The organism is Paenibacillus sp. FW126-R14, assembly GCF_058789495.1.
Map to the genome: position 1 here is coordinate 1 of NZ_JBYTBS010000004.1, position 57,671 is coordinate 57,671.

Below are 57,671 nucleotides of genomic sequence, written 5' to 3' on the forward strand. Positions count from 1 at the left end.
CTATTGGCGGCATGGCTTTTGCCTTTCCAAGCAGGAGTTCCACCTGCTAAATTACACGACTTTACCATTGGTCGCTCACGCCCTACAGTTCCCGCAACATGGCTTATCACTGGATCTGAAAGAAGCTTTCCCTCAAAATCGCCGGTCAAAGTTTACCGCAATCTAATGAAAAAGACAATCTGCGCCAAAAGCAAAGAAGCTAAGCACATACAAGTGACTTAGCTTCTTTCACATTCGTCGGTTCACCGAACTGCTGCTCGCTTAAGGCGCATATGATTCAGCGCTCTCCAGGACATACGCAATCTCCTCATCCGTTAAATCAGCGAACAGCGGGAGCGTAACGAGTTCACGCCAAAGCGTATCCGCATTCGGTGTTTCTGTTTTATAGGGCACAAAAAGCGGATGCATCGTTAGCGGCATATAATGAACGCCGGTGGCCACGCCTTTTTTCTTCATGTGCAAAATAAATTGCTCTCTCTCCTTCACGCGAACGACAAATGCCCAGTACGAAGAATCGTGCAAGTTGTACGGCAGTGCCGGGCGAACATGGCTGCTGCCGGCAAGACCTGCCACATACTGACCGATAATCGCTTCTCTTCTCCGGTTCATCGCATCCAGCTTCGTTAATTGCACGAGACCGATCGACGCCATGAGATCGTTCATATTGTACTTATAGCCGACATCGGATATTTCGTAGTACCAGCTGTTGGCATCCGCGTGATACGAGGCATTTTCCTCATAACGCTCCCAGGTGTCTTTGTTGATCCCAACCCAGCGGGAATGACGCAGCGGACGCAGCAGCTCCGGATCGTTGGACGAAATCATCCCGCCGTCACCGGTTGTCATACATTTTTTTTCTTCAAAACTAAAGCATCCGATATCGCCCCAAGTGCCAAGCGCTTTGCCTTTATATTTTCCCCCTGCCGAGTGCGCCGTATCCTCAATGACCTTGAGTCCGCGCGCTTGAGCCCACGGCATCAGCTGGTCCATAGGGACGGGATGACCCATGAAGTGAACGGGAATGACGGCGACGCAGTCTTGATCGTATTTCCGCTCCAAATCTTCCATGCTGATGCCAAAAGTCGTCTCATCCGCATCGACAAACACCGGCACTAGCCCGTTATACAGAACCGCCATGGCGGTGGCGGCGAAGGTGACAACGGGGACCAGCACTTTTTTTCCCCGCGGGAATTTAAAAGCGGACAATGCCAGATGAAGCGCAGCCGTGCAGGAATTGACGCCTACCGATTCCGCACAGCCAATATAGTCGCTCCATTTTTTCTCGAACTCGCCTACTCGGGGACCGAGCCCAAGCCAAGCTTTCTCAAATACTTGTCTAATGCTCTCCAGTTCTTCATCGCCAACGGATGGCTTGAACAGCCTTATGTCCACGTTTATCCCTCCCCATTGTCCAAATCGATCATATGCCCGAATCTGCGAATAAAAGCTTCCCGCGTAATCACCATCGTCACCATTTCCCGTTCCGGTTCGCCGTCCGGCTGATCCTGAGCGGGAACCCAGCGGATCACTTCGCCTTCGATTTCCTTGCGCAGCGGTGTCCTCTGAACTTCCACAGCCCCTAAGGTTTCATAAATATGAATCGCGCGGGCATTATCCGATAGCACATTGAGATAGCCTTTCTCTACGCCCAATTCCCGTAAACTCCATCCGCCCAAAGTAAGCAGCGCATGCAGCACAATGTTGCCATACCGGCCTTTACGTCCCCTAAGCAAGTTATCATATTCGCATGTTTTGGCCGTTTCATCATAGTGCATGAGTCCGATTTGCCCGATAGGCGTATGGTCTTCATCTTCAATAATGAATAAAATCCGGTCATCCACATCTATGATTTGATGCTGTGTCCATGCCCGCGTTCCTTCCTCATTCGGAGGAAACTGCGTGGCAAACCACTGGCCGGCGGCAACCCGCCATTCCATCAATGATTGGATAACATCCTCGTGATCAATGGATTCGAGGGTTAGGGGCCTTAGTCGGCCTTGAACTTTGCCATCGACGATGATGGGCAAACAATACGATACAATCTGCTCGCCCCGCGCTTGTTTATAATCCCGAAGAATCGATCTCACAGCGCAATCACCCTTTCTTTTTCTTTGTCGCATTCGTTTGCTGGATCATTTTCTTGATCGTATCTTGAAGAAGGGCAGGATTGAATGGTTGAACGGGCTTTGGACTCGGCTTTTGGTTCGCTTTCTTGACCGAATCTTGCAGCAGTTTCTGGTTGATTTGCTGAAGCGTTTGTTGGTTCGTTTTTGGATTGTATTTCATGCCCCTCTTATCCTGCTGCTTCTCAAAGTCCTTGATCATTTTCTCTGTCGCATAGCCCTGTTGTACGGCAAAATGTTTAAATGTTTCGATGTCCATTTTGGCAACCTCTTTGGCCATCTCATGCTGTGACAACTGCTGCGAGTGATACCGCAAATAGCTGAGCGGCTGGACCATGTAAACGCCTTTTCCTCTGCTTAACAAACTCAGCCAGCTTGCCATGTCAACGGCAAAATAAGCCTGCCTGCCCAGCAGCACGCCAAAGGGCTCCAGTAGATCTTTTCTGCGAAACAGCACCGTCGTCGGCTCTCCTAAATAGTTGATTTTGTCTTCAAGCATTCTCTTTGTCAGCACGCGGCCGTCGACAATCGTATCTCTGGGGTACAATTGTTTGAAAGTTCCAAAAGGCGGAACATAGATTTGACGTCCTGCCGAGTTAATGACCCTTCTTTGCGATGTGACCATCGAGACGCCGGGATACTGGATTAAGTAGGCCATCATTTTTTGTATTTTTTGCGGGTGAAACAAGTCATCGTCCATTAAATAATTAATAAATTCACCCTTCGCCAAATTTAAGCTTTGCTGTTGATTCGCAATTGGGCCCAAGTTTTCAGGATTTCTGACATACCTGATCTTGGAGCCGCCAGGCAAAGCCTGATACTTCCGGACCACAAGCTCCGTAGCGTTGTTGTCGCTGTTATCGCTAACGACAATTTCAATATTGTCATACGTTTGGGCAAGAGCGCTCTTCAGCGCTTGTTCAAAATAATCCGGCCGGTTGTACGTCGGAATAAGAATACTCACGAGTGGATTCATTTCAATCTCTCCTTAGTTAATTTATCAAGCGGGGGCAGCTTTTGATCTTTTGCCGAAATAATCGGTTCTTGCACAGGCCATGGAATGTTAAGTTGAGGGTCGTTCCACAAAATCCCGCCTTCATGATCCGGTGAATATATATGGTCTACCTTGTAGACAACCTCGCAATTGTCCGATAACGTACAGAAACCATGAGCAAAGCCCGGTGAAATGTAAAGCATTGCAAAGTTATCCTCCGTTAACAGTTTGCTGTCGTAGCTTCCGAAGGTGGGGGAATCGGTTCTTACATCGACAAAAACATCCAGGATCGCTCCCTTGCTGACCCAAATCAATTTCGTCTCGGCATGAGGCTTGAATTGGAAATGCAGCCCCCGAATCGTCCCCTTATGCCTTGAGAAGGAGCGGTTTTCTTGCAGCCAATTGCGGTGAAGACCATGCGCCATCATGGTATTTTGATCATACATGCGTGTAAAATAGCCCCGGTGATCGTTGTTGGGAGTTAATGTAATGTCATAAATGCCTTGGAGACGGCCAGGCTTAATGATCATGAAGCTCACTTCCCTCCACAAATTCTTGAATTTGTTTGGCACACAATTCCCGGCAATCTTCCTGGAGCGCGTATCCTTTTACCCATTCAACGGATTTGGAAATCGCCGTATCCAGATTCCAGCGCGGTGACCAGCCCAGGAGATTGCGGGACTTCGTACAGTCCAAGCGCAGAACATGAGCCTCATGAGGATGTTCAGCCTGATCGACCAGATAGGAGGCCTCTTCTCCCCATTTGCTGCACAGATGGCTGACAACCTCTTCCACCGTGACCGTATCGCTGTCTTCAGGGCCGAAATTCCAAGCTTGCGCAAATTGGCGGTCTTCATATAAATGCTGCGCAAGCAGCAAGTAGCCATGAAGCGGTTCAAGCACATGCTGCCAAGGGCGTACGGCCTGCGGATACCGGAGCTTAACGGCGTTCTCTTGAAGAAATGCCCTGAAGCAATCGGGAATAAGCCGGTCCTCTGCCCAATCCCCGCCGCCGATCACATTGCCGGCTCTCACCGATGCGAGCGCGATCTTTGCGTTCGAGTGGCCTGCTTCGTTCTCATAAATTTGGCGGTAACTGGCAACGATCAATTCCGTTAATGCTTTGCTGTTGGAGTAAGGATCGCCGCCGCCTAATCGGTCTGTTTCACGGTACCCTCTTGCCTCATCCATTTGTGAGTAGCATTTATCGGTTGAAACATGGATGACGGCTTTGACCGGTGCCCCGCTTTTCACGGCTTGACGTACGGCCTCCAGCAGATTCACCGTCCCCATCGTGTTGATCTCATAAGTTTCGATGGGATTCATGTAAGAAGCGCGAACTAGCGGTTGAGCCGCCAAGTGAAAGATGATATCCGGAGCCGTTTCTTGAATGGCTGCGGTTAACGCCGGCATATCACGAATATCTGCCGTCCGGGACGACACAATCTCCTCCATCCGGCAAAGTTCAAATAAACTTGGTGTCGTCGGCGGTTCTAAGGAATATCCCGTCACATTGGCCCCCATGCCTTGCAGCCATAAGCTTAACCAAGTTCCTTTAAAGCCCGTATGCCCTGTGACCAATACGTTCTTGCCCTTCCAGAAGTCGGCGTTGATCCGAATCCGGTGTTCTGGCATTGATTGCCCCCCCTTCCATCTCAAATCTGATAGAGAAACAACGTGCTTTGTCATGTTTTTCATATCAAAATATCGTATGTTCGCCAGGGACAACCCGAAAGTGGCAGAAATCTATTCTTTTAAAATAAAAATAATAAGCTATCATCCAATCACATCGGCAACAACTTACATACGATAGTTACTAGAGAGGAGGGATTGCAGATGAGTCAACTTTTAGAAAAACTTGAAGAAATGCTGAAACAAATTCCAGGTGGAGTGACAGAAGGTCCGATTGGCAATGTTTTGCAGAAGCTTGGCGAAATCCAAGGGGCTATGGATGCAAACATGGATGATCCAACAAGCTCCCAGCTGCTCAACAAAATCAATGCCGAAATCAGCAAGTTAAATTTAGACGAACGCACTTGGACAGATCTACAAAACGTTTTTAATCAAGTGAAAAGCTATGCCGGTCCAAACTTTCTTTCTGAAAACGGAGTTTCCGGGCTATTCGATGGATTGCGTCAATTTGCTTCGCAAATTAACGTATCGAATCCAACTCCTGAAAGTCTTGCCGCAAACATGACAGCACTTCGCGGATTAGTCGGTCAAGCCGAATCTTTCGTGCTTGGTCAAATGAAAGCCGTAAACTTCAACCAAGACACACTCGCAAGCGTACTGAAACAATTCAAAGTCATTAAGTAAGCAAAAAAGAAGGTGTCCCCGAAGCCATGAAAATGGCAAGGGGCACCTTCTTTTTGATTAGGCTGAGAATAGGGAAAGATTCCGGGGATCGGAACGGAAAAATCTCGGAACCAGGTCGTTGCGCTAACGTTGAACTTTTGTGGAGAACTACAGGACGCTATTTAAGCCATGTGGACTATTGGAAAGATTCTAGAAGAACTACAGGGTCTTATTTATCCATCCTGTCCCTCACTTCGCTTGAAATTGGGAATATAGCGGATCACTGTTCTCTTTGATGAGCTAAAAGGTTGTTTTATAAGTAAATAGCGGACTATTGTTCCTCTCAATGTACAAAGTTAACTCCTATCGCGACCGCGTGTGCAGCTTCGCATGCTCCGCTAGCTTCCTAGTTCGTTGCTTCGCGCTCGCATGCATGGCACACTACATAAAACTTTTTGTATCCGTCAGTTGGCAGCGATGCAACCACATGATTGCAAGATTTACAAATAATTAGGCCCAGTTCATTCTTCGGAGCAGCTACTCCTGCTTCCAGTGTTACACTGTTAGAGTTAGACATGCCATTCCCTCCATTGTTTACGTGCGTTCCGCACGGGATATATAGGATGCCGCGTTAATGGGTCAACTGATGCAGCCCAGTCATTGTCATCTCCCTTCAGTACCACTCTCTCTTCATTTAGTATGTCATAATATTATCATACATGCATATAATGCACAATATATAAATAATATTCTTTCAATATAGAGGATTATATCCATTATACGGATTACACATAACTATATATGACGTTATATATAACTTAATTTGACCACCTCGGAAACCGCATTTCCCCCTTAGCCGCGCACGGGGTATTACGCTTTAAACAATGAAAAACCGCTAGAACGGCAAGCCGCCCTGGCGGTTTTTAACAATAACATTCGGTTCTTTAGTCTAATATCATTCGGGCAAGAATCGCAAGATCGGCAATATCAATCACGCCATCTCGATTGAGATCTGCAAACTTAATGGAATCCCAATCCGCATCAGCCGAGGATGCTCCGTAGTGCTTCGCAACAATTGCCAAGTCTCCGATACTTACTCTGTTATCATGATTCAGGTCTCCAGGAGTTCCTGTAATCACCAAAGAGCGGAATGTTTGGAGCGCAGCGCTCAATTCAGCCGCAGCTTGCTGGATTTGCTGCTGCGTTGCCGCCACATTGCCTGCTGTTGCATGAGCGTTGTCAATGACTGCGAGCAGCGCTGCTTTAGCTCCTGCCGGATACTGCCCGGCATACGCACCTTCCACTGCTGTTTCATACGCATGTTGTGCTTCTGCAAGGAGAGCGTTCAGCGCCGCTTTGTCTACATATGTGATGGCTATATCATGAGAAGCGGTCTTCACCGATGTCTCTTCTCCCATCGCGTTGGCAATCACCAACTTCGCTATCGTGATAGTAGCCGTAGCTGCTTCGTTAAGCGACTTGGCTTTCCATTTCAGCTTCAACAAATCGCCGTCCGTCGGCGCTGCTTGATCGGCTCCAACACGGGCAGCAATAATGCGCACTTGGCCCTGCGTTTCTTTTTGCTCTAACAGCTTAAACCCGTCCGCTGCGGACTGAGCTCCTACAAATTCAACCTTCGCCGGATCATAGGCGATCGTCAAATCCTGTGCCAAGAAATTATCATGCGCGTTCGCCAAGCTGTAAGTCAGCTCAAACGAACCTCCCGCATTAACGGCAGCCTCTCCGTTTAATAACGCAGATACGGATTGTTCAGCTGCAGATAGATCGTCCACATACAGATCATCTACCACCAAAACGACATCGATGGCCGATAGTTGTGGCTGAGCTGTCTGCTTCACAGATTCGATGGCAATGTAATAGTCGCTGTAGTTTCCTGTGTCAAATTCCAATACGGCATTTGCCGTTCCCTTAGATTTAATAATCGGCAGAGCAAATCCTGGAATGTTGGATTTCCCGGTCCCGGTTGCTTCGGATAAAGATACGTTATAAGCAGGCCCGTTTGATCTCGACTTCGCAGACAATCGGTACAATCCACCTTTATTTGCCTCATATTTAAGGCCGATTTTGTAATGCTTATTCGGCAATAACTTCAGCGTGGACGGTACGGTTGCCAAGATCTCTGAAACAAGAGGCGTCCCTGTGCTATTGATAAAATCTTGTTCGTTAGACTTCAATGAGAAATTCCCATCAATCACGTAATGCATCGGTTGTGAAATGTTCGGATCAGCAGCTTTCAGCGCATCGCTTGCTTTCTCAGCCAAATGCGTTTGACCGCCGCTGGCGGCCGCCTGAAACATAAACGGACCGTAACCTTCGGATACATTTTCAAAGTCCTCATAGAAGTAATGTGTACCAGCCTCAGTTTTGCCTGGGTTCTCCCAAAGCTTCACATCGTCGAACCAAACATTGGAAGGAGCGCTAGCCACTGCGTCAGCTTTCAAGAAAATCGTCGCTTTTCCGGAAGCGTCTGCCGTAAAATCAACTTTCATTCTTTGATAATACGTATTCTTGAATTTGCTAGGCTCTTCTAGATTCTTTATCTTCGAGGAGTTGATATAATTCGTTATTTCCGGGCCGCCATAATCTTTGACGCCAATGGTCACTTTTCTGTCTGAAGTGCTCGGCGATTTATACTCGTTGCCGTTCATGCTTGCAGCATTGTTGATATCTGCCCAAACGGATGCCGTGTACGTTTTACCCGGGTGAAGCCCATATACGGTCTGTGTGATAGTGGCATCATCTTTGCCTGTTACTTTCAGGAAGCTGTTCCTCATAGCATCGTGCTCTAACGTGACGTTAGGGGCTCCAGCGCCGGTTGTGGATGTTTTATGCCAAAAATCGAACGAGCCGCTGTCGAAGCCAGGGTCCTTCAGCGGACCCCCGAAGCCCCAGTTGCTTGCTTTCTGCGTCGACGCATTCTGTTCCTCCGATTTGGTTTTATAAACGATGTAAGGAACACCGATTGTCGTGCCGCTAATCGTAACTGAACCATTCGAAACAGGCAGCGTACGATCCCATACACGACCGGTATCCGTAAGTTTATACATCTCAATTGAAGTTAATCCGCTCCAGCTATTCGGGAGCTCCCAAGTTGTTGAACCGCCTTTCGGATTCCAGTAATAGATTTTCGATTCCGTTTGCGGATCCCATGGCAGGAACAGCTGGCTTTGTTGTTTGCCTACATCCAGCTGTCCAACGCCAGTGTCACCCCAATCTTTATGATTCAGCACATCATATTTGGCAATGATTTTGCCGTCTTTCTTAAGTGAAGCCGTGCCAATCATAAAGTTCGGATCTGCCGGATCGGCATGGTATTCGTCCAAGGAAGCCACTACCCCGCCCGAGAAGACGACCGTTTTATCCATACCTGCATCATCGTGCGTGTAATTGAGTATCGGGAAATGCTGCATATACTTTGTAACAAGGTTGTTATTGTAAAATAAATCGATCCCATTCTGAATGTCCGTTCTTCCCTGCCAAGTTCCCACGCCAGCCTGCAGCATCCCTTTCAAAAGAATGCTCGTATACGGGCTCGGCGCTTGGAAAGTGTCTTGATATTGGTTTTTAATAAACCTAATAATTTGACTGCCCGGCGTTTTGCTCGGATAATACGGATCTGTCCCCCAATGGGTCCAAATGACGTTTTCCTCCAAAGGTCCGGAGAACTCCGTGGCAAACCAAAAACCTAATTTATTTTGTATAATATTGGAGAACTGATTGGCATGCCAGCCTGCGCCGCTGTAAACATCATCGTAGATCATAGCCAAGTTCGGAACTTCTTGTTTCAACTGCGTATACCTTCGTTCTAAGTCTCCCCCAGCCAAATCTTTGGCGTGATCCGTCGGATACGTTGGATCAACCCAGTCATAATTCGAGCTCATGCTCCCCCAATTTTCAGGTTTTGCATAAAAGGCATCCGGGTCCTGACCGTCGATGTTCGTGTGAACGCCAACTTTTACATTGTATTTGAGTCCTTCGTCCACCAGCGTGTTAAAATCTTTCAGGCCGCCTTCTCTAATGCCAAAATGCCCGGCCACATCCGGATGGCTGTCATCATGCCCCTCCGCTTGATACCCTTTTTCCAGAATAAGCTGGCCGAATCCATCGTAAAGATTGTAGAGCTTTTTTGCATTGTCCAAGGTTCGCAAATACGGATTTTGCGCGATACTGTTGAAATTCATTGCGATATAAGAGACATAATTATTGATTTCATTCGCGCCTGGATGAAGATTTTGCGACCAAAGGCTCCTGAAATCGATTGCCGCGTCCTTCCAATCCGCCGTGTGGTCGCCATTTTTATCCGGCGCAATGATAATTTTCGAGGAGAAATCGAATTTCGGCGGGAATTTGCTGTCATCGATGATATCGCCTCTTGACGTCCAAGCCCCGTTCCACATTGACAGCTGTTTGTTCGTACCGCTGCTTTCCGCCTCAATGTTCATCACCACTTTAGATGGCGTCTCAACAACATCATTCATGATTGCCGCCGCTAACCGGCCATCGCTCACAAAGCCATATGTCCTCAGCCTGCTGCCTGCCGCTTGGTCTTTCAGCTTCGCTCCATAAGCGGCATCATTCGTATAAAACTCATCGCTCATTTTGTTCCATTCTCCGGTAACCCATGAGGCAGCCCCTTGTGCATCCGGATTGCTGCTGGATACGGTAACAAGCTTATGGTTTGGAAACTCGACAGTGCGCACTTTGTAACCGGCAGGTTCATCTATGATGTGTGTGTTCATGTTCACAACGCTGCCTGCCACTGTATAGCTTACTGTCATATTCACATTGCCCGCCGGTTCTTCCGTATTGTCGTCAACGACGGGAACATCCAGCTGATAAACGATCGTATCCTCGGCTGTTTTGGTTGTGCTGCGAACGGTTGCAAAACCGTCGTTGCCGTTGATTTTGACGTTGTACAGAAAATCGTTTTGACCTTGGAGCGTTGCGCCTTGAGCTTCATTCCCCAACCAAGTATAGCTGCGTACCGCCGGGAAGCGATTGTCCATGCTCACGCTTAATTTGTCAGAAGAGATCGTTACCGGCTGCAACGGAGTCGGTTGAGGCGGCGCCTGCGGCACATAAGCTTCTTGGGAAATTTGAGAAATGGTGATATTTTTTGAGGTAAACCAGCTTCTCAAGCCTATTTTGCCTTCCGCGACCGGGAAATCCGCACTTCCCGTACAGACCAAAGTATCGTTCAACCAAACTTTAATGTTTTTTCCGATATATTTTATTTTCAATGTATAATCTTTGTTTGCTTCAATATTCGGACCGCTGGTTGTCAGGTCGCCATAGTGTGAGGCGTCCGTCTGCCATCCCCAATTTCCATTCACATTATAATAAATCATGGCGTAGGGCTGGTCCGGTGACAGATATCTGAAAATAAAGCCGATACGTCCTGTATCGATATTTGTTCTAAATTTAACCGTATAGGTACCGTCTTGCATCGGCAGCGAATCGTTATCGTAAATTTCACCAAACAAATTGGTGAAGCTCAGCTTATTATTTGCTATTGCGGGGGCAGGCGAATAAGCCGTACCGTCGATTTTGTTCCATGTTCCGGTCCGGCCATCGCTGTAATCCCGAATGTAAGTGGTTGGTTTCGGAGGAATATATACATCATCTTCGTTATACGTTACCTGAATATCATCCAAATAAGCTGTTAATGTGCCCAAAGAACTTGCTGCATAACCTTCATTGCCATGGGTAACGGACATTCCCACCTGTGTGCCGGAATAAATGGTATTACCGTCTACAGAAAGCGTGTAGAGATCGCCTGTATAAGTTATCGTGACCAGATGAGCTTTCTCTAAACTTAAAGGCTGCGAAGTCGTTATTAAATGAAATGAAACATCGTGTCCGTCTTTTTTCCCGATCAACTTCCAATTGCCGGCCCGGTCCGTCTTAACGGAACTCCAGTTGCTTTCATCCACATAACGGAACAACAAACCTGCTTCTTGGTAATCACCATTCAGCTGGAACTTAGCGCTGTAGGTTCCGTTCAATGCCAAGGGAGATTTACTGTCAACGACTTGACTTGAGCCGTTCGTCGTAATCACTTGTGCAAATTTGCCATCGAAACCGGGAATCGGCGTTTTTAATGTATATTGGGGAAGATTGGCATTTGCCGCACTTACATGCAAACCTGGTTCTGCATCGCCATTGAAATTTCTTGTGTACACAACGGCGTTGTTCTTATCGCTATCCGTCACTTTCACATCGTCAATGTTTAATGTTTTCGTAGAATAATAAGACCGGAAACCGACTTTACCTGCTGCAAGAGGCAGAGCTCCGCCTGACGTTGAGCTGTAAGCTAACGCGTCGTCAAGATACACTTCATACGTATCCCCTTGGAATGTCATTTTCAAAGCATATGTTTTACCGGGATCCAGCTTGATCGATTTGTTCAGGTAGGTGCCCCACTTCTCGCTTCCCCCGTTAAATCCGTCCCATAACCAACCGTTCGGATCGCGTGAAACCATGGCATAATGCATGGGATCTTGATATCTGGCGATAAGGCCGAATTGTTCCGAGATGCCCCCATCTATGTTCAGCTTCGCTTCAAACGTCCCATTAGCGACATTAGGCATATCGTCAAAATAAAAAATCTCGTTTGCCCCGTTCGGATTTTTGGCCGCAAGAAATTGGCCGTTCATATCGGAGTATGCCGTCCTTGCGCTGATCGCAGTGTCAGAGGTAACGAGTCCTCTGTCCGTAAGATTGATTTCGGAACCACTCTCAAAATTATTCGTGTAAACGACATTCGCAGCTGCCGATGCGGGCAGGATTGGAATGAAGCCTGAAACGATAAGTGTACCTGCAAGAAAGGAGCTTATTGCATTTCTGAACTGTTTCACCGCGTAGCCTCCTATTCAAATTAAAAAGACCCGAAAGTGAACGCCTTGTTCAAGCTTCCTTCTCTCGGGTCTTCGCGCAAAATATAATCCTTATTCCTTAAATTATTCGATGATCAGCCTAGCCACTTTCACTAGATCGTCGATATCGATTTTGTTATCGCCGGTAACGTCGGCTTTCTTCACAAGCTCCCAATCCGGGCTGCTGGAATCTTTGCCATAGTTCGCTGCGATCATCGCGAGGTCGCCGATGGACACTCGGTTGTCCCCGTTGACATCGCCCGGCAAACCTGGAGGAGGCGTGACGATGGAGATGCTTCCCGATCCGAGCGTTGCGCTCGTTTCGTGTCCCATCGCATCCCCGAGCAGCGCCTGCGTCACCGCGATGCGGCCTGCCGCCGGCTGCAAGAGGTCTTTCGCTTTAAAGGTCAGCTCAAGCACATCGCCGCTGCCGCTGATCGCATGCCCTGCCCCTTGGCTCGCAACGATGAACCGCACGCTGCCAGGCGTTGCATCCGATTTGGAGACAATGCTGATGCCGGTTTGAGCGGACGCAGCTGAAACATATTCCATCAGCGAAGCATCGTAGGCAATCGTCAGATCCTGTGCATACACAGCTTGTGTGACGTCTGTTAAACCTACCCGAACCTTGAAGGTTTGACCTGTTTGCACGGTAGCCGGCGATACGAGCAGCGTTGTCGCTGGTACGGTTACCACCTTCGTAACCGTAACTTGCGCTGTTGCATGGAAATTGCCGTCTGCAGTCGTCGCCGTAATGGCAGCGGTGCCCGCTTTGAGGCCCGTGACGACGGCTTTCCCGTCAACAACCTCAACCTTGGCAATCGCTGCGTCGCTGCTGGCCCAAGTGACGTTCTTGTTCGTCGCGTTCTCCGGCTGCACCGTAGCCTTCAATTCCACGGTTTGCCCTTCCCCGACGGAAACGGCTGTTTTGTCGAGCACCACGCCGGTCACCGCGCTGACCGTTTCATCCGTCACGCGGATGTTATCGACTACAAGCTGGCCTCCGAGCTCGGCACTGCTGTTGTCCGCGCCTTTCACAATAGCCAGGTAAGCATTCTTGGCATTGTCTGTCGTGAACGTCAAGTCAACGGTGCTTGCTCCCGCCGGCAGCGTTTTGGTCGCAAGATCGCGAATGGTCCCGTTATCGTTCACACGTACGGCAACCGTATACTGATTGGCCACATCGGCTTTGGCCTGCATCGTCAAATGATACGTTTTATTGGTTTCCAAACGCAGCGTTTGCGGCAGTGTGCGCAGCCATTCGCCCGCTCCGCCTTCATTCGTTTTCAGCGAGAAGCGGCCATCCAGCACGTACGATTTCTCTTGTTGGCCGTTCGTTTCTACCATATGCGTCTGCACGCTGCCAGCCTTCGCATAAACGAAAGGCCCCCATGCTTCATCGACATTCTCGAAATCTTCATTGAGAACAGTGCCTGTGGCATCGGTTTTCCCAGGATTTTTCCATATCCGCACATCATCGAACGAAACGGTTGCATCCCCGGGTACAACGTTAAGCGCAAGCGTTGCCGTAGGGCCCACCGCGTCAAAATTGACTTTCACACGCTGGAAGTTCGTATTGTAGTATTTGTGCTGAGGAGCAAAATATTTCAGCTTCGTATCTTCCAAGTAATTGGATACTTCCGTATCGCCCTGCTTCACGCTTATCGAAGATTTGCGGTCCGGTCCGTTTACATTCACCCAGACGGATGCACTGTAAGTTTTGCCTGGCTCAAGTCCCGTGATCACCTGCTCCACCCTTGCGTCTTGCGGTCCTTTCACTTCCAAGTAATCGTCAGCGTTGCTGTTTTTCTTGAAGGAAATATGATCCGTCGTACCGGCGGAAGACGATTTGCTCCAAGTTCCCCACTGATGACTGTCAAAACCCGGATCTTTGACGGGGCTGCCTGCGCCCCATACCGTTTCCGGCTCCTGCGGCGCTGCCGTCTTGTACAGCACATAACCGACATTCGGATCGGCCGTAAGCGTCACTTGTCCGTTAACTGCGTTCACATCGCCAACCAACTCACGGCCGACGTCCGTTAGCTTATACAGCTTCGCTGTTTGCACCTGTCCCCATGAGGCCGGAAGCTTCCATGTCGTACTGCCGCCTGCCGGATTCCAGTGATAAATTTTGTCTTCTTTCACCGGATCCCAAGGGATGAAGACCGTACTGTTCGTAATATTGCTGGAATCTGTCATAATCGCGATATCATTGCCGTCTTTGCTTAGATGAATTTTACCGTCGGCCGCAGAGCGTGCAACTGATACATGGCCTTCAAAATCAACGCGATCGTTCGTCATTTTCGTAATCGGGAAATGCTGCATATATTTCGTCGGCAAGTTCTGGTTAAAGAACGTTTTCGTCACTTCCTGGTAGCTGTAGAACTGCGAGTTCGGCTGCCAGTAACCGACACCGGACTGTTTGTTGCCTTTCAAAAGCGGATCGCTCATAAAGCCGTCGACATTCGTGTTGCGAATAAAACGGACGATTTTGCTGTCATCCCCCTGGTTCGGGTATCCCGGATCTGTTCCCCAGTGAACCCATGACGCCTGCTCCTGCAGCGGACCTGCAAATTCCGTTCCGAGCATCCAGCCATTGCCGTTAATATAATCAGCCAGCTTCTTCGCATTCCAGCCTGCTCCTGTATAGACGTCAACATATACGAAATCCAAATTGTCTCCCGTATCTGCTTTCAGCATATCGAGGCGCCGTTTCAATTCACCGGACTCAATGTCTTTGCGCTGGTCGACATAGTAAGCCTGATCGAGCCAGCCCCACCCTTTGCTGAGCGGTTGGATCAAATTCGCCATCTTCGTTTGGAACGCATCCAAATGGTATTCCGTGGCGTTGATGTGTACGCCGCCCTTAATATTGTACTTCTTGCCTTCGGTCAGGAAGTAGTTGAAGTCCTCTTTCCCGCCCTGGCGAATGCCGATGTGGCCGCCATAGTCAGGATGCGAGTCATCGTGGCCTTCCGCTTGATAGCCTTTCTGCAGAACAATTTGGCCGAAGCCGTCGGTCAAATGGGAAATTTTCTTGCCGTTGTCCAGCGAGCGCAGAAACGGCATCCCGGTCGTTGCGATATTCATGCTGATCCATGAAATGTTGTCTTTAATCATGTCGCTTCCGTATGGCATATCCGAATGGCTGCGGTAGACGATAGCGCCGTCCTGCCAGTCGACAACACCGTCATTGTTGGCATCCGGCGTAATAATGACTTTAGACCAAGGCAGCGCCTCCGGAGCCGGTGCGACCATGCTTTCACGGTATGTCCAAGCGCCGTTCGCAAGCGATGCAATCTTCTCGCCCGGAGCAGCATCCGTAACGCTCGCACGTACTTTGTCATTGCCATTGATGACATTATTGACAATCGTCGCCGCCAGCTTATCGGAATTGACGAACCCGAATGTGCGGCCGCTTGGATTCAAGTTTTGCGCCCCGTTTTTCAAATCGTTGTATTCCTCAAATACTTTATTCCATTCGCCGGTGAACCACGCTGCCGTCTCCTGCGCTTTCGGCTGTGTCGAAGAAACGGAGACCAGACTATGGTTCGGGAATTCAATGGTTTTCACTTTTGTTGTCCCGTTTTCTTGAATCTCGGTGAACTTCATGTCGAGCGTATTGTCCACCACTTCCAATTTCACCTTCATTTGAACCGCGAGCTCTTCCACATTCATCGTGTAGATGACGCTGTTGCCAGCTTTTACCGCCGTCGTTTTCGGCCAATACTCTTCCCCGTTGATTTTCACGGCGTATAAATAATTTTTCTGACCGTTCATGACAGCCCCGGTTGCTTTCCATACGTAGTTGTCTACGCGTGGGAACGTACTGTCCACTTCCGCTTTCAAAGTGCCCGATTCAAGCACATAGTTCACGGCATTCGGGTCGGGCTGAGGAGCCGCCGGCTTCGTGTACGGCGTTAATTTGGTATCGTCGAGGTACAGTGTTTTGCTGTCGTACCACGTTCTCATCCCGATTTTCCCCGGTGCCGATGGCATCCCTCCGACAGTGGCAGCCGCAACCTTCTCCCCGTCGATCCATAAAATAATATCCGAATCGACATACCTGATTTTGATATCATAGGTTTGATTCGTAGACATCGACTTGGAAGCGATCGTGCCGTATGATTCCACACCGTTTTTATAGTAATAATAGAGCCAATTCCCGTTGTCATAGACGACGCCGGCAAAATTATTCACATCGACATACCGGAACAAGAAGCCATAACGGCCTTGTCCGCTCTCGACCCGCAGCTTTGTTTCCAGTTCGGCGTTCTGCAAGGATGGCGAATTGTCGTCAACCATCAAAGTTACCCCGGAAGTCACGACTTTGAGCATGTTGTTCACGACGCTGAAGGTGGCGGTGCCGGACGTTTTCTTCCAACCGCCGATCTGACCGTTGTTATAGTCTTGGAAATAAGCCTCCCCATCGGCAGCTAGCACTGTAGTGCTTGGAACTGCGGCATACATTTGCAGAGCTGTAAGCAATGCTAGAGAAACGGTAACGCCTTTTTTCAACTTACGATTCCTTGATTTCATTCAACCTTTCACCCTCTCTGATAAAGTTCCCCTGTTTCCTGTTCGTGAATCTTCGACATGATACGACATGTATCATTGCAAATGCGATGTATGACTTGATTGTTTTTTGTCTTGCTTTCATCATAACTTTATTGGAAACGCATACAAATGATCTTTTTTGCTTTAGTTTTGATGTTTTTTGCACCGGGCTATCTCCTCATCACGAGGAAATAGCCCAAGCTGTTATTCCAATATTTTAGCTGCTACTGCCGCAAGATCTAGGATGTCTACGATTTGGTCGTTATTGATATCGGCTGCTTTATATTGATCCCAGTCCGGATCGCCGGCTTTTTTTCCATAGGCCGCAGCGACCATAGCAAGATCCCCGATCGTCACTTTTCTATCTCCATTCAGATCTCCGATGATGGAATCAACAGTCACTTGAACACTCATAGAGCCGCTAGGCAAAGAAGTTTCAATACCTGCTCCGTTCGCTACATTCACAGGAGCTAACGTGATTGTTGCGACCTGAGTGTACAGGATCGATTGGGCTTTCCAATGCAGCAGCAGCAAATCGCCGCTGGCATTCGCCGCATTTGCGCTCGTACTTGCCGCGATAAGTCGAACCTGCCCCGGCTTTTCAGCTGTCTGTACAAGAACGAAGCCGGCTTTGAGAGATTCTGCCGAAAGGAATGTCACAAGATCAGGGTTATACGTTATGGTAATATCTTGTGCATACACGCCCTCCACATGATTCAGCCCGTAGGCTGTAGCAAATGGAGCGCCTGCTGCTGTTGAGCCTGGTCCGCTTAATGTTGGTGTCATGGATTGAACCGGATTCGCCGTAAACGTCAGCGTCTTCGTCAATCCCGCTGCATTGGCGGCATTTGCCGCAACGCGCACCAGTACGGTTTGGTCGCCGCTGAAAACAGGGACATGAGCCCCATTATACTTGGTATAACTCACTCCATTGTCTACGGAAAACTCCATCGTTTCATCTGCGCCCTCAATGACATTGTTCGTATCATCGGCCGTTACATTTGGAGCTGGTATGGCTGGCAGGTACTCGAATGCGTCGATCGCGCCGATTTTATCTACGGCTTGCGCATTTTTTGTTCCTTTTACAACGACTTTAATCGTATGCTGTCCGGCCGGCAGTCCTGTCTTGCTAAACAAAACAACCTGTTTAATCGTGCTCGGCGCGTAACAATCAATATCCGCCTGCTCCAGCACGCCGTCCAAATACACATCGATATTGCCCATATTTCTCTGTTTCATGCTGATCAACTGGATGGACGTTCCGGTAAACGTGAATTGCGCCGAATCGCCGGCTGTGCTGCTATATTTCTCCGTACCGTTGTAATCTCCGCCATCGTTGTAATTGCTCCACGAACCCGTATACACAACGGCCGGATCGCGATCGTCGACTTTAATCGGTGTGCCCGGATTCACCGTAGATGGTCTTGTGTTCGTGTACGTGACATCATCGATGAATAGCACCTTGCTGTCGAACCACGTTCTCAGACCTATTTTGCCGGGGATATTGGGCATGTCTGCGACTGTCGCAGAGCCGATCAGCTTGCCATCGATCCATAATTTCATCTCGGTATCAACGAAGCTCACTTTAACGTCATACGTTTGACCGTTCGTAACCGAGAAGGATGCGATATCGCCGTAATGCTCAGTCCCATCCTTCACGTAGTACCACAACCATTTGCCCACGTCATAGATGACACCGGCATAGTTGTTCACGTCGTTGTACCGGAAAAGTATCCCGACTCTACCCGTTCCCGTTTGAATGTTCAGCTTCATGGCTAAATCGGCATCTTTGTACACGGGAGAAAGATCGTCCACCATGATCGCTACCGGTGCGGCCACAACTTTCAAGGCCTTGTTTTCTACACTGAACGAAGCGCTTCCGGTCGTTGACGTCTTTTTCCACCCGCCAACGCTGCCGTCATCAAAATTTTGCAAATAAGCATCTCCTATAAATGTAAAAGCCGTCGTTTCCCCGCTCGTCGATGAGAGCGTTCCGTTGACATCTTTGGACCAAACAACAAAACGATACAGCTGGCTTGCGCTTAATCCGGTTACTTTAAGGCTCGTGCCTCCCCCCGGCACATCGATGCTTTTGATTTTGTTCGCCCCTTGATAAACTTCAACGAAATAACCCGCAACGCTCGCTCCGCTGCCCGGAGCATCCCACTTCAAATCAACGCTCGTATCCGTATGGGCAGGCGATTGCACATTGGACGGAGGCAGTGGCGGAGGTGTAACCGTCGACGTGATCACATACTTTTGCCCCGCTTCTGTATGGAAGGCAATGGAATCTCCACTGGCCGTGTAGCTTACCGGCGTATTGTCCGCCGCCTTCCGCACTTGAAATTGCCCGGCATGCGTGAAGGTTTTATCTTTCACTTTGGCGTCATTTCCTTGCAGGGAAGTGATCGTTGCATCCTTCAATATGGTGCCATCCCAGCTCATGTCCACTTCAAAATTTCCCCTTGCCTTCAGCCCCTTCACATCTCCTTTGGACCAAGCCGAAGGAAGAGCCGGCAGCAAATCTATACTTCCCGTATGACTTTGCAAAAGCATTTCTGCGATCCCTGATGTTCCGCCGAAGTTGCCGTCAATCTGGAAAGGCGGATGCTCGTCAAACAGATTCGCGTTCGTACTGACATCCAGCTGTCCTTCCAAAATTCGTTTGGCATGATCGCCGTCCAGCATCCGCGCCCACAAATTCAGCTTGTTCGCCCGGCTCCACCCCGTCGCCTCATCTCCTCGCTGCGTCAAAGTCACTCTCGCTGCATTGAACAGATCAGGAGTTGTCAATTTATTGATGAGATTGCCGGGATACAAGCCTACAAGATGAGAAATATGACGATGCTGATCGTTGGGATCATCAATATCCTCTTTCCACTCCTGCACTTGGCCGTACTTTCCGATTTTCGGCATAGAGAGCCTGCTTCGTTTGTCCATCAGCTCATTTCTGAAATCCCTATCTATGCCAAGCACGTTGCTCGCTTCGATGCAGTTCGTAAATAACTGCCAAACCAGCTCTTGATCGTAGGAATCTCCAATGCTTAACGAACCATGTTCAGGCGAGACACCCGGCGTTGATACCAATGTGCCGTCCTTATCTGTAACGAGCGTTTTTGTCCAAAATTCAGCCGCTTCTTTCATAATGGGATACAGCTTATTCTGTAAATACGTTTTATCGCCGGTATACAAATATTTCTCCCACAACTGTTGGGAAAGGAACGCCCCTGCCGCCGGCTGCCATCCCCAGTTGCTAATATTCCACCCTGGCGCCGTATAGCCAAAAATGCTTGTAAACGTATGAATGGTCCATCCCGAACCGGTAACGCCATGATGCTTCTGGGCCGTAACCCGGCCTGGTGCGCGCAAGGAATCAATAAAGTCAATATAAGGGATGGCCGTTTCGCTCAAATTGGTAACTTCTGAAGGCCAATAGTTCATTTCAAGATTAATATTGGTGTGATAATCCGCTCCCCAAGGCGGTGTTTTGGAATTGTTCCAAACGCCCTGCAGATTAGCCGGAAGTGATCCCTCTCGTGAGGAAGCGATCAGCAAATACCTGCCGTATTGGAAAAAGAGCGATTCCAGAGCACTGCTGCGCGTGCTTCTGTAGCTGGTCAGCAGCTGGTCCGTCGGTATCGTAGCCGTCTGATCGTTCAGATTCAGGGATACCCGCTTGAACAGCGACTGATAATCTGTCAAATGCCGCGCCCGCAGCGATTCATACGTTTTGGCAGTCGCTGCTGCCAAGGTATTGTTCACGGTTACATGCGGATCCGTACCGACATAATCGGGATAATGATTGGCATAATCCGTCGCTGCCGACATAAGAACGGTCACTGTAGTTGCACCTGCAATGCTTAGCTTGCCGCTGCCTGCTCTAACCGTTCCGTCTTCAGTGCTAACACGGAATTGGGATTCGTACGCCATCCCATTATCCGCCAGCTTTCCGCTTAAGGTTAGCGTCTGGCCGCTAGCCACAATGGAAGGGGTCGACTGCGGACTAGTCACCCTCAAGTCAAAATTCAGCTGGCTTGGCTTAGAGGAGGAGAGCCGCATAACCATCACGTTATCCGGGTAGCTCATGAAATATTCGCGCGTATACGTAATGCCATTTTGCGTGTAGGAGACTCGCGAGATGCCGTCTTCCAAATCAAGCTCACGTCTGTAATCGGACACCGTCACTGAGGCGGGCAGCGCGAAATCCAAATACATATCGCCGAAATTTTGATAATAGCCGAATTGCGGGTAATCATTCAATGTTCCTGTCAAAAATTGCTCGGCAATGGACGAGGCTCCAGCCACATCCCCGGCGGCCAGCTTCTGGCGGACCGTTTCCAGATGATCTGCGGCGCCATCCCGGTTGCCGTCCCTGCCGCCTCCGGCTTTGGAACGCGGGCCCCCGGTCCATAGCGTCTTCTCGTTAAACTGGACATGCTCCTGATCGACACCGCCGAAAACCATGCCGCCCATGTAACCGTTTCCAATTGGAAGCGCTTGTGTTTCCCAATCCGCTGCCGGCTGCCGGTACCATAAAGCCAGATTATGAGCCGGTGCCGGAGCGGAGCCTGTGTAGGTAACCGCAGTCGCTGCATGCGCCGTGCCTAACGGGAGCAAGGTTGAAAAACCCGTGAAACCTGAAGAAATGCAAGCGGCCAGCATGACACTTACGATTGCCTTCCTTTTGAAAGGCGTCTTCAAAAACTTGTGCAACACTATCACCCTTTCGTTTTTTATACGTCCTTACTGCTGACACTACAAACTGCTGACACTACAAATCGTAACAGCTATTTTCCCTTCCAGATATTGAAAATTGTACTCAAATAGTTGATTTATTTACTATTTTTCTGTTTCGATGGGTGTGGGGCGCTTTTGCTCGATACTTTTTGTATCATCCTCGGCGTGGTTGAATAAACGACTTCATCTTCTTTATAGGAGGAACTGATTTCCAGCGCTTCTCCTTTCGCCCCCGCCATCTAAGGGGAACTACAAGCCGCTATTTCAGCGAAAAGCGAAAATTCGGTCACTTATGAGGAACTACAGGGTCTTATCCCCTCGTAATGGGGCCCCTTTCCAACAGAAATGGCGAAATAGCGGACCTCTGTTCCCACTCAAACGCACAATCGGCTGATGGCGCCGAAATAGTGCCCTGGTGCTCCCAGATTTGCTCAAATAGGACCGTTTCCTTCCACACACACAACGGGCCCCGACTCCCTCATCACGCAAGAAAAAAAGTGTATCTTCAACGAAAATACACTTGCCTCCTCACTTCAGCAGATTTTCCCTATACAGCTTGGGGCTGCATCCGGTCGTCTTTTTGAACATCCGGCTGAAGTGCTCGACATTCAAATAGCCTACGGTCTCCGCGATGTCGGTGATTTTAAAGCCTTTCTTTTTCATTAAACGTTTGGACTCTTCAATGCGCAAATTCGTCAAGTACTGAATGAAATTACTTCCAACTTCCTTCGTAAACTGCTTGCTTAAATAGCTCTCGCTGACGCCAACCATCTCGCTGATTAGCGCTAAATTCACGTCCTCCATGTAATGAAGGTCAAGGAATTGTTTGGCCGTCGCCACAACGCTGCTGTAGCTGGTATCGGCTTTGGCCATTCCGTGAAGCTGCCCATGCAATTGGCTGCAGATGCGATTCAGCCAGTCCTTCGTTTCATCCAGCGTTTCCAGGCTTTTCAGGTATTCAAAAGGATGCTGCAGCTCCGGCTCCAAATCGTCCCACCGGATGCCTTTGCGATACAGCAAGCCTCCCAGCTCCCAGAGCAAATCTTCCAAAGCCGCTTGGACATCCTGAGGTCTCCATCCCCAGGTTTGCCCGAGCAGCAGCTGCATTTGCTCAAACTCCCGGTTCCACAGCTCGGCGTTATCTTGTTCCAGCAGTTGGGCGATGCCGGCGCCGGTTGCTTTCAGTGTCATCTGCAGTTTGCGGACAGGGTCCTGCCCGGCATTTCCCCGGCCTTGATCCATGCAGCTTTCGGGATAAAACACTTTATTCCATCCGGCATAAAAACTCATCGCCGCCAAATGCGCAGCCTGCTGGTGCAGACGGTACCAATGTTTCGTTCCGCTGGCCAGCTCGCTGACGCCGATGGCGATCGACACGTTCACGTACTGGATGAGCCGGGTTTGCATCATGGCAAATGCGGATTGCACCTTTTCACGTATCACACTTTCGCTGCGATATTGGGCCAGCGTGCAAAACAGCACATATTCGCTTTGACTTTTGCGATAAATAAAGTGCCGGATCGACATGGCGTCCAAGACGGTTTGCACCGATTGACTGATAAACCGATGTGTTTTGGAATCGTTCAAGGTGCGTCCCGGCCTGCTGCCCGGCGCCCCTTTGGAAATCGTCATCACGGCAACCAGCTGATTCGAGTCGCCAAGCCATTCGTGGATACCTGTCGCTTGAACGGCAGCAGCATCCTCCTGCCGGCTCGGATCCAGCAGGATGAGCTGACGGAGGATTTCGCTCTTCGCGTCGATATCGTCCTCCACTTCGCTGGATGGAAGAGGATTGGAAGGAGCATCTTGCTTATGCAGCTCGCCGATCGCTTTCAGAATGACTGGTACTAGATGCTCCTCATCCATATCGGCCTTCACGATGAAATCGATAGCGCCGAGCAAAAAAGCTTCTCGAACATAGCTGTAATCGCTATAGGCGCTTAGCATGATCGTGACGGGTCGCCGCTTTTCCATAATAGCCGGAAAAGCCCGCAGCAGCTCAATCCCGCTGAGCCTCGGCATCTCGATATCAAGCAGCATCAGATCGATATCGTCCCTCTGCTCCAGAATTTCCAGCGCTTCAGCTCCGTCAGCTGCCTCGACTTCAACGGCAATCCCCATACTGTGCCAGTCGATCATATGTTGAAGGGCAAGACGAACAAGCGGTTCATCGTCAACGATCATCATTTTAAGCAACCTATTCATCCTCCAATGGCCAAATTCACTACCGCTTCGCTACCCTTTAATAGCTCCATCCATTAGACCTTTGAAAATATAACGCTGAAATACGATATAAAAAATAGCGCTCGGCAGCAGCACGATGATAATCCCAGCGCATAGCTGCGATAAATCGGAACTGCGCGTACTAACGAACGCCGTCAGGGAAGTCGCAAGCGTCGCAAGCTTCGTGCTTGGCATATATAATTGCTGCACGAAGATATCGTTCATAATTGTAACACTTTTTAGTATCGCTAGTGTAGCCGTTGCGGGCAGCAGCAAAGGGAAAATGATAGAGCGGAAAATACGGACGTAAGAAGCGCCGTCCAGCATAGCGCTCTCGTCGAGCTGCACCGAAATCTTTTCAAGAAATTGCATGTAAATGTAGATTTGCATAATATCTGTTCCTATATAAATGAGCAGCGGCGCGCCCAGCGTATTATAGACACCGAGAGCATGAATGAGCTGAAAGCGGGCAATTTCCGTCGTGTACGCCGGTATGATCATCGCTGCCATAAACATCATGAGAATCACTTTTTTCATCCGGAACTGAAAACGATTAAGCACATACGCCGTCATCGTACCGAGCAGCATATTGCCAAGCATGCTCAACACAACGAGCAGCACCGAGTTGCCCAGCCCGCGCACCATATTGCCCTCTTTCAAGGCGCTGACATAGTTGTCGATATGGAGAAAGCTTCGTGGCAGGGAGAAAGGCGACGTTTCGGCCAGCTCCAAATTCGTCTTAAACGAACCGAACACGACCAGCAGGATGGGCACGAATACGATCGCCGCCATGAGTAGAAATAGCGCATAATAAACGATATGGCCAATCAATCGCTGCGTGCTCATCGAACGGGTCCGGCTCGGCGCCGCCGGCTTGTAAGTTTGCTTCAAAAGTTGCGTACGTTCCATGTCAAGCTTCACTCCTGTCTTTCACAATCCATGCCTGCAGTGCTGAAAAGATAATGATCAATAACAAGAGCATAACCGCCATCGATGAGGCCAAACCGTAATTGTTATACGTAAATGCCGTTTGAAGCGAGTATAAACCGAATGTTGAGCTTGCGCTGCCCGGCCCGCCGTTTGTCATAACTAACGGAATATCATATTGTAGAAGAGCTCCGGAAACATTCATGAACAAAATAATTTCCACCACGCGACGGATGCCCGGCAGTGTAACAAACCGCTGCTGCTGCCAAAAGTTCGCCCCGTCAATTTCAGCTGCTTCATACAAATCCTTAGGAATCGATTGCAGCCCCGCTAGAAACAAAACCACATGCACACCGCTGTAACGCCAAAGCGAGACAACGACTAAGGAATAATTGACGACGTTCGCGTCGCTCAGCCAGCTCTGAATCCATGACTCTAATCCGACAGCCTTCAACAGCTCATTCAGCGGACCGTTGATCGGATTATAAATGTAGCTAAACATATAAGCGACAGCAATACCGTTAATAATGTAAGGCATCAGCACGGAAAATCGAAAGAACGCACTGCCCCGCAGCACTCTGTTTAGCAGCACCGCCGTCATCATTTCAAGAGGAATTGCCACCGTATGGAGCAAAAAATAAATGCCGTTATTCCTAATGGCATGCCAAGCTTCAGGGAAATCAAACAGCATCCGAACGTAATTGTCGATGCCGATATATTTGAAGCTCGGGCTGTAGCCATCCCAGCTCGTAAAGCTGTAGCGGAACAGCTGCAGCGTCGGATAGATTAGAAACAACAGCAAGAGAGAAACCGGAACGAATAAAAACGAGACAATAACGATTTTTTGCTGCATGCGATAATTCATATGATCACTCCTGTATATAAGAGAAGACACTATGCCAGTCGCCTAGGTAGTGCCCTCTCTTCCAAACTTATTTGTTCGATTCGACCGCTTTTTTCCACTTGTTGTTCAATTCTTTTTCCAACGCTTCGATCGGTTTGCCGGAGTAAATTTCTTGCGCCGCTTTTTTGAAATCAAATTGAGCTGCGCCGCTTACTTTTGCAAAACCCTCATCCGTCGCACTGTAAATGAACGGTTTAAACGGATACTTCTCCGTCCACTTGTTGAAGAAAGGAATTTCCGAGTTCACGCCGTTGATCGTGGAGAACTGCTGCGCGTTATTGATATAGCCTTGATAGACGTCCTTGCTGAACATCCACTCGAAGAACGCTTTCGCTTCCTCTACGTTTTTACTGTTTTTGTTGATGCCGATATTCATGTCAGACATCATCATAGCCGTTAGCGGCTCGCTCTCGGAGCTTCTGAAAGGTAGCGGGAATACGCCCAAATCTTCGTCCGTTTTCACACGGTTGGCATAATCGCCGTAGTACCATTGACCGGCGGCAATCATAGCCGCCTTCTTCGATTCGAACAATTGCGTGGATTGATCGAAGGAAATCGAGAGCGCATCCGGCCCGGCTAACTTTTTGGTCGACATTTCTTTAATGATTTTCCCTACTTTATCGAACGTGCTGCCGTCTCCAAATGGCTCAGGCGTTTTCGCCAAGGTCGCCAAGTAGTTCTCATCGCCGGAAAGAATATGCGGACCGAACTCCATGAACGGATAGAACGTCCAGTCTTCCTTGCCGCCAATGGCGATCGGCGTATATTTGCCGTTTGTTTTAATTTTCTCCATCGTAGACATAAATTCCGGCATTGTCTTCGGCACTTCCAGGTTCAGTTCTTTGAACACGCTCGGATGGAAGTAAACGAATTCGGAGAAAGACACGAGCGGAGCGCCCAATATTTTCCCATCAATTTTGGCCGGGAATTTGTTATTTTTGGCCCCGTTCAAATCATCCAGCGGTAGCAGCGATTGTTTGTAAATTTGCATATGCGCAGGTTTCAAATAAAACAGATCGGGCAAGTCATTGGCAGCCAGACGCACCTTCAAATACTGGCCGCCGTTGTCGGGCACTTTTTCCACTTCAACCGTTACATTCGGCTTCAATTTCGTATATTCTTTCACCTTGTCCTGCCAAAACGTCATGTCTCCTTTGGCATCCCACATCGCCAGCTTCAGCTTAACCGGATCGGCCGGTTTCGGTGTCGGCGCCGCTGCCGCTTGGGTTTCTACCGGCTTGGTTGACGCCGCAGGCTGCGTAGCGGTATCTTTGCCGCATCCTGTTAAAGCACTCAGCATCACGATCCCGCTCACTAATGCGGTGCTCACGAATCTTCTTTTTCCCATCTTCGTTACCCCTCCAATGAATAATTCTTTAATCATTTGTTCTACTCTTATCATACCCGCGATGTAAACGCATCCAAATGATCTTTTCGGCTATAGAGTTGATCTTTTTTGAACACTCAGAACGATTCTTCTTCTCGATCTTTAAAAATAAGCGGGATTTTCATCGTGACCTTCGTCCCTTCCGGCTCATTGGCGGCTAAGAGCAAGCCGTAGTCTTCCCCGTGATGCAGTTGAATGCGATGATGTACATTGGCAAACCCCATGCCAGAAAACGTATGCGGGCTGCTTTTCGTCCGGAATTGCGAAAGCTGCTCCTCCGTCATTCCCTCGCCGTTATCGGCAATCACGATATACAGGCTGCCTTCCTGGATTCGGGCTTCAATGAGAATTTTCCCCTGAGAATCCTTGCCGGCCATTCCGTGTACAATACTGTTTTCCAGAATCGGCTGCAGCAGCAACTTTAACAAATACTTCGACTCCGTTTGTGGATCAATCCGCCATTCCACTTCGAATTTATGACCATAACGGATTTCCATAATGTATAAATAATGTTTCAAATTTTCGATTTCATCGGAAAAGCGCGTGAGAATGCCCCCTCGGTTAAAAGAGGAAGAAACAAGCCGCATCAAAGCGTTCGTCATATTGCGGATATTATCCACTTTGCTGATGAGCGCCATCAGCTTAATCGCATTCAGCGTATTAATCAGAAAATGCGGATTGATTTGCGATTGCAGAGCGGCAAACTCCGCCTTCCGTTTCATCTGCTCCTCTTCCTCGCGCTGCCGGATCAACAGCTTGATCTGATCCAGCATATGGTTGAACGTTCTACCCAGCGTAGCCATTTCGGCGATTCCCGATGTGCCGATCTTGGCGTTCAAATCTCCCTCCATAACGAGGGACATTTTGCGTACCAACACATGAATCGGTCTGGTTAACCCTTTTACCAAATAGAAGGAAATGATCAAGAAAACCGCGATTACAGCAAATGTAACGAGCAGGACGATCTTATAAATGCGATTATAATTGGCCGTCAGCTCGCTGTACGGAATTTCATGAACGACATTCCACCCTGTCTGGCCAACAGCCGCATACGTGACCAGCATCTCATGATCGTCTGTCTTATCGACGAAATACCCTTCCCGGGCCGTACTGATTTGAGCTAGCCTTGCTGGATTCACACTCGCTGCCTCCCAGTTGCTGCTGGCGGCAACAACCTGGCCTTCGGCTGTGACGATGACAAAAGCGGATTTGTCATAGGGTTGCTGGCGGAAAATCTTATCGAACGCTTCCTGATTCAGCGTGAAACAGACCATTTCCACATCGCTTAACGTGTGGTACGAGCTCGGAGCAATCGCTGCCGACACGTCGAGCGGTTCGGTCTGACCGAACAGCATCGTTCGCTGCAGACCGAGAAACTGGACGTTATCCGTTTGCCGGAGTGTCTTCCGATACCAATCCATTTGGCGGACTTCCTTCTCATCCGTAGATAAATTTTGTTGGAAAGAGTACACGCCGCCATCTTTATAAAAGAAATGAATGGCCAGAAGCTGGCTAGACATGGAATACGTATACCGGCTAAGCGCAAGTCCAAGCGCATTGAGGTAAGCATAGCGGTTGCTCTCATCCTCTTGATGCAAAGCCGTTGCGATCGACAAAATATCCCGGTCCACGCCAATGGCAGCGGTGACATACTCGATTTTGCTGATTTCCTGCTGTGCGGAATAGGTGACCGCATGCAGTGTCTGCAGCGAGCGCTCTGTCGTTTGCTGCAGCAAATCACGTTTGTATACTTGCAAAATCATCGTGGAAATAGTCACGATTGGGAACACAACCATCACGATTAACAAGACATGGAGCGTCGCCGAAAACGTCCACGGTTTAGCTAACAACTTCATCCTGGGCACCCCGTCATGTCAACATATTGTAAATGACTTTCATTTCTCCCCACTACATTCGGGCATTTTGGTGAGATGTCCTTTTATTTGTTTTGTGTTCGACAAAATTTCTGGAATTTCGACTTCGCAAACGCTTACATAAATTCGTACACGAACATGCTTCCTCATTTCACATGTTACCAACAACAAGCTGCGCATAAGTAAATTATAGCGATTCATGAGAGGCTGCTCATGATTTTTTTTGTCCTTTACATGATTATTTTTGAACTGTGGCCTGTGACAGAACGGTATCTCCTCTGAGCATTATAAGAAGAACCGTCAGACAAATTCTGACGGTCCCTCTCCCCGTGATAACTGTAAAAAGTGCAGGTAATTTGAAGGGTTAAGTGTTCTCCTACACCTTGTTCTCACTTGACGTATTCCGCAACTTGTACTCCGTCGTCGTAACGCCATATTTCGTCTTAAACATCTTATAGAAATAATTTTGATTCTCCCAACCAATTCTATCCAAAATCTCAGCCACATTGGTATTGGGCTTTGTAATAAGTTCTGCTGCAATACTTAATCGATAATCCATCAACCATTCCGCAATGGCTTTACCTTGAACATTCCGAAATATTTTACCCAAGTGATACTTAGACAAGTTCAATAATAAAGCAATGCTATCCTGACATAACGATTTATCCATATAATTGGATTCTATGATTCCGATGACTTTACTTACGATCTGTTGATTCCGGTTGACCTTGGACTCCATCATACTTTCGGCGATTTGGCGAATGAGTACATGGAACTCGGCATTAATTTCTCCGATCGTTTCCATCCTGCTAATCATATGAACAAACGTACTATATTGGATGTTAAACGTCGTTGATCCGTTCAGTTCAATTTCTTTGATCCGCTTATAAATATTAAATGCCAAATAATATAAGTAACTAATGACAATATCGTAGGAATAATGATTCAAATAGGCGACGATCTGTTCATAAGCTTGAATCGCTTCCTCATACTTTCCATAAACAAGGAGTTCGTCAAATGTTTTCTCCAGTTGGATTGGCGGATGGAAGTCGTCCGTTTTCATGTGTTTTAAATTATCCGATGAGATAATCGATCCTTGTCCGAAAATGAACCTGTATTTGCTAAACTGAACGGCTTCTTGATAAGAAATCGATATATCCTGAAGCTGTTTGACCGAATACCCGATTACGCCTGTCATCGAAAGTTTGAGATTGCTTTGGACCCAGTTTTGAAGCTCCGCAATGATAAGACTAATATCGCGAAGCTGTTTCTCGTAGGATTCGTCGGAAGCTTCCAGAACCAAGAGTACTTCATCTCCCAAATCAACCGCACAATTATTCGTAGATCGCGACGCTATTTCTTCCGCTGCATTCCCGATTGCATAACGAAAGAGCTGTTGATCTGCCGCGCTGTAAGTTCTCAAAAATTGCTCATAACGGTCAATCAATAAAATAATGGCAAAATGACGTTTATCAGCCAGCAACCCTATATGATAATGATCGAGACGTGTTTGCAGGTCCGCAGCGTCATCATCCAAGGAATGGCTGACCAGCGTTCGCATGAATGCCAATTTCCGAGAGAAGAAGGCTGTCTTTTTATCGTCCATGAATAATTCATTCTGTTGAATCGCCATGGAAATCACATCGTTCAAATAGCCAATATCATCCATATTTTCGATCGAAGACGGTGAGCGCGGCAGCTCCGAGACTTTCCCCATCAAACCGCGAATAGGCGAATACAATCTTTTGGATAAATAAAATACGATGAGTACGCCTGGAATCAACACGCCTAGACAAAAAGCTATCGTAATCCACCCAAGCCGCTCCATATCTTGAAAAATAATCGAATAAGGAATAATATGAATAAATTTCCAATTCAGAACTTCGGATGTTACATAAGTGATCAGATGCTTCTTTCCTTGAATCGTTGTTGAAAAAAAAGCATTCTTGCCGCTTTCTTGGAAGGGCTGGAGAACAGCCGCTGCTTCCGCCGCCGATAATTGGTCCATGTTGCCAAGAATCTGTTGTTCGTTCTCATCCAATATCCATGTACTTCCTTCATTTTTTCCACTAGAGGATAGAGAATGAATTAAATCTTTCAAGTAATCCACTTTCACATTGACTATAATAGCGCCCTTTACGCGATCTGCCGTATCCTCGTACTCATAGAAAATATAAGTTAATACGCTTATCTTCTGATTGCTGTCAATATCTTTCCCATCGGCCGAAATAAAGACAGGAATTTTTCTCAATATAGGGTATAACTTTCCTCTTGTTACTTGCTTCTTCTGATCAATAATAGAAACTAAGCCTTGATCAAAAAAAGAATCCTTGCTATTGCTGGATTGAAGCCAAGTTGAATACAATTGGTTGCTCGTTCCATTATAAACATAGACGGAATGAACGAATTGATTCGCATTTTTCAACTTGGATACGTCTTCCAAAGCCTCCTGGATTTCTTCATAATCATTATTTGCGCTGTACATAACCGACTGTACCCGATAATTGGTCAATAAGGAAATAGCGAACGTTTTCGAAGCTTCGTTCAAATAAGTTGCACTGTAGCTGATTTGCGACAGCGCATTCGAATTAGCGGCAGAAACGAAGTTCACGCCAATTTTTTGAAAATTAACATATAAGATATAGGAAAGCGCCAGTAAGATGCAGATAAAGACAAGCGTAAATGAAGTAAACATACGAATGAACATCGTCCGAGGCAGTTTTATCTGGCTCACGAGCGCTAACCTCCTTATAACCCTTGTACATACATGATATAGCAAACCAGTTAAGTTGAAAAGAAAAATCCACTTTATGGAAAACCAACCGCTCAATAGCTTCTAGCAGCTACGAGCGGTCGTTTGATTCTTATTTCTTGTTTGCTTTGCGCCATTCATCCAGCTGTTTTTGAGCTTCTACGGTAACTTTATCCAACCCGGCTTTCTTCAGTTTTTCGTTGATTTCGGCCATGGTTTTCTCCGGATCGGCAGATCCAAAGTTTAGCAGCGAATTCGTTACGCTGTTATATTGATTAACAATCGCATCGATCTGGGCCATCTCGGTTTTAATGGGATCGCGATTCAAAACAAAGCCGATTAATGGGGAAGCAATCGCTTCTTTGTTCACTTTCATCGTTTGCTCCCACACATCTTTCCCCTGCCCTGGACGAAGGAACATATTAAACTGACTGCCGATTTCCCAGTCCGTTCCCGGATTATATCCGCCGTTTGGCAAGGATTCGATGGTTCTGTCGTCCACTTTCTTGTAATGCTTGTCTTGAATGCCTACACACAATAACTGATATAATTCTTTATCGGCAAATAATAAATCCAGGTACATCATCGCACGTTCAGGATTTTTGGAATTTTGGTTGATCGCTGTCAACGATGAAATTAAACTCGTATTGGAAACGTAGGAAGGGCTTAACTGAACATCGGTTACATCATATCCTGCCCATCCTTTTGTATCGCCTTCATTGCCAGGCTTCACCGCTCCCGCTGGGAACATCCCGTATTTCCCCGTTTTTTGTTCCGCTTTATAATCTTTAATCGTAGCTGCGTCTTTACGAATGTATCCTTTGTTGTACCACTCGCGATTCATTTTGGCCAGTTCCATCGCTTCCGGAAGTTCATACAAATTCTTAATCTTAAAATCATTATTTTTCACATTAATGACAAGCGGATTCATTCCATCGCCCGTAACGGCGTCATAAACGAGTCCGGTTTCCATTCTGGAAAGAAACTCCGTTGAAACTGATGCGCCGCTCGTCGTAGGTACAATGCCAGGTTCATTTTGCTTCACATTTTCCAGAAATGGTTCTAAATCACGCAACGATTTGATCTTTGTTTTATCCAGTTTATACTTATCAGCTAAATCCTTTTTAATTGAAAATCCTTTCATTGTCGCCATAATCTGATAACCTGTTATGCCATATAGCTTGCCATTCACACGCGCACCTTCAAAAAATTGAGCTGGAACTGTTTCCTTGATATGCGAACCATATTTATTAAGAAGATCGTCTAACGGCAGGAAAGCTCCCTTGGCCACATTGTTGTAAAAATTATTTGTCCATGAAGCCGTGTACGTCAAATCCCAGTCCTCGCCTGCCGAAATAATCACTTTCATCTTGTCGTCGTAATTGCCCCAGTCAATGGTGTTCAATGTGATTGTCGTATTAATTTTTTCTTTCGTAATCTTGTTCATGGCCTCGACGACAGATTTTTCATCCGGCTGCGGCGTGCCGACTCGGTAGATGGTTAGATTCACAGGAGCAAGCTTAGCTGGAGTAGATGCCTCTGCCCCGCTTTTCGAACTCTCAGCTGGCGATACCGTTGCCGAAGTCCCTTCCGTTTTTCCGCTGCTGCAACCGCTAATTAAGGATGCTGCGCATACAATCGAAAATACGCTTCCTAACACTTTCTTCATGCTCTTCGTTTTCATGTGTTTATCCTCCCCTTAATCATACAATTTGGTATATATTTGAAACCTTACGGTGTCAAACCAACGTTAAGCATCTAGCCTTTAATAGATCCGACTGTAATCCCTTTGACAAAAAATCGTTGAAAGAAAGGGAAAATGAATAACATGGGGCCTGCCGCAACGACCGCCAGCGCAAAACGAGCGGATTGGCTTGGCAAAACGATATTAGACGTATTTGCTACGGACAGCGCGCTATTTAAGAAATCAATGTTAGACATGATCCGATAAAGCAAAAGCTGCAAACTAACATACTTGCCTGTATCAATAAACAACAAGCTTAACCAGTAATCGTTCCAATAGATGAGCACTGAAAATAAGGCTATTGTTGCTAATCCGGATTTGCTTACGGGAATAATAATGGAGAAAAATACGCGATATTCGCTTGCGCCATCCATTTTCGCCGATTCAATTAAAGCAAATGGGATTGTCGACATAAATCCTTTCATTAACAAGACTAGAAAAGGGGTTACGACATAGGGCAGTATTAATGCGAAAGGCGTATCCTTCAAATGCAAAATCCGTGAAATGAGAATGTACCATGGCACCAAACCGCCGCTGAACAAGAGCGTAAAAAAGATAAAAAAGGAAATTTTATTCGCCAAAAAGAAATCCTTCCTGCATATCACATAAGCTACCATCGCTGTGATCATAATGCTCAGCAATGTACCCGTTACTGTTACAAAAATCGTAACAAAGTAGGAGTGAAGAATTTGTCCGGGATTTTTAAATACGAATCGATACGCTTCCAGAGTGATAGCGCTAGGAAATAAGGAATAGCCTTTCGTTAATATCGTATTTTCGTTCGTAAATGACGCAGTGAGAACAAGTACAATGGGAACGATGCAGGCAATCGACGATAACAACAATACAATATGGATCACGGAAAGACTGATGCGCGATTTGATTCTCATTAAGAGGAACCTCCTTAGAACAGGGCGTTTTCTTTGCTAACCCTTCGAATGACGAAGTTTGTAAGTAAGATAATGATGAGGCCAACCAAAGATTGATAGAAACCGGCAGCCGATGCCATGCCAATATCTCCATTAATCCTCAAAGCTCTAAACACGAACGTATCAATGATATCTGTCGTTGGATAAAGCAGCGTAGAGTTCATCGTGACGTTATAAAACAGGTCGAAATTCCCAAAGAAAATGCGGCTTACTTGCAGCAGCACAAGCAGAATCATTAAAGGCTTCAGCAGAGGTAGGGTAATTGACCATACTTGCTGCCAAATGGTTGCGCCATCTATTTCCGCCGCTTCAAAATATTCAGAATCAATCGATATAATGGCCGTGTAATAGATAATGGCGTAATATCCCGCATTTTTCCATAAATTAACCGACATTAAAATATAAGGCCAATAGTGAGGCTCGTTATACCAAAGAACAGGCTCCTTGCCGAACCAGGATAATATCGTGTTTAGAAACCCATGGTTCATGTCCAGAAAAGCAAGACAAACATAGCTCACAATAACGAACGAGATAAAATAGGGGAAAAATAACGCCGTTTGATGGAACTTGATAAACTTTTTCGATACTTGATTCAAGAGCAGAGCAAGCGTAACGGAGACGATTAATGTGGAAATAATAAAAGCCACGTTGTAGAGCAGCGTGTTTCGGGTCATGACCCAAGCATCGCTGGAAGTAAAGATAAATTTAAAATTATCAAAACCACTCCATGGACTGTGGAGAATACCGTCCCTGTAATTGTAATTTTTAAAGGCCACTATCAATCCGTACAAAGGGATATAATTGAAAACAAGAACAAACATGCAAGCAGGCAAAGCTAAAACTAGCAACTGGTGAGACTGCCTGAGCTTCTTCCAAAAAGCAGAAATTTTATGCGCTGTGGGACCTCCTCTGATCATTGAAGTTGCAGGTACTCTCTCCATGTCAAACACTCCTCGTTCCGTATTTACCCTCCTAGGCCCGTTGCACTAGCAGGTTGTTTGTTGGCGTGACCTTATCATAGCTTCTGTACCTGTCTTTTTTAAACATCAAGTATATTGTTTTTCTATAATTTGGTATGTAAAAAAGAGCGATTTCTACAGAAACGTTTCAAATGATCATATTTGGGGTTCAAAAAAAACGGCGTTCACCCCGCATTGCGAGAGTAGACGCCGTAACAATCAAGAAACACGTTATGAATTAATTCATCTTTTCCAATTTCCACAATTGATTTCCTGATCCGCTGAATGGCCATTGAATAGTCGGATTGCCATCATTATTAGAAGCACCTGCATTGTCCAGCGATAGCCCGCTTTTTACGCTAACAATTTTGAAGTTGCCATTGCCAACGTTATAAATCATCCATCGTTGGTTATTTGAGGAGCTGCTTCCGAAATCCGTCCATTGTATAATTGGAGTTCCATTTGCATTGCTTCCACCCGATACATCCATAACCAAACCGCTAAACTTGTTTACAATTTTATAGTTACCTGAACCAACATCGACAAATGCCCATTTCTGGTCTGGCGCATCTACGGATGTTCGCTGCGCTACGGCTGCCCCCTTGGTTAAAGCGCTTCCAACTCCTAACGCCTTGCCGCTTTGCTTATTAACGATTCGGTATTCGGCATTAGAAGTAGAGGGTTTGTACTGAAACGCATCAATGCGGACATACGAATTGCTCGCGCTCGGGTCCTTCGTTCCTTTCACAACAACCTTGATCGTATGAAAGCCTTCGGATAGACCAGATTTCGTATAGAGAAGCTGCTTTTTCTTCGTGCTTGCGGAATACAAATTAATGTTCGCTTGATCGAGTATGCCGTCCATGTAAACATCGGCGAATCCCATATTGGACTGTTTAGCACCTATCCAGTTTACTTCCACTCCCTTGAATGTAAATTCCGCATATTGATTGGCGACATTGCTATATGTCTCCGTACTCAAATAATTGTCTGGGTTCGTGTCACTGGACCAACTGCCGCTGTATAGAATGGAAGCCGCGCGATCATCAGCAGTGGGTATTAGTTCTACGTTCCACAAGTGGGAAGTGCCATCCATTACCGAATTTAACAGCTGATCCTTATAACGTACGACGGGCTTGCTTCCGGAAGAAGAAGCAATCTGCACCGATACCAATTCCCTATTCGCCCATTCCATGCTAATCTCATACCCGCCTCTTGCTTTGATGCCTGCAATTTTCCCGTTCGTCCATCCACTCGGTAAGGCGGGAAGCAGTTCCACTTCGCCGGTATGGCTTTGAACAAACAGCTCTGGAAAATAACCATTCATTGGCTGCCATCTATACGTAGGTAAAAATTGATCAGTTAAATCAGCCCTTTTTACTTCCAGTGCTTTATCTGGTTCCCCCAGCCGAGTCCACATATATGCTTTATCCGGATGAACTCCTCCACTTCCGCGTAATTCCAATGATTTTCTCACTGCCGCGAACAAGTCGGGGGTTCCTCTTTTCGTAATCACGTCAAGAGGTCCTACACCAATCAGATGTGAAGCATGTCGATGAGACGGATCTACGCCTGGGTATTTGTTATTAAATTCTTTCAACTCCCCTTGAGATCCGATGGCAAAGGGGAGAAGCTGAGGGATTGCCGCGTTGATCCGGTTAATCAAATTCTGGTCTGCGGCGCTGTTAGCTTGCAAGATGCTTGCAGCTTCCAATACGTCGTGAAAGAGTTGGCGAATCAAGGTCATATCCATCGTCGTTCCTTGGCTTACCGCCAGTCTGGTTCCATCCGGCAGTTTATATCTGGTTTCCGGCGAAGTCGATGGCGACGTAACAAGATAGCCATCCTTATTCGTGACAAGCAGGTCAAGCGCAAATTCAGCTGATCCCTTCATTAACGGATAGGCGGTATTCCGCAAGAAATTCGTATCCAGTGTGAAGCGATAATGATCATAGAGATTGAAAGTTAGCCACATGCCTCCCATTGGCCAAATCGCCCACTCATTATCACTGTCTGCAAGAGCTGTCGAAGCCCATATATCCGAGTAATGCGGAGCCATCCAACCATCAAAGCCGAAATCCTGCTGCGCGGTTTGCGCACCATGAATGGCCAAATTATTCATCCATTTCCAGAGCGGATCGCCTGATTCACTCAAGTTAGCGCTTTCAATAATGGCGTAATGCTTTTCCACGTTTTCATTCAAAAAATGAGAGGAATCATTTGGGGCACTCCAGTCGTAGTTCCACATTCCCTGTTGATTACGGGGACGATCTTTCGTATTCTCGCGGGAACTAGCAATCATTTCATAACGGGTATACTGAAATTGTTTCAGAAATGGGAACGCATCCCCCGTGTTTCCATTTACTTCTGCCCAAAGTCTTCGAAAAAGCTTGCGATAGTCGTTCAGATGACTGTTTAGGAGTTCATCGTACGATTTAACGATTGCATTGTTCATAATGCCGGTAACAATTGGCGTGGGGTTATTCCCACCTTGGCTTGGATGCGGGAGCGTGAACGGATCCTTGTAGCTCGTCGCATTAGCATACATGATTAGGATTTCACTTGCACCGGAGATTTCCAGATTTCCGTTCAATGGCGTTACCGTTCCCCCCGTCGTTTTGACTCTTAAACGGGAATCGAAGGTCATGCCTCTGTTTGCATCCCAAGTCGTTCCACTTCCATAATTATAGGGAGCCTGCCCCGTCATCGTAATTTCATTACCGCTAGACTGAACGGACGCATGCCCCGTCATTTCAGCTGGAAAAGCCATTTTGGCCGTCAAGCTCATCGGTTTGTTCTCATTGTTGGATATCCGTATCACAATGATATTGTTCGGATAACTGGCGAATACTTCCCGGGTATAAGTAGTCGTACTGACCGTATATTGGGTGGTAACCATAGCTCGATCCAAATCAAGCTCACGGGAATAGCCCGTAAATCCCTCTGTTCCTGGTACGTCGAGGATCATTTTGCCTATTGGCAAATATCTGGCTCCGTAAGACGGTCTTCCCCACATCCCTTTTGCCGCTTCCTCTGCTTGTTTCAATTTGGTTTCTCTCACCCCATCGCTTGTCGCCTGATCTGCTTCCGCCAGCAATTGGCGAGTGTTCGCCAGAGCTGTACGCCGATTGGGGTTACTGAAATTAACAGGTTCTCCCGACCAGAAGGTTGTGTCGTTGAGTTGCAGTGTGTCTGTTGCGACGCCCCCGGCAATTCTTGCTCCGATACGACCGTTGCCTACGATCGTGCCGGTATAATCGTTTCCGCTTGCCTCCGTTGTCCATGTATACTTTAACTGCTCCCAGTTTCCGGCTTTTTGCTCCGGAAGGGAAGTGGACTCTGAACTGGCAAGAACCTTCTCTTGAAAAGCATTACCGCTAACAAGTAAGGATACTCCCAATACAGCAGTCAGAATCATCTTCATACTTATGTTCATCAATAATCCACCATCCTCGTCTAGAATTGTAAGCGCTTAAATTATAACGGTTGCATCTTCTTCTTTGATACAACTTACTTAATAAAGTGAATCGTTATCACCTCCTTTTCATGCGCTTCCAGAATGAGGAGCGCTATTTCTAAGTTGAGAATATGCAAAAAAACTCCTATCTGTATACAGCAAAATTGGAGGAAATAAGTTTTTCTGTAGGTAAAATCGAGCAATTTGTGCAAAACAAACAAAAATAAATTAAAAAAGCCCGTTTCATCTAGTCCCAGGAACTAAATGAAACAAGCTTTTTAACCTACATCGCCACAGGCTGCCCAAGCTTAGCAGACTCATAAGCGGCAAGGGCTACCTCTGCGGCTTTGAGACCGTCTTCGCCCGTGACGGGGACTTGTTCGCCTTGAAGCAGCGCCTTGACGAAGTCGCGGATCATGAACGCGTCCATATCGTCGCCCCAGAAGGTATACTGTCCTTTGCCCGCAGCATTGCTGAACAGATCGTTCTTCTGCGCGAAGCCGTCCACGGTGATGACGCCCTGCGTACCGACAATTTCCATCGTGACGTCGCCCCAAGTCGGGAACGATTTGGGACGCGACCAGCTCGTGTCCAGGACGGCAAAGACGCCGTTTTCGAACTTAACGTGCAGCATGCCGGCATCCTCCACTTCAAGCTCTTCCCGAAACAACGTGGCGGCATAGGCGTATACTTCCTTCACTTTGGACTTAAGGAACCAATGCATTAAGTCCATCACATGCACGGTATGGTCCAGCAGAGCGCCGCCTCCCGATAAGCTCTTATCGATGAACCAGCCGCCAGGATTGCCTCCATGATTCGTCCCTTTAATCGCGACTATGTCGCCAATGTCCCCCCGCTCGATAGCTTCCTTCGCCCGTACCACAGCCGCCAAGTAGCGGCATGGAAACGCCGTCATAAGCTGCACGCCGTTATGCTTGCAGGCCGCAATCATTTGCTCCATCTCTTCCTTTGTCGTACCGAGCGGCTTCTCGCAAAGCACATGCTTCTTGGCATTGGCCGCATCGATCACAAGCTTGGCGTGGTGAACATTCTCCGAGCAAATGACCACGGCGTCCACATCTTGTGCGAGCAGGTCGCGGTAATCCGCATAATACGGTACTTCGTGGCGTTGGGCGAGACCTTCAACCCGGCTTGTCACTTCATCGGCAATCCCAACGATTTTGACCTCAGGCAGCTCTAGTAAGCTATTAAAATAACTGAATGCATGACCGTGCGCGAAGCTAATCATGCCAATTTTCAATAAATCCATGATAAGTTCCTCCCTGATTGTTTGGCTCTTTTTACAGCAGCACGACTTTGCCGGATTGAATCGATTCCAGCGCAGCTTTGGCGATTCTTAATGCTTCGCATGCATCTTGAGCGGTTACGATCGGATCGTTGCCGTCGCGGATACAAGTCAGAAAATGTTCAAGCTCGATGTAATAAGGATCAAAGAAGTTCGGACTTTGCGGGATTTCAACCGCTTTCGCACCGCTCTCTTTAGATGAAGCCTTGCGTATTTGCAATGACTGAGCGCTCACGCTGTCCGTGCGGACAAGTCCCTCGGAGCCGGCAAACTCTGCCGCATACCGGAATGAGCCCGGATACCCCCAGAACGCCTCTAAATTGGCGACCGCACCGCTTTCAAATACAAGCGTTACGAGTGCATAATCCATCGTTCCCTCACATTTGTTCATCCCATAGACCGACTTGACCTCGCCAAGCGTCCAGCGCATGAAATCGATGTCGTGGATCATCAAATCCACGATTACGCCTCCGCTTTTGTCCGCCTCCATAAACCAGGGCCTGGCCTCTCCCGGATGACCGCCTACACGCCGGGCATTCGCAACCCCAACTTTGCCGATGTGTCCGCTATCGATCTGCTGTTTCATCTGCGCATATTCCGGGAAAAAGCGTACGACATGTCCGATGAACAGCCTGACCTCATGCTCCTCGCAGCAGGAAATCATCTCGCGCGCATCTTCCAGATGAAGCGCTACCGGCTTCTCGCAAATTACATGCTTCCCTGCTCTTGCGGCTTGGAGCACAACCTCTTTATGTGCAAAAGTTGGCACTGCGACGCTGACCACGTCAACCGAAACGGCCGCAAGCATCTCCTCAAACGACCCGAATGCTGCCGTTCCCCATTTTTTAGCCGCATCTTCCGCATACTCCATGACTTGATCGCATACGCCAACCAGCTCTACGCCGGGCATCTTCGCATAACTCTGCGCATGCCACTGTCCCATTCCGCCACAGCCGACAACTGCCACTTTCATCTCTCACTCGCCCTTTCAATTGTTGTATACTAATTAATGCAATCATAACGATTCGGCAGCGATTCAAAAATGACGCGTTTTGTCTTGTTTATATCCAAATTTGCCGTGATGGACAAGGTGATCATACTCATGGAAACTTTTCAAGAACCGATTCATTATCAAAATGAGCATCTATGTATGAAAGTGTGGCAGTTCACCAATACCAATCCGAAAAGGCCGCTGGGGCAGCAATGGCATTATCACAAAGAGGTTGAGTTAATTGTTGTGCAGCAGGGGAAGCTTGACATTCGCACCCCGGACAACCTGTACCGCCTCTCACCGGGCGATATTGTCCTGATCGGCTCCTCCCAGCTCCATCTCAGCTTCAAGCCAGAGGACGAAGCGCTCGTTTATATCGTGCTCCACGTCGATCTTCAGCCTTATTTCGACCCTGCGATGATGATGTATTACCGGCATTTTTCGGAAATGGTACGGCCTCTCGAAGATCTGAACTACATGTTCCTCGAAAATGAGCACGCCAAACGAGAGATCGGCCGAATCATCGTCGATATTCATACTGAAATGATGGATAAAACCAAAGGCTATGAAATCGCCATGAGCATGCATATCAAGCATTTGCTGCTAACGCTGCTGCGGCATGACCGGAGGGAACTGCTTCAGCCGTTTGGCTTTGTGGATGCAGCCGTCATGAAACCTATTCTGGACTACGTCGAGGCTCATTTAGGGGAAAAAATCGAAATGGAAGAAGTTAGCCGGACCGCCGGCATGAGCTACACGTATTTCTCCAAATTTTTCAAAAAATGCGTCGGCCTCTCGTTCACCGATTATGTGAACCGGCAAAGAATTCGGAAAGCCGAACAGATGCTCATCACCAAAACGGACATTGTCACCGAGATCGCAGCTGCCGTCGGCATCGAGAATATGGCACATTTCTATGAGCTCTTTAAGCGTTACAATGGCTGCACGCCGAAGGAATATGTCAGGAAACTGCTGTGGGAGAGCTGATGTGAACGAATAAAGGGGCAGGCGAAAGCCACCCGACCTCCAGGCTTACTTTGGGTAAGCCTCGAAGCAGGAAGCTGTTGAATCTACGGTTGTTCTTGTGCAATTTTGCTTCAGCAGCCAAATTAGTGGGAAAATTTCCCTCTAATTTGGCTGCTGAAGCCTGTCAGCTCCATTTAGCAGGAAAAACTCCTTCTATTTACACCAAATTCACGAGGATTCTCTGATTCAGGTCAAATTAACGGGAGGTTTTCCTTCTAAATACCTTGCAAGGTCATCATTCGAACCATTTAGCGGGAGATTTTCCCGTTAGATGCCTCTTTGATGTTCATGAGCAGCAGCGTTATTTTTCAATCGGGCCGGTGTCCACGACTTCAAAATCGCTGCCTTTGAGCTGACCGAGCTTATGCAAATCATCGTCATCCCATTTCGGGTCAGGCGCTCCGCTCACATAGAGATTGCTGCCGTTGTCCGCGACGATCATGCCATATTTCTTCATCGCACGAAGAATCGCCTGATTCGTAGGTGAATAGCCGGATACGTCGAAATCGGCCCGCAGCCTTAGCCGCAGTCCCATTGGCGGCAGATTCGGATCGGTGCTGCTCGAAGCATAATGGGTGGCTGGGGCGATAAAGCCGCGCTGCGTTTTTGAGACCGTGAAACGCAGTGCATGGTTGATTTCCCCGGCGGAGGCTTCATCATAACGGACAAGCCCCGGGAAGATCGGCAGTCCGGCTGCGTCGGCGGAAGTCCAGTACTTGGGCCGGAGCGCGTTGGATGTCAAATCCCACTTCGCTCCGTTCGAAGCTTTCCAACCGGTTGGCGTGTAGTGTGCGTTGTACAATTCATACAGCAATTGGTTGTCTTTATCGACGACAATGACATGCCGGTCGCCGTCGCTGTCAGGGCCGCCTTCAATCGGCGCATTGGCCGGTATCGGATAAGGACCCGGATCGCTCTCGTCGCCATAGTCCGTAAAGGCAACGTTCACTTTCGGCTGATCGCCGCTCACAATCGTGTACGGAATCCCGATATCGGCTCCTTGCCACGTGGTGCCGAAATCAGCATGCACACTGGTGTTCAATCCAATGGAGGCCATATACTGCTTAGAATTCTTATGTACCGGATATTTGGAAATGTCCGTATTCCAAGGATTATCCTTGGGAAATACTTGCAATGCCGCTGATCCTGGCGAAGGCTTCTGCACCGGCTTGTCCCCAACATAAATCGAGCTTGTCGCATCATCCCAAGAGACCGGTTTCCCCAACGATTCAGACAAAAATCGCAGCGGTACGTACGTCGTATCCTTGTAAATGAAGCCTTGCAAATCTTGCGGCGGCTGTTTGTTCACTCCGTCGAAATAATACTGTAATTTTCGAAAATAAACGTCTATGCCGACCGGGGTCGCCGCGTAGGTAAGCCCTGAGAAAAATAAGGCTCCACAGACGAATCCGACCGTTCCCGCTTTCCATTTACCCAACAATATCAACCTCCATTATCAGTTATTGGCCATTCTACAGCCTAACACAAAATAATTCGAAAGCTATCCGTCTATTCAGGCCGTTTCAACGCGAAAGAGAGTCCCATCATCTCGGAAGTAATAAGAAATTTCATCCGTTATCGTGCTTAATCTGACGGATTTGTCGGTGAACTTCTCGATGATTCCGCGGTCTACTTCACAGTAAACGCCGTCAGCATCCATTTGCAGCACGGAAACCGTCGTTTGGGATAGCGCTGCGGCAAATAGATCCGCGTCAGACTCTAACATTCTATGCATGAGCTTCGCCCCCACCTTCGGCTAGGTCAGTAACGACCGGCTGCTTATAATAAAACTAATAATGTATGAAAGGCAGAAGCCCTCTAGAACTTAGCAATAAGTCCCAGGCGCCTCTGCCTTTTTTCTGCTTATTTAAAATGTCCCTTCGGCTTTTTGCCGCTCCATCGTTCGTCAACCTTCTCGCTTGCCGACTGGTATCTGGCATCTACACTCAAGCGGTAGAGATTGGTCGTATTCTCCAGCGAGCAGTGCATCAAAAACATGCCGAAGATTAACACATCCCCAGCCTGGAATTCCGTTGTTGCCCACTGACCGCCGAACTTCTCTGTAATAACGAGCGGATCATCGGTATAGTGGCCGATTCCATCGCGATCCGAATCTTTGGAGCCATACGATTGCTTCAACGATTCGAAACGGTGCGAACCTAGGCAAATAGCCAGTCCACCCATCTCATACGATACGTCTCCCAGAGGCGACCATACGGTGTAAACGTTCTGAGTTCCTCGCCCCATATATACGATATCGTAATGAGCTCCCGTAAAATCGCCTTTGCCTACGGCGCGGAGCCATTTGTAATGATACGTAAGCGACTGCTCGCCAAGGAATTCATCGAAAAATCCCATGATATGTTCGCCATTCAATACATTTAAGAGCGCGGGCAAATCTTCATTCGTTCCTCCCATAAAAATGGTTTTGCTGCCGTCGGCCATGACGCCTTCTTCCAGCTGCGTATCCCGGTCCAGCTTGCCCATCCGGACCATTTTTTCTAAAATACTGGTTCGAGCCTGGAGCACTTTATCACGGTCATGGAATCCGCGGATCAGCAAATATCCGTCTTCCGCCATCCGCTCCCGCAGCGCCTGCTTATCCTGCATAATATCGTTGGAACTTCTTAGCTCCGTCAACTGTTTGCCATCCATCTCCAATTCGCGGTTTCCTACTTTCACTATCATGATTACATACACTCCTTTATGTGTGGCATCTGAGTTAAGTGTAAGCGGAAAACACGCTTTCATCCATGGATTGAAGTTGCTATTGCATGTATAATTGTACGTGTAACAATCACATTTTGCAGTCTAATCTTCAAATTTAATGTACCACAGAACAATTCTCAAGGAGATAAGCAGCATGTCCTATATGAATATCCCGTATGGTCTGGATAGAGAACCTATTCCGCTTCCGCAATTTATTTCCATTTGGAAAGTGCAGGCGAACGACACCTACAACATTAGGAAAGGGAAAGGCTTTGATGCTCCCGGTCTGTTTATCACCTACGAAGGGAAAGGTATTCTTTCTCAAGGGGAGCAGGATCACGAATTGCGCGCAGGCACCTGCTTTTTCGTCCAAGAGTCGATTCCTTCTACGTACAGATGCCAAGACAACGATTGGAAGTTTTATTTTCTTGACTTCAGCTCCTTGGATGTGATGCCCTTCCTGCAACTGCCTGTCGGCAGCGTAATATCAACGGGCAAAGTGGCGGATGCCATTCAATTGTGTGAACGAATGATCGATACGTTGATTGCCGAGCCTTTTGGCTACGCCTACTCAGCGAATATGATCCTGCAGGAATTGCTGCTCCTTTTCGCTAAAGAGCATTCGGCAGCCCCTGCTTCCCGCCATACCGAGCTCAACAACATATTGATCTATATTCATCGGAATATGAACAAGGCCATTCGAATCGAAGAACTCATCGCACAAAGCGGCTTGTCGCGAACAACTTTCTTCTCCCGCTTCCGCTCGATAACGGGCCAATCTCCCAGCGATTACATCTTGAATTTAAAGCTCGAATCGGCCAAAGTGTCTCTGGAAACGACGAACGTTTCCCTTAAGGAGATTGCCGCTCACTTGCAATTTTATGATGAATTTCACTTTTCCAAATTGTTCAAACGGAAATATGGTTTGTCTCCCAGCGCATTCCGCCGTCTGAAAGATTAATATGTGTCTTGCCACAATTTCCTTAAGTTATTCATGCCGATCCGTGAACCCAATTCGCAATCTTCCATCCCTTCGAACTCCACGGTTACATAGCCGTCATAGCCCGAGCTTTTGATCAGCTTGACGATCTCTCTGATCTCGATGTCGCCATGGCCGACGATTGCGCCTCTTAAATAGTTGCCGTTCGCAGTCCGGAACCAATTGCCTTCACCCGGATCTTGAAAATACGGTCTGAAATAAAAATCTTTAAAGTGGATCAAAGAAGCGTAAGGCAAGTTTTTGCGAACGCCGACAAGAGGAGCTTCGTCCACACACATAAAATTGCCCACATCGAGCGTCGTTTTAAAGTTATGCCGGTTCACCTCGAGCAGCACACGCTGCACACGGTCGCTTGCTTGAACGGAAAAACCGTGATTTTCAATCGTTGTCGTAATGCCGTATTCCGCCGCGTAGTCGGCAATTATTTGGCTGCCGCGAACGATGAGCGGTAAGCTGTCCTCAAAGTACTTAATTGTCATTTTCTCCGGAGGCAGCGTAAAGGCCGTAACATCATGGCGCATATGCCGCATGCCTAATCGGTGCACAAGATCAACGTGCTGCTTGACGCGAGCCATCTCCGCTTCGAACTCCGCCTCCGTCTCTTGTACGAAATTGGCGGGAATCGAGTAGTTCGACAGCTCAATGCCGATCGAAGAGGCCTTCTCCCTGAGCGCATCCGCCAATTCCAAGTTATCGACCAGCGTATAGCCGTACGGGACAAGCTCCAGATGCTCGCCGCCGTTATCTTTCACCCACTGAACAGCATCCAGAATGGTCATTTTTCCTGATTTCAACGCTTGCAGCAAACTGTACGAACTAAGTCCGATTTTCATCTTCATACCTCCAGATAGTTATTTACATTCATTTATATTGCTTCGGACTAACGCCCACATACTTTTTAAATATTCTTGAAAAATAGGTCCGTTCCATATAGCCCAATTTAAGCGCTATCATTTCAATATTGTGCTGTTTTTCTTTTAACAGGCCGCAGGCGATTTTCATTTTGAAGCGATGATAATAATCGACGAAATTCACCCCCGTTTCCTGCTTGAAATATCTCGAGAAATAGCTCGGATTCAAAAACAAATAATCGGCGATATCGACCATCGAAATATTTTCAGATAAATGATCGGTAATATAACGGTCGATTTGCTGCAGTTTGGGCTTTTTGTCTATACGCGTATTGATTTTGACGGCAAGGAGCTCCATTAATTTGTTATTCAGCAGTTCAAGGCTCTCTTTCAACCGCTTGCATCTCAACAGGCAGCTATGAAACGCTTCTTCGCTGTTCAGCTTGGCTTCCAATTCGATGAGGCGAATGCGATTCGAGCATGCTGCGAGAAACATCTCTGGCTCCACCCGCTCCTCCCGGGCAAAAGCTTCCAGCGCGAGAAGTGACCGCGTGATATTGCCTGAATGGGAATCTCTCACGGCCTCCGCGATCCGGTCCCATTGTTCTACCAAGGAATGACTGACATTCCACAGCGGTGCTTCTGCTGATTTCATAAGTCCAAAGTCGTCATCCTCATAGAAAGAACATTTCTGCCACTGCTTCATAGCCTTGTAATTTGCTCTTATGCCCTCCACACCTTTAAAACAAGCGCCGTAATGAAGAAACACATCCATTTTCAAATACTGCCTGATCAGCTCCCGCAGCGACAATAAGTAGTCCTTAAACAAGGTTGCCCTGTTCACGCTAAGGTTAGGCTGATAATTGCAAATACAGATCATTTGGCCTTCTTGATCCGCGAATAACGTCACCTGCTGCCGGGATTCCAAAGACAATTCATTCGCGATGTTCCCCGCAGCATATAACAGCAGATTCAAATCCTCATACTTGTACTGTTTATGAACGTAAGCCCTATGAAAAGAACCTATCGCCATAATAAAATGCGAATGCTCCCAGTTGATGCCTAACCGCTTGCCGTAGCTGAGCATTTCCGTTGCCGAGGAAGTTTTGAGAAGCTGTTGAAAATAGATCTGCTTGAGCAAATCTTTATTTTTAATCAAGTCTTGCTTGTACACAATGTCCTCTACTTGATTCTTGGCCTCGGTTAACAACTGAATAGCTTTACGCAGGCTCACGCTGAGCTGTTCCGGTGTTAATTCATCCTTAATCAAATAATCGACAGCATCCAATTGCACCGCCTTTCTGGCGTAATGAAATTCTTCATGACACGTTAAAAATACGACCTGTAACTCAGGCTTGAGCGCTTTCATCTGAGCGACCAGCTCCAACCCGTCCATCTGCGGCATGCCAATATCCGTAATTACCAAATCCAGAGGGGTGTCATGGAAAATCTGCATGGCGCTTTCCCCGGAATGCGCAGTCGCAGCCAGCCGCAGCCCTAACGATTCCCACATAATGAGCTTTGTTAAGTATTTGATCATCGGGACATCGTCATCCACCAACATGACATTCAACATGCAGATCCCCCCGCATCTATTTTTTGGGTAAAGCCAAGTACAATCGTCAATCCTCCGAGCTCGCTCTGTGCGCAAGTCATCGACGAGCTGCTGCCGTACGTCATTTTGAGGCGCTGAAGCACATTCCACAATCCTACCCGCTTGTAGGATTGCCATGCTTCGGCATCCGGTGAACTTTGCAGCTCCGCATTGAGCTGATTTTGCTGCTCGACACTCATGCCCAGCCCGTTATCGGAAATATGAATTTCCACCCAATCTTCAGTCTGTTCCGCTTCAATAACGATCTTCGGCCGGTCTACGGCTTTCTTAAAGCCGTGCACAAAAGCATTTTCCACGACAGGCTGGAGCAGCAGCTTCGGAAACTCCAAATTCGACAGCACCGGCGGAAGCGCAACGTCCAGCTGAACCTCAATATCACTGCGCATCTGCATAATGTCCACATAATGAAATAAAAGCTTGCATTCGTTCCCAAGACTGGTTGGTTCATTGAATTTCATATAAGCCCTTAGCAAGCTCATCAAAGAGTTGATTTTCTGACTATGGATCATCTCGTTATCCAGTAATAGATTGCATTTTATCGAGTTCAGCGTATTCATCAGGAAGTGGGGACGAATTTGCGAATAGAGCGCTTGAAGCTCCAATTCGCGCTTCTGTTCTTGCTCCTGCTCGTTTTCCCAAATCAGCTGGTTGATTTGTTCCAGCATGATATTCAGTGTTCTGCCGAGCTCTGAAATCTCATCTTTTCCGCGCTCTTCAAAGCGAATCCGGCGATTGCCGTTGCCGAATTGCTCAACTCCGGCTTGCAGCTTGCGGATAGGGCGGTGAAGCCGCTTCGCAACGTACATCGAAATGAAGAAGAAGATGAGAAAGAAAGGGATGATAAGCAGCATCGTAATAAAAAACGTCTTCGTAATTTCACCGGTAACTTGGGATTCCGGCGTTTCGCTGATGAGCTTCCAGCCCGAATATTGAATGGGGCTTTCATTTCTGATGTTATTTCTCATGGCAGCACTTCCATTGGAGACCTCACGGTTCCCCGCAATAAACTGGCCATACGCATCAAACAGCGCCAGCTTCGAAGTTCCTAGCTGAGCGAACGCTTTCATAAAATAACGGTCAGGAATTGAAATAAACAATGTAGCTAAAGGCTGAGCATCGTTCGGAGATTTGATCACCCTTGCGAGCAGATAGGAGCTATTGGTTAATGCCGTTGTCGAATGGGTTGGAACAGTCCCAAGCCATTGCAGGATATTAGCCTTTGACATATCTACGCGCGTTTTGACGTTTTCGTATTGCTGCCTAATGACTTCGGGGTCAGACCCTTGAATCTCACTGGACTGAACGATAAATCCCGCTTGATTCGACACATACATCAGAATATCCGGATTCATCGTTTTCACATCAATCAGTCCGAAAAAGTCTTTGATTTGCAAATACGTTTCATAATCATTGAAGCTCTCGATGCGCTTCATATTCGTAAAGGTGCGCAGCTGTTTTCTAACGCTTTCATCTTGAACAAAAAAGTTGGAAGCATACGTCATATCGTCAACCGTTTTGGAAATATCCTTCGCGATGACCGTGAGCACCGTTTGATTGCTGAGGAAAATTTTCTCCTTCACATTTTTATGCGCGATCGAATAATTGAGAAAAGAGGCCACGACAGTCGGCAGCAAAATAAAGCAGAGAAATGAGATTTGGATGCGTCGATAGAAAGAAAATCGAAAAAGCGAGTGTATTCTCATAGGTACTCCTGTCATTTCGCATTTTGTTTGGCTATTTTTCCCGCTTCCACCATCATCCACTTCTGCGCTTCCTCAGCCGTCGTGTTATCGAGCATAAATTTGCTAAAGCCTTTTTCCAGCACTCCCTTTAATTGATTGCCGTAAGAAACGGAGACGTCAGGATCGAAATTCGTTTTTACCCTCTTATCAAAAATCGTTTCTTGCAATGTCGTGACATCGAGCACATCCGGTGCTTTGCCGAACAATCGCTCAACTATCGCTTTTGAATCAGCTTTCTTATATCCGGACAGTTCGAGCCTGGCCTCTTGCTCTGTCGTCATATAACGAATGAAATCGTAAGCTTCCTGCTTATGTTTGGAGCCCGCTGCAATAGAAACGTACGATCCGCCGATATTCGTAATGCCTAGTTCTCCATTTTTGGATGAGCGGGGCAGCGGGGCAATGACGGATCTAAATGTGTGCGGGTACTTCTCCCTGTTCATCACATTGTCCAACATGTATGGCGCCGTAGCCAGCATAGCCGCTTTCCCGTTCAGAAATTCCGTTATGTAGCTAAGTTTGGCCCCGACAATATCGGCTAGAGGTTTAACGGACTTATCCTCTTTCTCCATGGCACGCCGCAGATTAAAGAAATAGGCAAAAGAAGGATCATTAAAACCAGGCTTCAGATCATTGGTCAAGTAGGGGCTCTTAAGGTCCGAATAAGCAATTAGGTTCGCGTACTCGCCCCATGTGTGGAAGTAAGCGCCATATCGTTTATCGATGCCTTCGCCTTTCGAAAGCTTTTTCGCGTACTCCCGGAAATCGTCCCACGTCCAATCGAAAGTTGGCAGCGGGAGATTGGCTTCCTTCAGCGCATCCTCATTCATCAGTACAAAGTAAGGGCTTGAAGTCAGCATCGCCGCATAATATTTTCCGTTCAACTTAGGATTAATGTAATAATCCTCTTGCGGATTAACATGCCCGTTTGCATAAAACTCATCAAGCGGAGCGAGGACGCCTGCCGCTGCTCTTGCCAACGTTTCATCGATATTGCCGTACGCCAGCACATCGACCTCTTCGCCGGAAGACATTAATACGTCCATTTTCTTCATGCTCTCCACCGAATTTCCGGGCACTAAGGATACATTCTGTACCGTAATGTTCGGATGCTTGGCATGAAAAGCAACGATCATCTTTTGCCGCGCGGTTTGATTGGATTCATTGTCCCAAGTGTAAAATTTAAGGACGACAGGCTTTGCACCTGTTTGGGCGGCAGTTCGGGCCGCACCTGCTGCTGCCGCAGATTCTGCAGCTCCTGTATCCGTACCTGTACTGCAAGCGCTTAAAAGTGACATTGTCAACAAAGCGCCGCTAACGAAAACTGCGCGTTTCTCTTTCATGTGACATCCCCCACTACGCTCAATGATCGATCCTTCATCCTTTGATTCCGCCAAGCGAAATGCCTTTGATCACTTGCTTTTGCAAAATGATAAAAACAATGACTAAAGGGAGAATGGCAGCAACTGAGGCCATCATCAACACCGCATAATTATCGGCATATTCATTTTTAAAAAGCTGCAAGCCCAGCGGTATCGGATATAACCGTTTCGAAATTAGGAAAATCAGCGGATTCTGATAATCATTCCAGACCCAAATAAACTTCATAATCGCCACCGTCGCCAAAACCGGTTTGGATAACGGCATCATGATTTGTACATATATTCTAACATATCCGGCCCCGTCCATCTTCGCCGCTTCAAGAAATTCACGATGAATGGAGACCATAAATTGTCTGAGCAAGAATGTAAAATACGTCGTCGAGAACATCCCCATGAGCATTAATCCGGCATGCGTGTTATAGAGGTGCAGCCATGTGAGCAGCAGGTAACGTGGCACCAGAGTCGATTCGGAAGGGATAATCATCAACGAAAGCAAAGTGGCAAATGCCATGTTGCGGCCACGGAATTGCAATTTCGCAAACGCGTAAGCTGCCATAGATGCGAAAATCAACGTTGCCAGCGTAATCGTTAGAGCCAGCTTGAACGAATTATAATAAAACAAAGTGAACGGAACGCTGCCCAGCCAAACTTCCCGGAAGTTGTCGATCAAATTCCATTTGGGGGGTATCCACTGAATCGGGAAAACCATGACATCCTTCTCATACTTAGCGGCTGCCGAAAGCATCCAAAGCAGCGGCATAAGAAATACGAACGACAACAGTCCCATGAGCAGCGTCGTGGTCCACTTTGATATATGTGATTTATTCGATAGCAACCAAGCCTCTCCTTCCCGCTACTCGTAAGCGGAGTGCCTCTGCAGTTTATATGTCATCCAAGTGACGCCACCAATCACAAGGAATAGTGTCCAAGAAATCGCTGAAGCGTAGCCCATCCTGAAATTTTGAAAACCTTCTTCATAGATCCGGTACACCAGCACCGTTGAGGAATCGTTCGGCCCCCCGCCTGTCAGAAAAGCGATTAAATCAAACACTTTAAAAGATGACATCAATGTCGTAATCAACAAGAAGGATGTTGTCGGAGCAAGCAATGGCATCGTGATGCGGAACAATTGCTGCAAGAACGAGGCGCCGTCCATCTCCGCAGCTTCATACAGCTCATCCGGGATCTGCGTCAATCCGGCCATAAAAATAATAATTTGATAACCAAGGGCAGCCCAAATCGCGATAATCATGACGGCTGTTAAGGAAAAGTGCGTATCCGCCAGCCATTTCGGAGGATCAACAACCCCCAACCCCATCAAGAACTGATTGATCGGCCCAAGGGATGGATGATACAGAGCGCTCCAAATCGCGCCAAGCGCCGTTATCGACGAGATATACGGGATGAAAAAAGCAATCTTAAAATAGCTTTGACCAAACACTCTGGCATGTATAAGAACAGACAAGATCAAAGCAAGAAAAAGCCCTATAGGCACTGTAATTGCCGTATACGTTAAGTTGTTTTTTAAGGCTATATAAAACTTATCGTCCTCAACCAGCATTTTGTAATTATCCAGTCCTACCAGCTTGATACTTGATAAACCCCCGACTAAATTCCATTGGCAGAAGCTTAGGAACAAGGAAAATACGACCGGAAATACGCCGAGCACCAGCATACAAAGAAATACGGGCGATAGAAATACCCATCCCGCTAACGCTTCTTTTCTGGACTGGTTCCATAACATGCCGTTCACCTCTATATGGGTAGATTGTATAAATCTACTATATAGCTTTTTCAATTACGCTTATGAATCTCATATTTTACTGATTTGTGTACTATTTTTACCTTTTACTTTGAAAATAAGGATAAACGACTTCGTCGTCCTTTTAGGACGAGTGTGTTTGTCAAGGTAGACCCCATATTGACTCCCTTTCTCTTACCCGTATCGGACATAGCAGCCGTTATATTCACGAGAAGCGTCGTGTCTCTCTCCTTACGGACACCACAATCCCTATTTGCCGATTTCGGGGTGAAATCCGTCCCCAAGTGAACAATTAGCAGCGCAGATGTCCGTTACATGTTCAAAGAGGTTCTTTGCCATCGAATAATAGCCACTCAGTCCGTTAGCGAGAACAAAAACTGCGCTGCCGCCATTTCGTGCGGTTCCGAGTCACAGTGTTAACTTCAACCTGCTGCCCTCTCCTCCTACTTTAACGCTGAAAAACGACGTCTCAGCTGCCGCATCGGGGATGGAGGGAACTCTATTCCCTTATTTCGGCGAAAAGCTGAGTCTCGGCGCCCGAGGGGGAACTACAGGTTCTTATTTCACCTCAAAGCCCCACCTATCTGCTCGAAATGGTGGAATAGAGGACTCAAGTTCCCCTCCCCTTGCCTAGAGGGCTTTTCCAGCAAAATAGCGCCCTGTAGAGGGCTATTCATATCCAAAAAATAAAACGGCCGCAAGCTTATTCAGACTCGCGGCCGCTCTTATATGCGATTAGCTAACGAATTATCCGAGAATCAATCTCGCTAGTGCCGCCAAGTCTAGGATGTCGATAACGCCATCGTTGTTGATATCCGCTTTTTTATACAGATCCCAATTCGGATCGGCGGATGTTTTGCCATAGTATGCAGCCACGATAGCCAGATCTCCAATGCTGATTTTGTCATCCCCGTTCGTATCTCCCGGTATTGAAAGAATGACAGAGTTCTTAAAGATTTGCAGCGCACCGGTTAATGCTGTTGTCGCTTGTTCCACCTGCTGCTGGGTAACGGAACCATCATTCACGACGGATTGAGCCTTGTCGATCGCTGTTTGCAGAGCAGCTTTAGCCCCGGCCGGATATTGGCCAGCGCGTGTGCCTTCAACAGCAGCATCATGCTGAGCTTGAGCGTCTGCAATAAGAGCAATGAGTGCCTCTTTATTGATCGGAGCCGCAATTTGCACGCTGTATGATGTACCGGCAATGTTCTTTTCCACGCCATTCTCATTGGCGAAAACAACATCTGACAGCGTTACTGTCGCCGGCACGGTGGAGGAGGATTTCGCTCTCATGTGAAGCGCCAGCAGCTCACCGCTAGCCTTGCGATCTCCTCCGACCAGTGCAGATAGGATTCTGACTTTGCCCGGTTTTTTTGTTGCATCCGATATGGCAACGATTTTCAAATCATCCAGCAGAGAATCTGCTGATAGCAATTCCATTTTCTCCGGGTCATACGTAAAGGTTAAATCTTGTGCATATACGCTCTCAGTCACGCCAGATACCCGGTAGGTGATATCGAACGACTGACCCGCAGTAACGGTCGAAGGACCGGCTAACAAAGTCTGTTCTTGAACATTGTAAATTTCCGCTTCCGCCAGCTGGAACCGATAGTAGATATCGTCATGAGGCATAGCTCCAAATTGTGTGACAACAACTCTCACATATCTGGCCTGTTCCGTATTAAAACGGTATACCTGCGCTCCATCATCCACATTCGACTGCCCTCTGACTTGTTTCACGGTCTTGTATTCCCCGTTCTCCAATTTCACTTGGATATCGAAATCAACCGGGAAGGAGGCGATTTTCCCATCCGTCGTCTTCGAATCCGTCCTCGGGTACAAAACGAGATTGTTGAAGGATTGCACGCTGCCTAAATCAATTTCGACCCAGATTGGATTTTTCGTTGCATCCGGTGAGGTGAAGCCATTACTGGAATATTTCAGCTCCAGATTTCCGTCAGTCAAATTGGAAATATTCCATGTAGGAGCGGCTGTATACGTATTATTGCTGCTCGCTTTTTTCCCTAAAGCCAAATTAGCGCCATTAGATACGAATAGGGAAAGCGAGGATGAAAGCGTGACATCCTGATAAGTGACTTCTACGTTTATTTTGACATTGCCAAATCCAACTGCTTTCAATTTACCTGACGCATCTACAGTTGCCACATTTGCATCACTGCTTTTGAAGGTAGTCTTAGCCTTAGCCAGATCTATGGCGACGCCATTCTCTTTTTTCGCGGTTACGTTCAGTTGAGTCGTGTCGCCTACGTTCATTTTCGTTTGATCGCTGCTTAAGCTGACAGAACTCATCGGACTTTCGGCAATCGTCAGCGTGGAAGTGAACGAATAGGTGCCGGAACCTACCTCATACACGGCTTTCCCGCCGTCCATTTTCACAAAACGGATGCCTTCCGCTTCGCTAATGCTTTTCCCGCCTTCTTTAACCGTTGCTTGATCATCCGTCGGTACATAGACCGTCGCTGTCGTATTCGCCGGAATCGTCACATTCAGTTTGAAACTGTTCCCGTCGAGGTTCCAACCGCTGGCAATGGTGCCGTAGATCGAGTCATATTCCGCTTTCGCATATTGGAATTCCCCGCCCACAGTCGGCTGTATGATCGTATGCTTGAATCCAGGCTGAGCAGGATCAGCTTCGATTCCCGCCGCATAACGGAACATCCACTCGCCTACGGAGCCTAACGAATAGTGATTAAACGAATTCATCCCGATATCGCCGAACCCGCCTTCTTTCGTATAGGAATTCCAGCGTTCCCAGATGGTCGTCGCACCGTTCTTAATGCTGTAGCCCCACGAAGGATACGTATCGTTCGTCAGCAAATGATACGCAACATCGGAGTAGCCGGCCTTTGTTAGCACAGGAAGCAAGTAACCGACGCCTAAGAACCCTGTTGATAAATGCCAATCCCGTCCTTTAATTTTATCGACGAGATATTTAGCGGCCAGCGGCTGTTTGTCCTCAGGAAGCAAATTCATTTGCAGCGCCAGCACATAGCTCGTTTGCGTATTGCCTTTAATACGTCCGTCTTTATCGACAAACTTTTGATTGAACGCTGCCTTAATATCGTTAAACAGAGCTTCATATTTTTGCGCATCCGCATCTTTGTTAACAGCCTTCGCCATTTTGGACAAAAGCAGTGTACTATACGCAAAATAAGCCGTGTTTACTACATCTGTCGGCGTATTATCATCCACATTCAGCCAATCGCCGTAACCGCCCTCCGGGCGAATTAATCCACTGCTGTTCTTTTTCAAATAATCAATCCATTTGACCATGGCGGGATAGTTATCTTCAATGACGCGCTTATCGTTATACATTAAATATACCGTCCAAGGAACGATAACCCCGGCATCCCCCCAAGCATTGCTCCCTTTACCTACGATCGAAACATAAGGTGCGACATCCGGGAATGCGCCGTCTGAACCTTGGCCCGATACCATGTCTCCCATATATTTCTCAAAGAAAGTCATCGTGTTCATGTTGTAGCTGGCCGTTCTGGCAAAAATTTGCGCGTCTCCGGACCACCCCATTCGCTCATCGCGCTGCGGACAATCTGTAGGAACGCTTAAGAAGTTTCCTTTTTGCCCCCAAACGATATTGCTGTATAGCTGATTCACCATACTGTTCGAAGTCTCAAAGGTTGCCGACGGCTCCGTATCCGAATGGACGACCACACCCGTGATATTATCCAATGTCGGAACGCCCGGATATCCGGTGACTTCTACATAGCGGAAACCATGGAACGTAAAATGAGGCTCATAAACTTCGTTGCCGTCACCTTTCAGCGTATATTCATCCGTCTGCTTCGCCGTCCGCAGGTTGGCTGTGTAAAGTGTGCCGTCATCGTTCAACATTTCACCGAAGCGCAGCTTCACTTTGGAGCCGGAAGGTCCGTTTACTTGCAGCCTGGCCCAACCTACCATATTTTGACCCAGATCAAAAATATAAGCGCCGGGCGTCGGCTGTGTAATGACTTTCGGCTTTAATTCCTGAGTCGCATGAACGGTCGGACCGATTTGCGCGATCAGTTTGCCTTTAAAATCATTCGCAACTCCTGCCGCGATCCATTCTGTATCATTGTAGCCGGGTTTATCCCATGATTGCAGGTCATTCCGGGCATCATAAGCTTCTCCCATCAGTATATCCGATGAAAGAATCGGTCCTGCTGTCGAAATCTTCCAAGATGAATCCGAAACGATCTGATCTTTCGTCCCATCCTGATACTCAACATTCATTTGCAGCAGCAGTTCCGGCTTCTCGCCATAAACATGATCGCCAGCCATCGCCACATGCCCGGAATACCAACCGTCTCCAAGCAAAGCTCCCAGCGCATTGCTGCCATTCTCCAGCATCCCTGTGACATCATAGGTTTGATATTGAACGAATTGATTGTAATCCGTCCAACCAGGGGATAAATGATCGACCCCGACACGCTTTCCGTTCATACTTAGTTCGTATAAGCCGAGCGCAGTCGCGTACACAGTCGCTTTCTTCACAGGCTTGGTGATTT

Annotated in this window: 35 protein-coding genes (1 of these 35 running past the window's edge); 4 read left to right on the plus strand and 31 right to left on the minus strand. The window is 47.5% G+C overall.

What is annotated here, in order from left to right:
• A partial coding sequence (locus AC3WRW_RS03785; RefSeq protein WP_492545027.1) for a hypothetical protein occupies positions 1–222 on the plus strand: 222 nt, incomplete at its 5' end.
• A gap of 39 nt (positions 223–261) precedes the next feature.
• Here AC3WRW_RS03785 and AC3WRW_RS03790 read toward each other — a convergent pair.
• Genes AC3WRW_RS03790 through rfbG form a run of 5 tightly spaced genes read right to left on the minus strand, consistent with a single transcriptional unit; the run spans position 262 to position 4,752 of the window.
• A complete protein-coding gene (locus AC3WRW_RS03790; protein WP_492545028.1) occupies positions 262–1,392 on the minus strand; it encodes a DegT/DnrJ/EryC1/StrS family aminotransferase in 1,131 nt (376 codons plus the stop codon).
• Positions 1,393–1,394: 2 nt separating this feature from the next.
• The gene (locus tag AC3WRW_RS03795) at positions 1,395–2,087 is read right to left on the minus strand and encodes a GNAT family N-acetyltransferase (protein ID WP_492545029.1); all 693 of its coding nucleotides are present in this window, start codon (positions 2,085–2,087) and stop codon (positions 1,395–1,397) included.
• A gap of 7 nt (positions 2,088–2,094) precedes the next feature.
• Positions 2,095–3,099 carry a glycosyltransferase family 2 protein gene (locus AC3WRW_RS03800; RefSeq protein ID WP_492545030.1) on the minus strand — a complete coding sequence of 335 codons (1,005 nt, stop codon included), beginning with the start codon at positions 3,097–3,099 and terminating at the stop codon, positions 2,095–2,097.
• Positions 3,096–3,647 carry a dTDP-4-dehydrorhamnose 3,5-epimerase gene (gene rfbC / locus AC3WRW_RS03805; protein ID WP_492545031.1) on the minus strand — a complete coding sequence of 184 codons (552 nt, stop codon included), beginning with the start codon at positions 3,645–3,647 and terminating at the stop codon, positions 3,096–3,098. Before rfbC ends, AC3WRW_RS03800 begins: the two co-directional genes overlap by 4 nt.
• Entirely contained in the window at positions 3,637–4,752 is a 1,116-nt protein-coding gene (gene rfbG, locus AC3WRW_RS03810) for a CDP-glucose 4,6-dehydratase (RefSeq protein ID WP_492545032.1), read from the minus strand. Before rfbG ends, rfbC begins: the two co-directional genes overlap by 11 nt.
• A gap of 201 nt (positions 4,753–4,953) precedes the next feature.
• Here rfbG and AC3WRW_RS03815 point away from each other — a divergent pair, with 201 nt between their 5' ends.
• Complete coding sequence (locus tag AC3WRW_RS03815; RefSeq protein ID WP_492545033.1) at positions 4,954–5,433, plus strand: hypothetical protein; 480 nt, start codon at positions 4,954–4,956, stop codon at positions 5,431–5,433.
• A 385-nt stretch (positions 5,434–5,818) separates the two neighbouring features.
• Here the strand turns inward: AC3WRW_RS03815 and AC3WRW_RS03820 are convergent, their stop codons facing one another.
• From AC3WRW_RS03820 to AC3WRW_RS03895, 16 genes are all read right to left on the minus strand, one after another.
• Positions 5,819–5,989: a GapA-binding peptide SR1P gene (locus tag AC3WRW_RS03820; RefSeq protein WP_492545034.1), complete on the minus strand. Its 171-nt coding sequence runs from the start codon at positions 5,987–5,989 to the stop codon at positions 5,819–5,821.
• A gap of 367 nt (positions 5,990–6,356) precedes the next feature.
• On the minus strand, positions 6,357–12,290 hold the full coding sequence (locus AC3WRW_RS03825) for an endo-alpha-N-acetylgalactosaminidase family protein (protein ID WP_492545035.1): 5,934 nt from the start codon (positions 12,288–12,290) through the stop codon (positions 6,357–6,359).
• 102 nt (positions 12,291–12,392) lie between these two features.
• Positions 12,393–16,847, minus strand: a complete 4,455-nt coding sequence (locus AC3WRW_RS03830; protein WP_492545036.1) for an endo-alpha-N-acetylgalactosaminidase family protein — start codon at positions 16,845–16,847, stop codon at positions 12,393–12,395.
• A 222-nt stretch (positions 16,848–17,069) separates the two neighbouring features.
• Entirely contained in the window at positions 17,070–21,578 is a 4,509-nt protein-coding gene (locus AC3WRW_RS03835; protein ID WP_492545037.1) for a DUF4073 domain-containing protein, read from the minus strand.
• A 552-nt stretch (positions 21,579–22,130) separates the two neighbouring features.
• Positions 22,131–23,789 (minus strand): response regulator transcription factor, encoded by a 1,659-nt coding sequence (locus AC3WRW_RS03840; protein ID WP_492545176.1) that lies wholly within the window; start codon positions 23,787–23,789, stop codon positions 22,131–22,133.
• Between the two features lie 48 nt (positions 23,790–23,837).
• Complete coding sequence (locus AC3WRW_RS03845) at positions 23,838–24,734, minus strand: carbohydrate ABC transporter permease (protein WP_492545038.1); 897 nt, start codon at positions 24,732–24,734, stop codon at positions 23,838–23,840.
• A gap of 1 nt (position 24,735) precedes the next feature.
• A complete protein-coding gene (locus AC3WRW_RS03850; protein ID WP_492545039.1) occupies positions 24,736–25,617 on the minus strand; it encodes a carbohydrate ABC transporter permease in 882 nt (293 codons plus the stop codon).
• Between the two features lie 67 nt (positions 25,618–25,684).
• Positions 25,685–27,004 carry an ABC transporter substrate-binding protein gene (locus AC3WRW_RS03855; protein WP_492545040.1) on the minus strand — a complete coding sequence of 440 codons (1,320 nt, stop codon included), beginning with the start codon at positions 27,002–27,004 and terminating at the stop codon, positions 25,685–25,687.
• Between the two features lie 116 nt (positions 27,005–27,120).
• A complete protein-coding gene (locus AC3WRW_RS03860) occupies positions 27,121–28,899 on the minus strand; it encodes a sensor histidine kinase (RefSeq protein ID WP_492545041.1) in 1,779 nt (592 codons plus the stop codon).
• A gap of 394 nt (positions 28,900–29,293) precedes the next feature.
• Entirely contained in the window at positions 29,294–31,651 is a 2,358-nt protein-coding gene (locus tag AC3WRW_RS03865; RefSeq protein ID WP_492545042.1) for a helix-turn-helix domain-containing protein, read from the minus strand.
• A 130-nt stretch (positions 31,652–31,781) separates the two neighbouring features.
• Positions 31,782–33,353, minus strand: a complete 1,572-nt coding sequence (locus AC3WRW_RS03870) for an ABC transporter substrate-binding protein (protein ID WP_492545043.1) — start codon at positions 33,351–33,353, stop codon at positions 31,782–31,784.
• A 74-nt stretch (positions 33,354–33,427) separates the two neighbouring features.
• A complete protein-coding gene (locus tag AC3WRW_RS03875; RefSeq protein ID WP_492545044.1) occupies positions 33,428–34,303 on the minus strand; it encodes a carbohydrate ABC transporter permease in 876 nt (291 codons plus the stop codon).
• A gap of 14 nt (positions 34,304–34,317) precedes the next feature.
• Entirely contained in the window at positions 34,318–35,133 is an 816-nt protein-coding gene (locus AC3WRW_RS03880) for an ABC transporter permease (protein ID WP_492545045.1), read from the minus strand.
• A 406-nt stretch (positions 35,134–35,539) separates the two neighbouring features.
• Complete coding sequence (locus AC3WRW_RS03885) at positions 35,540–38,737, minus strand: glycosyl hydrolase family 95 catalytic domain-containing protein (protein WP_492545046.1); 3,198 nt, start codon at positions 38,735–38,737, stop codon at positions 35,540–35,542.
• A gap of 304 nt (positions 38,738–39,041) precedes the next feature.
• Complete coding sequence (locus tag AC3WRW_RS03890) at positions 39,042–40,028, minus strand: Gfo/Idh/MocA family protein (protein ID WP_492545047.1); 987 nt, start codon at positions 40,026–40,028, stop codon at positions 39,042–39,044.
• 31 nt (positions 40,029–40,059) lie between these two features.
• Positions 40,060–41,037, minus strand: coding sequence for a Gfo/Idh/MocA family protein (locus AC3WRW_RS03895; protein ID WP_492545048.1), 978 nt, complete (start codon positions 41,035–41,037; stop codon positions 40,060–40,062).
• 129 nt (positions 41,038–41,166) lie between these two features.
• Here AC3WRW_RS03895 and AC3WRW_RS03900 point away from each other — a divergent pair, with 129 nt between their 5' ends.
• Positions 41,167–42,042, plus strand: coding sequence for a helix-turn-helix domain-containing protein (locus AC3WRW_RS03900; RefSeq protein WP_492545049.1), 876 nt, complete (start codon positions 41,167–41,169; stop codon positions 42,040–42,042).
• A gap of 340 nt (positions 42,043–42,382) precedes the next feature.
• Here the strand turns inward: AC3WRW_RS03900 and AC3WRW_RS03905 are convergent, their stop codons facing one another.
• The 3 genes from AC3WRW_RS03905 to AC3WRW_RS03915 all read right to left on the minus strand — a co-directional run bounded on the left by AC3WRW_RS03905 (position 42,383) and on the right by AC3WRW_RS03915 (position 44,769).
• Positions 42,383–43,519, minus strand: a complete 1,137-nt coding sequence (locus tag AC3WRW_RS03905; RefSeq protein WP_492545050.1) for a stalk domain-containing protein — start codon at positions 43,517–43,519, stop codon at positions 42,383–42,385.
• 75 nt (positions 43,520–43,594) lie between these two features.
• Positions 43,595–43,816 (minus strand): hypothetical protein, encoded by a 222-nt coding sequence (locus tag AC3WRW_RS03910; protein ID WP_492545051.1) that lies wholly within the window; start codon positions 43,814–43,816, stop codon positions 43,595–43,597.
• 128 nt (positions 43,817–43,944) lie between these two features.
• Positions 43,945–44,769 carry a phytanoyl-CoA dioxygenase family protein gene (locus tag AC3WRW_RS03915; protein ID WP_492545052.1) on the minus strand — a complete coding sequence of 275 codons (825 nt, stop codon included), beginning with the start codon at positions 44,767–44,769 and terminating at the stop codon, positions 43,945–43,947.
• Positions 44,770–44,944: 175 nt separating this feature from the next.
• Here AC3WRW_RS03915 and AC3WRW_RS03920 point away from each other — a divergent pair, with 175 nt between their 5' ends.
• Positions 44,945–45,751 (plus strand): AraC family transcriptional regulator, encoded by an 807-nt coding sequence (locus tag AC3WRW_RS03920; RefSeq protein WP_492545053.1) that lies wholly within the window; start codon positions 44,945–44,947, stop codon positions 45,749–45,751.
• Here AC3WRW_RS03920 and AC3WRW_RS03925 read toward each other — a convergent pair.
• The 7 genes from AC3WRW_RS03925 to AC3WRW_RS03955 form a co-directional block, all read right to left on the minus strand.
• Positions 45,748–46,623 (minus strand): sugar phosphate isomerase/epimerase family protein, encoded by an 876-nt coding sequence (locus AC3WRW_RS03925; protein ID WP_492545054.1) that lies wholly within the window; start codon positions 46,621–46,623, stop codon positions 45,748–45,750. The two genes, AC3WRW_RS03920 and AC3WRW_RS03925, sit on opposite strands and share 4 nt — an antisense overlap.
• Before the next feature lie 28 nt (positions 46,624–46,651).
• Positions 46,652–48,217 carry a response regulator transcription factor gene (locus tag AC3WRW_RS03930; protein ID WP_492545055.1) on the minus strand — a complete coding sequence of 522 codons (1,566 nt, stop codon included), beginning with the start codon at positions 48,215–48,217 and terminating at the stop codon, positions 46,652–46,654.
• Positions 48,211–49,959, minus strand: a complete 1,749-nt coding sequence (locus tag AC3WRW_RS03935) for a sensor histidine kinase (protein WP_492545056.1) — start codon at positions 49,957–49,959, stop codon at positions 48,211–48,213. Before AC3WRW_RS03935 ends, AC3WRW_RS03930 begins: the two co-directional genes overlap by 7 nt.
• Positions 49,960–49,970: 11 nt before the next feature.
• Positions 49,971–51,341 carry an ABC transporter substrate-binding protein gene (locus AC3WRW_RS03940; protein WP_492545057.1) on the minus strand — a complete coding sequence of 457 codons (1,371 nt, stop codon included), beginning with the start codon at positions 51,339–51,341 and terminating at the stop codon, positions 49,971–49,973.
• 34 nt (positions 51,342–51,375) lie between these two features.
• Positions 51,376–52,167, minus strand: coding sequence for a carbohydrate ABC transporter permease (locus tag AC3WRW_RS03945; RefSeq protein ID WP_492545177.1), 792 nt, complete (start codon positions 52,165–52,167; stop codon positions 51,376–51,378).
• Between the two features lie 66 nt (positions 52,168–52,233).
• Positions 52,234–53,124: a carbohydrate ABC transporter permease gene (locus tag AC3WRW_RS03950; RefSeq protein WP_492545058.1), complete on the minus strand. Its 891-nt coding sequence runs from the start codon at positions 53,122–53,124 to the stop codon at positions 52,234–52,236.
• A 765-nt stretch (positions 53,125–53,889) separates the two neighbouring features.
• Positions 53,890–57,671 carry the 3' portion of a family 78 glycoside hydrolase catalytic domain gene (locus tag AC3WRW_RS03955; protein ID WP_492545059.1) on the minus strand. Its footprint extends 1,111 nt past the window's final position, so only the last 3,782 of its 4,893 coding nucleotides appear in the window; the start codon falls outside the window, past its right edge — the gene reads right to left on this strand; it ends in the stop codon at positions 53,890–53,892.

Excerpts from the sequence above, each read along its gene's own strand:
- AC3WRW_RS03800 (WP_492545030.1), bottom strand. The coding sequence starts at position 3,099 with ATGAATCCACTCGTGAGTATTCTTATTCCGACGTACAACCGGCCGGAT.
- rfbC (WP_492545031.1), bottom strand. The coding sequence starts at position 3,647 with ATGATCATTAAGCCTGGCCGTCTCCAAGGCATTTATGACATTACATTA.
- rfbG (WP_492545032.1), bottom strand. The coding sequence starts at position 4,752 with ATGCCAGAACACCGGATTCGGATCAACGCCGACTTCTGGAAGGGCAAG.
- AC3WRW_RS03815 (WP_492545033.1), top strand. The coding sequence starts at position 4,954 with ATGAGTCAACTTTTAGAAAAACTTGAAGAAATGCTGAAACAAATTCCA.
- AC3WRW_RS03820 (WP_492545034.1), bottom strand. The coding sequence starts at position 5,989 with ATGTCTAACTCTAACAGTGTAACACTGGAAGCAGGAGTAGCTGCTCCG.
- AC3WRW_RS03830 (WP_492545036.1), bottom strand. The coding sequence starts at position 16,847 with ATGAAATCAAGGAATCGTAAGTTGAAAAAAGGCGTTACCGTTTCTCTA.
- AC3WRW_RS03840 (WP_492545176.1), bottom strand. The coding sequence starts at position 23,789 with ATGATGATCGTTGACGATGAACCGCTTGTTCGTCTTGCCCTTCAACAT.
- AC3WRW_RS03845 (WP_492545038.1), bottom strand. The coding sequence starts at position 24,734 with ATGGAACGTACGCAACTTTTGAAGCAAACTTACAAGCCGGCGGCGCCG.
- AC3WRW_RS03850 (WP_492545039.1), bottom strand. The coding sequence starts at position 25,617 with ATGAATTATCGCATGCAGCAAAAAATCGTTATTGTCTCGTTTTTATTC.
- AC3WRW_RS03855 (WP_492545040.1), bottom strand. The coding sequence starts at position 27,004 with ATGGGAAAAAGAAGATTCGTGAGCACCGCATTAGTGAGCGGGATCGTG.
- AC3WRW_RS03860 (WP_492545041.1), bottom strand. The coding sequence starts at position 28,899 with ATGAAGTTGTTAGCTAAACCGTGGACGTTTTCGGCGACGCTCCATGTC.
- AC3WRW_RS03870 (WP_492545043.1), bottom strand. The coding sequence starts at position 33,353 with ATGAAAACGAAGAGCATGAAGAAAGTGTTAGGAAGCGTATTTTCGATT.
- AC3WRW_RS03875 (WP_492545044.1), bottom strand. The coding sequence starts at position 34,303 with ATGAGAATCAAATCGCGCATCAGTCTTTCCGTGATCCATATTGTATTG.
- AC3WRW_RS03885 (WP_492545046.1), bottom strand. The coding sequence starts at position 38,737 with ATGAACATAAGTATGAAGATGATTCTGACTGCTGTATTGGGAGTATCC.
- AC3WRW_RS03890 (WP_492545047.1), bottom strand. The coding sequence starts at position 40,028 with ATGGATTTATTGAAAATTGGCATGATTAGCTTCGCGCACGGTCATGCA.
- AC3WRW_RS03895 (WP_492545048.1), bottom strand. The coding sequence starts at position 41,037 with ATGAAAGTGGCAGTTGTCGGCTGTGGCGGAATGGGACAGTGGCATGCG.
- AC3WRW_RS03900 (WP_492545049.1), top strand. The coding sequence starts at position 41,167 with ATGGAAACTTTTCAAGAACCGATTCATTATCAAAATGAGCATCTATGT.
- AC3WRW_RS03910 (WP_492545051.1), bottom strand. The coding sequence starts at position 43,816 with ATGCATAGAATGTTAGAGTCTGACGCGGATCTATTTGCCGCAGCGCTA.
- AC3WRW_RS03915 (WP_492545052.1), bottom strand. The coding sequence starts at position 44,769 with ATGATAGTGAAAGTAGGAAACCGCGAATTGGAGATGGATGGCAAACAG.
- AC3WRW_RS03920 (WP_492545053.1), top strand. The coding sequence starts at position 44,945 with ATGTCCTATATGAATATCCCGTATGGTCTGGATAGAGAACCTATTCCG.
- AC3WRW_RS03925 (WP_492545054.1), bottom strand. The coding sequence starts at position 46,623 with ATGAAAATCGGACTTAGTTCGTACAGTTTGCTGCAAGCGTTGAAATCA.
- AC3WRW_RS03930 (WP_492545055.1), bottom strand. The coding sequence starts at position 48,217 with ATGTTGAATGTCATGTTGGTGGATGACGATGTCCCGATGATCAAATAC.
- AC3WRW_RS03935 (WP_492545056.1), bottom strand. The coding sequence starts at position 49,959 with ATGAGAATACACTCGCTTTTTCGATTTTCTTTCTATCGACGCATCCAA.
- AC3WRW_RS03940 (WP_492545057.1), bottom strand. The coding sequence starts at position 51,341 with ATGAAAGAGAAACGCGCAGTTTTCGTTAGCGGCGCTTTGTTGACAATG.
- AC3WRW_RS03945 (WP_492545177.1), bottom strand. The coding sequence starts at position 52,167 with ATGGGACTGTTGTCGTTCGTATTTCTTATGCCGCTGCTTTGGATGCTT.
- AC3WRW_RS03950 (WP_492545058.1), bottom strand. The coding sequence starts at position 53,124 with ATGTTATGGAACCAGTCCAGAAAAGAAGCGTTAGCGGGATGGGTATTT.